Source organism: Curtobacterium luteum (assembly GCF_001475545.1).
GTDB classification, from domain to species: domain Bacteria; phylum Actinomycetota; class Actinomycetes; order Actinomycetales; family Microbacteriaceae; genus Curtobacterium; species Curtobacterium luteum_A.
Genome location: NZ_LDQC01000044.1, coordinates 1 through 44,951, shown reverse-complemented (window position 1 = coordinate 44,951; position 44,951 = coordinate 1). Strand labels below are relative to the sequence as shown.

General features: G+C 71.5%; 40 protein-coding genes and 2 pseudogenes. 16 read left to right on the top strand and 26 right to left on the bottom strand.

The genetic code is table 11. The features are described from left to right. Positions 1-297: 297 nt before the first annotated feature. Positions 298-1,353 (bottom strand): Lrp/AsnC family transcriptional regulator, encoded by a 1,056-nt coding sequence (locus NS184_RS17830; protein WP_193750431.1) that lies wholly within the window; start codon positions 1,351-1,353, stop codon positions 298-300. A gap of 168 nt (positions 1,354-1,521) precedes the next feature. Between NS184_RS17830 and NS184_RS08610 the strand changes: the two genes are divergently transcribed. The 5 genes from NS184_RS08610 to NS184_RS18580 all read left to right on the top strand — a co-directional run bounded on the left by NS184_RS08610 (position 1,522) and on the right by NS184_RS18580 (position 6,827). Next, a complete protein-coding gene (locus NS184_RS08610) occupies positions 1,522-2,421 on the top strand; it encodes a polysaccharide deacetylase family protein (protein ID WP_058725710.1) in 900 nt (299 codons plus the stop codon). A 122-nt stretch (positions 2,422-2,543) separates the two neighbouring features. Beyond that, entirely contained in the window at positions 2,544-3,860 is a 1,317-nt protein-coding gene (locus NS184_RS08605) for an MFS transporter (RefSeq protein ID WP_058725709.1), read from the top strand. Then, positions 3,860-4,645, top strand: coding sequence for an SDR family NAD(P)-dependent oxidoreductase (locus tag NS184_RS08600; RefSeq protein WP_058725708.1), 786 nt, complete (start codon positions 3,860-3,862; stop codon positions 4,643-4,645). Before NS184_RS08605 ends, NS184_RS08600 begins: the two co-directional genes overlap by 1 nt. Further along, positions 4,642-5,685 (top strand): ketopantoate reductase family protein, encoded by a 1,044-nt coding sequence (locus NS184_RS18585; RefSeq protein WP_058725707.1) that lies wholly within the window; start codon positions 4,642-4,644, stop codon positions 5,683-5,685. The genes NS184_RS08600 and NS184_RS18585 overlap by 4 nt, the downstream gene beginning before the upstream one ends. Continuing rightward, entirely contained in the window at positions 5,682-6,827 is a 1,146-nt protein-coding gene (locus NS184_RS18580; protein WP_058725706.1) for a M20 family metallopeptidase, read from the top strand. Before NS184_RS18585 ends, NS184_RS18580 begins: the two co-directional genes overlap by 4 nt. 175 nt (positions 6,828-7,002) lie before the next feature. Here the strand turns inward: NS184_RS18580 and NS184_RS08585 are convergent, their stop codons facing one another. The 5 genes from NS184_RS08585 to NS184_RS08565 form a co-directional block, all read right to left on the bottom strand. Next, positions 7,003-8,097, bottom strand: coding sequence for an alkene reductase (locus tag NS184_RS08585; RefSeq protein WP_058725705.1), 1,095 nt, complete (start codon positions 8,095-8,097; stop codon positions 7,003-7,005). A 52-nt stretch (positions 8,098-8,149) separates the two neighbouring features. Further along, on the bottom strand, positions 8,150-8,362 hold the full coding sequence (locus NS184_RS08580) for a hypothetical protein (RefSeq protein ID WP_058725704.1): 213 nt from the start codon (positions 8,360-8,362) through the stop codon (positions 8,150-8,152). 63 nt (positions 8,363-8,425) lie between these two features. After that, on the bottom strand, positions 8,426-8,866 hold the full coding sequence (locus NS184_RS08575; RefSeq protein WP_058725703.1) for a MarR family winged helix-turn-helix transcriptional regulator: 441 nt from the start codon (positions 8,864-8,866) through the stop codon (positions 8,426-8,428). A 335-nt stretch (positions 8,867-9,201) separates the two neighbouring features. Further along, a complete protein-coding gene (locus NS184_RS08570; RefSeq protein ID WP_058725702.1) occupies positions 9,202-11,928 on the bottom strand; it encodes an MMPL family transporter in 2,727 nt (908 codons plus the stop codon). An 83-nt stretch (positions 11,929-12,011) separates the two neighbouring features. Further along, positions 12,012-12,650 (bottom strand): TetR/AcrR family transcriptional regulator, encoded by a 639-nt coding sequence (locus NS184_RS08565; RefSeq protein ID WP_193750430.1) that lies wholly within the window; start codon positions 12,648-12,650, stop codon positions 12,012-12,014. A gap of 215 nt (positions 12,651-12,865) precedes the next feature. Here NS184_RS08565 and NS184_RS08560 point away from each other — a divergent pair, with 215 nt between their 5' ends. Continuing rightward, positions 12,866-13,342, top strand: a complete 477-nt coding sequence (locus NS184_RS08560) for an AAA family ATPase (RefSeq protein ID WP_193750429.1) — start codon at positions 12,866-12,868, stop codon at positions 13,340-13,342. 18 nt (positions 13,343-13,360) lie between these two features. Here NS184_RS08560 and NS184_RS08555 read toward each other — a convergent pair whose 3' ends face one another. Next, positions 13,361-13,909 (bottom strand): GNAT family N-acetyltransferase, encoded by a 549-nt coding sequence (locus tag NS184_RS08555; protein WP_058725699.1) that lies wholly within the window; start codon positions 13,907-13,909, stop codon positions 13,361-13,363. Between the two features lie 129 nt (positions 13,910-14,038). On the opposite strand from NS184_RS08555, the gene NS184_RS08550 reads away from it, so the two are divergent. Together NS184_RS08550 and bla are read left to right on the top strand one after the other, a co-directional pair. Then, positions 14,039-15,031, top strand: a complete 993-nt coding sequence (locus tag NS184_RS08550) for a glycoside hydrolase family 16 protein (protein ID WP_058725698.1) — start codon at positions 14,039-14,041, stop codon at positions 15,029-15,031. A gap of 26 nt (positions 15,032-15,057) precedes the next feature. Further along, positions 15,058-16,005 carry a class A beta-lactamase gene (gene bla, locus NS184_RS08545; RefSeq protein WP_058725714.1) on the top strand — a complete coding sequence of 316 codons (948 nt, stop codon included), beginning with the start codon at positions 15,058-15,060 and terminating at the stop codon, positions 16,003-16,005. A gap of 69 nt (positions 16,006-16,074) precedes the next feature. Here the strand turns inward: bla and NS184_RS08540 are convergent, their stop codons facing one another. Beyond that, positions 16,075-17,067 (bottom strand): alpha/beta hydrolase, encoded by a 993-nt coding sequence (locus tag NS184_RS08540; RefSeq protein WP_058725697.1) that lies wholly within the window; start codon positions 17,065-17,067, stop codon positions 16,075-16,077. Positions 17,068-17,345: 278 nt separating this feature from the next. On the opposite strand from NS184_RS08540, the gene NS184_RS08535 reads away from it, so the two are divergent. Then, entirely contained in the window at positions 17,346-19,397 is a 2,052-nt protein-coding gene (locus NS184_RS08535) for a transglycosylase domain-containing protein (protein ID WP_083513566.1), read from the top strand. A 177-nt stretch (positions 19,398-19,574) separates the two neighbouring features. Here NS184_RS08535 and NS184_RS08530 read toward each other — a convergent pair whose 3' ends face one another. From NS184_RS08530 to NS184_RS08515, 4 genes are all read right to left on the bottom strand, one after another. After that, positions 19,575-20,627, bottom strand: coding sequence for an ABC transporter substrate-binding protein (locus tag NS184_RS08530; protein ID WP_152998138.1), 1,053 nt, complete (start codon positions 20,625-20,627; stop codon positions 19,575-19,577). Positions 20,628-20,933: 306 nt separating this feature from the next. After that, positions 20,934-21,848: a carbohydrate ABC transporter permease gene (locus NS184_RS08525; protein WP_058725694.1), complete on the bottom strand. Its 915-nt coding sequence runs from the start codon at positions 21,846-21,848 to the stop codon at positions 20,934-20,936. A 1-nt stretch (position 21,849) separates the two neighbouring features. Then, positions 21,850-22,815, bottom strand: coding sequence for a carbohydrate ABC transporter permease (locus NS184_RS08520; protein ID WP_083513561.1), 966 nt, complete (start codon positions 22,813-22,815; stop codon positions 21,850-21,852). Between the two features lie 24 nt (positions 22,816-22,839). After that, positions 22,840-24,204, bottom strand: a complete 1,365-nt coding sequence (locus tag NS184_RS08515) for an extracellular solute-binding protein (protein WP_058725693.1) — start codon at positions 24,202-24,204, stop codon at positions 22,840-22,842. A gap of 264 nt (positions 24,205-24,468) precedes the next feature. Here NS184_RS08515 and NS184_RS08510 point away from each other — a divergent pair, with 264 nt between their 5' ends. Continuing rightward, entirely contained in the window at positions 24,469-25,971 is a 1,503-nt protein-coding gene (locus NS184_RS08510; RefSeq protein WP_058725692.1) for an alpha-N-arabinofuranosidase, read from the top strand. A gap of 255 nt (positions 25,972-26,226) precedes the next feature. Further along, complete coding sequence (locus tag NS184_RS08505) at positions 26,227-27,537, top strand: PP2C family protein-serine/threonine phosphatase (RefSeq protein WP_152998137.1); 1,311 nt, start codon at positions 26,227-26,229, stop codon at positions 27,535-27,537. 69 nt (positions 27,538-27,606) lie between these two features. Here NS184_RS08505 and NS184_RS08500 read toward each other — a convergent pair whose 3' ends face one another. Then, a complete protein-coding gene (locus NS184_RS08500) occupies positions 27,607-28,452 on the bottom strand; it encodes a helix-turn-helix transcriptional regulator (protein WP_058725690.1) in 846 nt (281 codons plus the stop codon). A 106-nt stretch (positions 28,453-28,558) separates the two neighbouring features. On the opposite strand from NS184_RS08500, the gene NS184_RS08495 reads away from it, so the two are divergent. Further along, positions 28,559-29,506, top strand: coding sequence for an SDR family oxidoreductase (locus NS184_RS08495; protein ID WP_058725689.1), 948 nt, complete (start codon positions 28,559-28,561; stop codon positions 29,504-29,506). A gap of 174 nt (positions 29,507-29,680) precedes the next feature. Here NS184_RS08495 and NS184_RS08490 read toward each other — a convergent pair whose 3' ends face one another. From NS184_RS08490 to NS184_RS08450, 9 genes are all read right to left on the bottom strand, one after another. Further along, positions 29,681-30,211 (bottom strand): GNAT family N-acetyltransferase, encoded by a 531-nt coding sequence (locus NS184_RS08490; RefSeq protein ID WP_058725688.1) that lies wholly within the window; start codon positions 30,209-30,211, stop codon positions 29,681-29,683. Further along, positions 30,208-30,504 (bottom strand): hypothetical protein, encoded by a 297-nt coding sequence (locus NS184_RS18705; protein ID WP_058725687.1) that lies wholly within the window; start codon positions 30,502-30,504, stop codon positions 30,208-30,210. Before NS184_RS18705 ends, NS184_RS08490 begins: the two co-directional genes overlap by 4 nt. A gap of 48 nt (positions 30,505-30,552) precedes the next feature. Next, a complete protein-coding gene (locus NS184_RS08480) occupies positions 30,553-32,652 on the bottom strand; it encodes a hypothetical protein (RefSeq protein WP_058725686.1) in 2,100 nt (699 codons plus the stop codon). Positions 32,653-32,684: 32 nt separating this feature from the next. Continuing rightward, a complete protein-coding gene (locus NS184_RS08475; RefSeq protein ID WP_058725685.1) occupies positions 32,685-33,758 on the bottom strand; it encodes a glycoside hydrolase family 130 protein in 1,074 nt (357 codons plus the stop codon). After that, entirely contained in the window at positions 33,755-34,852 is a 1,098-nt protein-coding gene (locus NS184_RS08470; protein ID WP_058725684.1) for a hypothetical protein, read from the bottom strand. The genes NS184_RS08475 and NS184_RS08470 overlap by 4 nt, the downstream gene beginning before the upstream one ends. Continuing rightward, a complete protein-coding gene (locus NS184_RS08465) occupies positions 34,852-35,796 on the bottom strand; it encodes an ABC transporter permease subunit (protein WP_206556271.1) in 945 nt (314 codons plus the stop codon). Before NS184_RS08465 ends, NS184_RS08470 begins: the two co-directional genes overlap by 1 nt. Then, entirely contained in the window at positions 35,793-36,749 is a 957-nt protein-coding gene (locus NS184_RS08460) for a carbohydrate ABC transporter permease (RefSeq protein WP_058725683.1), read from the bottom strand. Before NS184_RS08460 ends, NS184_RS08465 begins: the two co-directional genes overlap by 4 nt. A 15-nt stretch (positions 36,750-36,764) precedes the next feature. Beyond that, on the bottom strand, positions 36,765-38,063 hold the full coding sequence (locus NS184_RS08455) for an ABC transporter substrate-binding protein (protein WP_058725682.1): 1,299 nt from the start codon (positions 38,061-38,063) through the stop codon (positions 36,765-36,767). 114 nt (positions 38,064-38,177) lie between these two features. Next, complete coding sequence (locus NS184_RS08450) at positions 38,178-39,206, bottom strand: LacI family DNA-binding transcriptional regulator (protein WP_058725681.1); 1,029 nt, start codon at positions 39,204-39,206, stop codon at positions 38,178-38,180. A 215-nt stretch (positions 39,207-39,421) separates the two neighbouring features. Here NS184_RS08450 and NS184_RS08445 point away from each other — a divergent pair, with 215 nt between their 5' ends. After that, positions 39,422-39,958 (top strand): DUF6611 family protein, encoded by a 537-nt coding sequence (locus NS184_RS08445; protein WP_058725680.1) that lies wholly within the window; start codon positions 39,422-39,424, stop codon positions 39,956-39,958. A gap of 161 nt (positions 39,959-40,119) precedes the next feature. Here the strand turns inward: NS184_RS08445 and NS184_RS08440 are convergent, their stop codons facing one another. Further along, positions 40,120-40,908 carry an SDR family NAD(P)-dependent oxidoreductase gene (locus NS184_RS08440; protein WP_058725679.1) on the bottom strand — a complete coding sequence of 263 codons (789 nt, stop codon included), beginning with the start codon at positions 40,906-40,908 and terminating at the stop codon, positions 40,120-40,122. 283 nt (positions 40,909-41,191) lie between these two features. Here NS184_RS08440 and NS184_RS08435 point away from each other — a divergent pair, with 283 nt between their 5' ends. Beyond that, positions 41,192-42,160: a glycoside hydrolase family 16 protein gene (locus tag NS184_RS08435; protein WP_058725678.1), complete on the top strand. Its 969-nt coding sequence runs from the start codon at positions 41,192-41,194 to the stop codon at positions 42,158-42,160. A 145-nt stretch (positions 42,161-42,305) separates the two neighbouring features. Here the strand turns inward: NS184_RS08435 and NS184_RS18575 are convergent. Both NS184_RS18575 and NS184_RS18570 read right to left on the bottom strand, forming a co-directional pair. Beyond that, positions 42,306-42,416: pseudogene (locus NS184_RS18575) on the bottom strand (DivIVA domain-containing protein); the annotation flags it as partial. A 45-nt stretch (positions 42,417-42,461) separates the two neighbouring features. Continuing rightward, positions 42,462-42,557: pseudogene (locus NS184_RS18570) on the bottom strand (DivIVA domain-containing protein); the annotation flags it as partial. A gap of 41 nt (positions 42,558-42,598) precedes the next feature. On the opposite strand from NS184_RS18570, the gene NS184_RS08425 reads away from it, so the two are divergent. Continuing rightward, on the top strand, positions 42,599-43,135 hold the full coding sequence (locus NS184_RS08425; protein WP_058725676.1) for an AAA family ATPase: 537 nt from the start codon (positions 42,599-42,601) through the stop codon (positions 43,133-43,135). 110 nt (positions 43,136-43,245) lie between these two features. Here NS184_RS08425 and NS184_RS08420 read toward each other — a convergent pair whose 3' ends face one another. Then, positions 43,246-43,545 (bottom strand): hypothetical protein, encoded by a 300-nt coding sequence (locus NS184_RS08420; RefSeq protein WP_152998136.1) that lies wholly within the window; start codon positions 43,543-43,545, stop codon positions 43,246-43,248. A gap of 217 nt (positions 43,546-43,762) precedes the next feature. Between NS184_RS08420 and NS184_RS08415 the strand changes: the two genes are divergently transcribed. Continuing rightward, positions 43,763-44,866 carry a fatty acid desaturase family protein gene (locus tag NS184_RS08415; protein WP_058725674.1) on the top strand — a complete coding sequence of 368 codons (1,104 nt, stop codon included), beginning with the start codon at positions 43,763-43,765 and terminating at the stop codon, positions 44,864-44,866. Positions 44,867-44,951 lie beyond the last annotated feature (85 nt).

Below are 44,951 nucleotides of genomic sequence, written 5' to 3'. Positions count from 1 at the left end.
TCGAGTCCCTTCGAGCGCACACTGTTTGAGACAGCAGGGATGACGCCCCCGGTTCCATCGGAGCCGGGGGCGTCTTCTGTTCCCGGGGCGTCTTCTGTCGCTCCGGATGCCGCTGTCGCTGCGCGGATCCATGGACCGCTGTCGAGCGACTCCGTCGTCGTCGTACGACGGCCACGCAGTCGCTCGTTGCAAGGGCGCCCAGCCCGCGCGTGCAAGCGACGACATCGCCGCTGTCGCCCGACAGCGGCGATGTCGTTCTGCAACGGCGGCCAGCGCGCGGGTCGCGGCCGCTGGGCGTCAGCGGGTCGAGTCCGGCAGCCGGAGGACGTCCTGCACCTGGTCGCCGAGCCGCGGTCCATCGCGGTCGATCCAGTAGCGGCGTTCGAGTCGCAGGCCCGCCACCGACTGCACGGACCGGACGCCGGGCAGGGCACCGAGGTCGTCGCGCACGAACGTCGCGAGCGCTCCCGGTCCTTCGAACACCCCGGCGAGGCTCACGGGGGCCGAGCCGGTCACCGTCGACAGCAGGCGGACGTTCGGGTGGGCGGCGAGGGCGTCGAGCGCGCCCCGGACGTCCCGCGGCCGGACGTCGATCGTGACGATGGCGTTCAGCGGGAAGCCGAGCAGCTCGGGCTGGACCTCGACGCGTGGTGACACGGCTCCGGAGCTGACCAGGAGCCGGATCGCACGGGCAGCGGTCGACGCGGACACCCCGAGCGTGCGACCGACCTCGGCCGCGGTGATGCGTCCGTTCCTGCCGAGCAGCCGCATCGTGCGGAACTCCAGGTCCGAGAGGTCGCGGAGGTCTCGGACGGGCGGTCCGCTCGTGCCCGACGCATGACCCTCGAGTGCGGCGGTCCGCTCGGCGTCGAGTCGTCGGAACCGCCAGGACTGGCCGACCTTCGCCGGCTCGAGGATCATCCGGCTGTCCGTCGCACGGATGCCGGGGATGCCGGGGATCGTCTCGGTCAGGAGCTGTTCGTGGTCCGACCCCAGCAGTGGGAAGAGGTTCACGTAGAGGTCGGCAGGACCGGACGTGTGCAGGACGAACTGGACGTCGGGGATCCGGAGCAGTTCGGTGAGCACCGCGCGTGACCGTCCGGGTGCCGAGGTGATCCAGAGCTCGAACGGGTTGCTCGACGTGATGAGCTCCCAGGCGAACCGCCCGACGACCTGGAGCAGTCGCTCGTCCTGCATGCGGGCGAGCCGGCGTGCGGCGGTGCTCGTGGGGATCTCGAGGACCTCGGCCAGCGCCGCGATCGGCACGCGGGGGGCGACGTGGAGCGCGGCGACGATGTCGAGGTCCACCTCGTCGAGGACCGGCCGAGCGGCGCGAGAACTGTGGCGGGGCACCCGATCAATGTACCGGCGGCGCTCGTCAACACGGTTCGGGTCTGGATAACCCGTTACGGGACGGAAACACGACGGATATCCCCATTTGACTTGCGCATGATTGTCTCTTTTCCTACAGTCGCCTGCACCGGCGACACAGTGGTCACCGGTTCGTCCGAGAGGGAACGCATGGGTACGCAGCAGCCGTGGCAGTGGAGCGAGGACGAGTGGCGCGGTCACGTGGAGCACGTCCGCGCCGGGCAGCGCCTCGTGCACGACGAGCCGACCGAGCGTTGGCCGGGCGGGGCGCAGGTCGCCGTGCTCCTGTCGTTCGACTCGGACCACGAGACGCCGGCGCTCCGGGACGGCGAGACCTCGCCGGGCCGCATGGCGCAGGGGGAGTTCGGCGCGCGCTTCGCGGTCCCGCGCATCCTCGACCTCCTCGCCCGGCACGAGGCACCGTCGTCGTTCTTCATGCCCGCCGTCTGCGCACTGCTCCGCCCGGAGGAGGCCCCCGGTTACGTCGCCGCCGGGCACGAGGTCGCGGTCCACGGGTGGATCCACGAGCGCAACACCGCACTCGGGCACGACGACGAGCTCGAGCTGGTCGACCGCAGCCTCGGGGTCCTCGAGCGGCAGACGGGCCTGCGCCCGACCGGCATCCGGACGCCGTCGTGGGACTTCTCCGCGTCGACGCTCGCGGTGATCCGGGAGCTCGGCTTCGTGTACGACTCGTCACTCATGGCCGACGCGGAACCCTACGAGCTCCTCGAGGACGGGGGGCGGACCGGCGTCGTGGAGATCCCCGTCGAGTGGATCCGCGACGATGCGCCGTACCTGATGATGGACCGCTTCGGCGGGCTGCGGCCGCACATGCCGCCGCGGAGCCTGCTGCAGATCTGGATCGACGAGTTCGACGCCGCGCGTGACGAGGGTGGCGTGTTCCAGCTCACCATGCACCCGCACATCATCGGGCACCGGTCGCGGCTGCGGATCCTCGACGACCTGCTCGCACACATCCGCTCGTACGACGACGTCTGGATCGGCACCCACGCCGACCTCGCCGCGCACGTCCGCACCCAGCTCTGACAGCCGATCCGGCACCACACCAGCAGCACCACTCCAGCACCGCCGCTCCAGCACCGCCGCTCCAGCACCGCCGCTCCACCCCGCCGTCCACAGCTCCGCCCGACCCGCGAGGAAGCCCGCAGATGACCACCACCGCCCGTGACACCGTCCACGCGACGAAACTCAGCAGGAAGGGGAAGAAGGCGATCGTCGCCGGTTCGATCGGCAACGCCGTCGAGTGGGTCGACTGGGCCGTCTACACGACCTTCTCGTCGATCTTCGCCCACCACTTCTTCCCTGCCGGCAACGAAGCTGCTGCACTCCTGTCGACGCTCGCGATCTTCGCGGTCGGCTTCGTGATGCGGCCGGTCGGTGCAGCCGTCATGGGGGCCTTCGCCGATCGCCACGGCCGCAAGAAGGGCCTCGTCCTCACGATCGCACTCATGGCCGGAGCGACGCTCGTCATCGGTCTGTCGCCGACCTACGCGCAGATCGGCATCGTCGCACCGGTACTCCTCGTCCTCGCCCGCATGGTGCAGGGCTTCGCTGCGGGTGGCGAGTTCGGCTCGTCGTCGGCGTTCCTCGTCGAGTCGGCGGCACCGAGTCGGCGAGCCTTCGCCGGGTCGTGGCAGCAGGTCTCCGTGGGTGGCGGTGTGCTCATCGCCTCGGGCATCGGGGCGCTCATCACGAGCACGCTCTCGGAGGACGCGGTCGACAGCTGGGGTTGGCGCCTGGCGTTCGTCCTTGCGGCGTCGCTCGGGTTCGTCGGACTGTGGCTCCGCCGTTCCGTCGAGGACACCGAGTCGTTCCGGGTCGCGAAGGACCGCAACGCCGCGAACCAGGCCGCCGGCGACCACAAGAGCTCGTTCTTCCGCATGTTCAAGGAGCACCCGGCCGCCGTCGCGCGCGTCTTCGGGATCACCATCGCGGGCACGCTGCTCTACTACATGTGGGTCAGCTACATGCCGACCTACGCCGCGGTGACGACGGGCATCCCGCTGTCCGAGGCACTCCTCGCGAACGTCATCGCGATGATCGTGTTCCTCGTGCTCCTGCCCTTCGCCGGCATCCTGTCGGACCGCATCGGTCGGAAGCCCACCATGGCCGCGTTCGCCGGCGGCTTCCTGGTCTTCGCCTGGCCGGCGTTCCAGATCATCGGCGGCGGGTTCTGGTCGCTGCTGCTCGTCGAGGTCGTCGGGATCGTGCTCTTGCTCGGCTACTCGGCGAACTGCGCGGTGATCATGGCCGAGCAGTTCCCGCCGGAGGTGCGGGCGAGCGGCATCGGCGTGCCCTACGCGATCGCCGTCGCCCTCTTCGGTGGCACCGCGCCGTACGTCACCACCTGGATGAACACCGTCGGGCTCAGCGGCTGGGTGTGGGTGTACGCCTCAGCCGCTGCCGCGATCGGCCTCGTCGTCTACCTCACGATGCCGGAGACGAAGGGCAAGGTGCTCGACTGATGCGGCACGTCCTCGTCACGGGTGCCGGCTCCGGCATCGGCCGTGGGATCGCCCTCGCCTTCGCCCGCACCGGCGCGGACATCACGCTCTGCGACCGCACCGCCGCGCCGCTCGGGGAGACCGAGGCACTCGCCCGGGATGCCGGAGCCGGTCGGGTGACCGCGATCACCGCCGACCTGCGGGACGGCGACGCCCCCGGAGCGGTGGTGGACGAAGCGTGGGACCGCGCTCCGGTCGACGTCCTCGTGTCGAGCGCCGGGGTCTACCCGGCGACGCCGTTCCTCGACCTCGACGCGGCGACCTGGGACCGAGTACTCGACGTCAACACACGAGCACCCGTCCTCCTCACCGTCGCGCTCGCCCGTCGAGCCGTCCCTGTGGGCCGGGGCGCGAGCGTGGTGAACATCTCCTCGGGTGCGGCACTGCGCGCCCGCCCGGGAGCCGCGCCGTACTCGACGTCGAAGGCGGCGCTCGAAGCCGCCACGCGGGCGTCCGCGCTCGAGCTCGGCCACCACGGCATCCGCGTGAACGCCGTCGCCCCGGGTTTCGTGACCGTCGACTCCGCGGTCAACCCGGTCACCGCCGAGTACGCGGATGCCGTCGGAGACAACCCCCTCGGACGGCGCGGCCTGCCGGACGACATCGCGCGCGCGGTCGTCTGGCTCGCGGGCGACGAGGCGAACTGGATCACCGGGGAGGTGCTGCGCGTCGACGGCGGATCGTCGACGGGCGCGTGGAACCTCCCGCAGCACTGGACGGCCGACGGCCGGGAGGAACACGCATGACCCCGCAGTACACGATCGTCGGCGCCGGAGCGATCGGGGGCACGCTGGCTGTGCACCTCCAGCTCGGCGGAGCCGACGTCCACCTGGTCGACGCCGACGAGGAACACGTCGCGGCCGTCCGGGAGCGCGGCTTCCGCATCGAGACACCGGACGGCCCCGTCAGCGCGCGGCCCGCGATCTCCACACCGGACGACGCACCGGAACGACTCGGGGCCGTGCTCCTCGCGGTGAAGGCCCAGGCCACCGACACGGCTGCGGCCTGGATCGCACCGCGTCTTGCCGTGGACGGCTGGGTGGTCTCGATGCAGAACGGCCTGAACGAGTCGACCATCGCCGAGCACGTCGGTGCCGACCGGACCGTCGCGGCGTTCGTCGACCTGTTCGCCGACGTCGTCGGCCCCGGGGTCGTGCGCGACGGCGGCATCGGGGACATCGCGCTCGGCGAGTTCGCCGGTGGGTCGAGCCCACGGGTCGAGGCCCTGGCGCGTGACCTGCACCACTGGGGCACCCCCATCGTCTCGGACAACGTGCCCGGGTTCCTCTGGTCCAAGCTCGGCTTCGGGGCGATGCTCGTTGCCACCGCGCTCGCCGACGAGGACATGGGCGACCTCATCGACCGGCACCGGACGGGCATGCACGCCCTCGTGCGCGAGGTGCTCACGGTCGCCACCGCCGAGGGCATCACACTCGAACGCTTCGACGCCTTCACCCCCGAGGCGTACTTGACTCCAGGGACCGCGGCCCCGGACACCGCGACCACGCGTGACTCCAGCGCCCCGGACACGGCCACCGACGGTCTCGTCACCTGGCTCGGTGCCCAGACGAAGAAGCGGTCGGGCATCTGGCGGGACATCGCCGTGCGCGGCCGGCGGACCGAGGTCCCGACGCAGTACCAGCCGGTGCTCGACGCGGCGGAGCGTCACGGCATCCCGACCCCGCTCCTGTCGTGGCTCGTCGACCGCATCACCGCGCTGGAGACGCACGCGATCGCCATGGACGAAGCACACCTCGCGGAACTCGACCGACTGGCCGCAGCATGAGTGCGGTCGTGCGGGCCGCCGCCGCGCTGCGGGACACCCTCGTCGCCGACGTCACCGAGTACATCGAGCAGGAGACCCCGTCCGACGACCGCGGCGCGCTCGCCGCCGGCCTCGGCTGGGTACGGACCTTCGTGGAGCGCCACCTCGGCACGCCCGCGACCGAGCGGACCGTCGCGGGTGGCGTCCACGGCGACACCGCGGTGCTCGACTGGCCGGCCACGGGCGGCAGCACCCGGACAGTCGTGCTCCTCTGCCACTACGACACCGTCTGGCCGCTCGGTACGCTCGCCGACTGGCCCGTCAGCGTCGACGGTGACCGCCTGACCGGCCCGGGTGCGTTCGACATGAAGGCGGGGCTCGTCCAGGCGGTGCACGGCCTCGTGCTCGCGAGGGACACCGGCCTGCCCCTCCCGGCGATCCGTCTCGTGCTCAACGGCGACGAGGAGATCGGATCACCCGCCTCCCGGCCGGTGATCGAGGACGCGGTCGTCGGAGCGGACGCCGTGCTCGTGTTCGAGGCGAGCGCCCGCGGCGCACTGAAGACAGCGCGGAAGGGCGTCGGCATCTTCGAGGTGACCACGCACGGCATCGAGGGGCACGCCGGACTCGACCCGGAGAACGGCGTGAGCGCGATCGACGAGATGGCGCGAGCTGTCCTGTCGCTGCACGCGACGGCGGACCTCGCCGCGGGCACGAGCGTCAACGTCGGCACGATCGTCGGCGGCTCCCGGTCGAACGTCACCGCCGGGCGAGCTTCGGCCAAGGTGGACGTGCGCGTCGCCGAACGCTCCGAGATGGACCGCGTGGACGCCGCGCTCGACGCGCTCCGGCCGCACCGTGACCGCGCGCGTCTGGAGGTGACCGGGGGCTGGAACCGGCCGGTGATGCAGCGGAGTGCCGCCATCGCCTCGCTGTTCGAGACCGCCAGGGCCGTCGCGTCCGACCACGGGTGGGAAGCCGAGGAGATCGCCGTCGGCGGTGCCAGTGACGGCAACTTCGCGGCCGCGCTGGGCCTACCCGTCCTCGACGGGCTCGGAGCCGTCGGCGACGGCGCGCACGCGCGTCACGAGTGGGTGTCGATCGACGGCATGGTGCAGCGCACGGCGCTCGCGGCGGACCTGATCACCCGCCTCGCGTCCTGACCCGACCCGAACCGTTGCCGAACGACGCTGCCGCTGTCGCACGACAGCGGCAGCGTCGTTCCGCATCGACCAGCGCCGACCGGACCGCCACGCGTGTGTGTGCGCACCCCGAGACGGACGGGAGGCGCGGTGCCAGCCGGCACCGCGCCTCCCGTCCGTCAGGCGGTCGCGTCGACTACGCGACCTGCACGCGCGACTCGGCCAGCGTCGGGTAGTCCGTGTAGCCCTCGGCCGTGGCGCCGTAGAAGAGCTCCGGCCGCGGCTCGTTCAGCTCCTCGTCCTGCTCCCAACGGAGCGCGAGGTCCGGGTTCGCGATCGCCGGACGACCCACCGCCACGGCGTCCACGTGCTCGGAGTCGAGCAGCGCGATCGCTTCGTCACGGGTGGTCACCGACGAGAAGCCCGAGTTCGCGATGAACGGTGCACCGGCGGTCCGACGGATGGTCTGCACGAGGTCCGAGGTCAGTTCGGCCTGCAGCACGTCGACGAACGCGAGCCCGAGCGGCGCCAGGCCCTCCGCGACCGCGGTGTAGGTGGCGAGCACGTCGGCGTCGTCCTCCTCGAGCACTCCTTGGATGTTGTGCTGCGGCGAGAGACGGATGCCGACCCGGTCGGCGCCGATCGCCTCGGCGATGGCGGTGGTGACCTCGACGGCGAAGCGCGCGCGGTTCTCGGGGGAGCCGCCGTACTCGTCGGTGCGGGTGTTCGAGACGGGGGAGAGGAACTCGTGCACGAGGTAGCCGTTCGCGCCGTGGACCTCGACGCCGTCGAGCCCGGCGGCGATCGCGTTGCGGGCGGCCTGCACGAAGCCCTGGACGGCTTCGCGGACCTCGGCGGTGGTCAGCTCGTGCGGGACGGGCATGTCCGCCTTGCTGCCGTCGGCGAGGTGCGTCTGGCCGGGGGCGGCGATCGCGCTCGGGCCGACGATCCGCGGCGTCTCGGAGATCGACGTGTGCGAGACACGGCCGCCGTGCATGAGCTGCATGACGATGGTGCCGCCCTCGGCGTGCACGGCGTCCGTCACGCGACGCCAACCGGCGATCTGCTCGTCGGTCTCGATGCCGGGCTGCCCGGGGTAGGAGCGGCCCTCCTGCACGGGCCAGGTGCCCTCGGTGATGATCATGCCGAGGCCGGCCCGCTGGCGGTAGTGCTCGACGAGCAGGTCGTTCGGGATGCCCTGGGCGCCGGCGCGGGTGCGCGTGAGCGGTGCCATGACGATCCGGTTGCGGAGGTGCAGTGCGCCGAAGTCGGCGGGTTCGAAGAGCTTCACGTGTCCGTTGAACCACGTGTTGCCGGCTGCAATTCCTCTTCGGAGCGGATCGTCAGCGACCGGGGCACACGAGCGTCGATGAACGCACCTGACCCTCGGGACGGATCACCTGGTGCTGCGACAGCGGCTGGCCGCAGATGGGGCACGGGCGGTCGACCGTGCGGTCGTCGACGCCCTCGGGGTGCCCGGCGCCGATCTGCGACGGGCCCATCTTCTCGATGAGCGTGGTGTTCCACTTCTCGTACCAGCGGCCGAAGCGACCCATCGCCCTTCCTTTCGTTAGTGCACGAATGATTCTGCCACGAAGCGTTGCGGCGCGCCAGGGCCATCAGTGGTCGACCCGCTCCAGCAGCTCGGTGAGGTCGTCCTTCAGCGCTTCGAGTCGGGCGAGCGGCCAGCCCAGCCGGTCGGCCACGGCGAGCGGGACGGCCTCGGCACGGTCCCGGAGCGCGCGGCCCGCCGTGGTCAGCGAGACCTCGAGCTGCCGCTCGTCGGCCGTGCTCCGGGCGCGCTTGACGTAGCCGGAGGCCTCGAGCCGCTTGAGCAGAGGACTCAGGGTCGCCGAGTCGAGTCGGAGTTCACGCGCGATCTCGCGCACCGACCGCGGATCGCGCTCCCACAGTGCGAGCATCACGAGGTACTGCGGGTGGGTGAGCCCCATCGGCTCGAGCAGGTCGCGGTACAGGCCGATGACGCTCCGACTCGTGGCGGCGAGGGCGAAGCAGAGCTGCCGGTCGAGGGCGAGCGGGTCGACGTCCGTCTCGGTCATGCCGCCACCCTACGCTTCGTGCACGAACGGACCGACTCTCGCGATGCGCTTTTCCGCGTCGGCTGTGCACGTTCTTTCCCACAGCGCGCGTGATGGCTGGTGAGATCGGGCGTCCTCACCAGGAACGAATGCCCAGGCATGCCCGTTTCCGCCAGGCATGCCCGTTTCCGCCAGGCATGCCCGCTTCCGCCAGGCACGCCCGTTCCTGCCAGGCACGCTCCACCGCGCCGGGCACCACCAGCGGCGACGGGCAACGCACTGGAGGCGCGGTACCGGTCTCGGGGACCGGCACCGCGCCTCCAGGCGGTTGCGTCGGGCGCGGAGCGCCCCGCGGGCTACGCGCGGTGCGTCGGCGTGTGGCCCTCGTGCGGGTTCGCGTCGGGCTCGGCCGCCGCGGCGTGCGCGCCGTGGTGCGCCGCATCGCGACCGCGCTCGGCGGCGGAGAGGTCGCGGCCGTCGTTCCGCTGCTCGCCGTGCCCGCCGCTCGGGTGCGAGCGCTCGAGCTTGGCGCCCTCGACGTCCACGTCCGGCAGGATGCGGTCGAGCCACTTCGGGATCCACCAGGCGCTGCGGCCGAGCAGGTGCATCACCGCGGGGATGAGCAGCATCCGGACCACGAATGCGTCGAGCAGCACACCGAACGCGAGCCCGAAGCCGATCGGCTTGATGGTCGACGAATCCGAGAAGATGAAGCCCGCGAACACGGAGATCATGATGATCGCCGCCGCCGTGACCACCGCTCGCCCGGCGTGCAGGCCCCGCTGGACCGCGACCTTCGCCGAGGCCCCGTGCGCGTACGCCTCGCGCATGCCCGACACGAGGAACAGCTGGTAGTCCATCGCGAGCCCGAACAGGATCCCGATCTCGATGATCGGCAGGAAGCTCAGGATCGGCGCCGGGTCGTGCACGCCGAACACCGCGCCGAGCCAGCCGAACTGGTAGATCGCGGTCAGGCCACCGAACGACGCGAGCACGGACAGGATGAACCCGGCCGTCGCGGTGATCGGCACGAGGAACGACCGGAACACGATGATCAGGATGATGAGCGACAGCCCGACGACGACCGCGAGGTAGAGCGGCAGCACGTTCGAGAGCTTCTCCGACACGTCGATGTTCGCGGAGGCGTTGCCCGCGACGCCGAGCGTGGCCTTCCCGTCGTCGACGCGCACCTGCTGCGAGCGGAGGTCCTGCACGAGCGTCTCGGTCGAGACGCTGTCCGGGCCGCCGGCGGGCTTCACCTGGAACGCGATGATGTCGCGGTCCTTCGACGCCCCGATCGGCAGGACTGCCTTGACGTCGTCGTTCTTCGCCAGGGCCTGGCCGATGGTGACCTCGGTCGCGGTCACGTCGTCCTCGCTGACCGCCTTCGGCAGGTCCGCCACGACGAGCAGCGGACCGTTCTGCCCGGCGCCGAACTCGTCCGACAGGGTCTTGTACGCCTGGTACTGCGACGACTCGACGTCCTCGGACGCGCCCGTGGGCAGGCCGAGCCGCATCTGCGTCGCGGGCAGGGCGACGGTGCCGAGCACGGCGACACCGGCGACGAGGGTGATCACCGCACGCCAGGTCGACATCGGCTTGTTCGGCACCCGGACGGAGTCCGTGTTGCCGATGCGCTCGCGCTCCTTGCGGCGCAGGATGCGCATGCCGAGCAGCGACAGCAGCGCCGGGGTGAACGACGTGGCGATGAGGATCGCGAACAGCACCGCGACGGCGCCGACCGTCCCCATCAGGCCGAGGAACGGGATGCCCGTGATGTTCAGCGCGAGCAGGGCCACGATGACCGTGGTGCCGGCGAACACGACCGCGTTGCCGGAGGTGCCGTTCGCCAGGCCGATCGACTCGTGCACGTCCATGCCGGCCTTCAGCTGCGTGCGGTGCCGGTTGAGGATGAACAGGGAGTAGTCGATGCCGACCGCCAGGCCCAGCATCACCCCCAGCACCGGCGTGACCGAGATGAACTCGACGAGGCTCGAGAACGACAGTGCCGCGAGGGACGCGACGCCGACGCCGAGCACCGCCGAGACGAGCGGGATCGCGGCGCCGATGATCGTGCGGAGCATGAGGAACAGCACGATCGCGGCGATGATCACGCCGATGACCTCGCCCGGACCGAGGATCGACGGCACACCCTGTGCGATGTCGTTCGACACGTACACGTCGACGCCGCTGATCTTCGCCGCCTCGGCCTTGTCCGAGATCGCCTGCTTCGTGCTCTGCGGCACCTCGTAGGTCGACTTCGTGAACTGCACGGTGCCGATCGCGGCCGAGTCGTTCGAGGACACGAAGCGGATGTCCTTCGACAGGTCGAGGAGCTTCGACCCCTGCTCCAGCTCCTGCTCGCTGTCGTCCAGCTTCTGCTCGTTCTCGTCGAGCTTCTTCGTGTTCTCGTCGATCTGCTGCTGGGCAGCGGTGATCTGCTGCTGACCCGCGGTGATCTGCTGCTGCTGCGCGTCGATCTGCGCCTGGGCCTGCTGGAGCTGTGCCTGCGCGGCTGCGGAGGCGGCAGCTCCGGCAGCCTCGGCCTGGGCCTTCTGCGCGTCGAGCTGCTGCTGCGCCTGCTCGATCTTCGTCTTCCCGGACTCCAGCTGCGACTTCTGCGCGTCGAGCTGGTCCTGACCGTCCTCGATCTGCTTCCGGCCGTCCGAGATCTTCTCCCGGCCGTCGCTGATCTCCTTGCGGCCGTCGACGATCTTCTGCCGCTGATCGTCGAGCTGCTGCTGCGTGGTGAAGCCGTCGGTGACGTCTTTCACGCCGTCCTCGCTCTTCAGCCCGTCGAGGAAGTCCTTGACCTCGGTCTTCTGGTCATCCGTGAACGCCTTGCCGTCCGTGGTCCGGAAGACGAGCGTGCCGGTGCCGCCGTTCGCCGACGGGAACTTGTCGGCGAGCTCGTCCTGCACCTGGCTGGTCTTGGTGTTCGGGATCGAGATCGAGGACGAGATCGACCCGGCGAACAGGCTGTAGGTGAGCCCGGCGATGCCCATGATCACGATCCAGGCGATGATCACGAGCCAGTGCCTGCGGGCGGAGAACCGCCCGAGTCGGTAGAGGAGGCCGGCCATGTGGGGTGCCCCGTTCCTTTCGTAGTGCGTGCTGCGTGCTGTGTGGTGACGGGGTGCGCCGGTGGACCCCTTGGGGGTGCGGATCAGTCGGTGGGCATGTAGCCGCTGCGGACGCTGTGGACGAGCCTGCTCAGCAGTGCGTCCCACGCGTCCAGGGATGCGCGGTCGAGCGACGGGCCAGTGTGCGCGAGCCAGTGGTCCGCGATCACGACGATGCCGCTCATGAGCGACTCCACGAGCAGCGCGGCGTCGAGCTCGTCAGCGGCCGGGTGACGGCGCGTGACCTCGTCGCGGAGCCGTTCGGTGACCCGCGAGAACGCGGTCTGCGTGAGCACCGCTGCCTTCGGGTCGGACTTGCCGGGTTCGCCGAGGATCCGGTACATGCTCGCGATCGCCGGCGCGAGGTCGGCTCCGCGGGCGGCGGACTCGAGCTCGTCGAACATCGACGACCGCGACCCGTCGCCGACCGGGGTCTTCGCCATGTCGGCCAGGAAGCGGTCGATGATGACCGACAGCTCCTCTTCGCAGACGGTGAGGAGGACCTCGTCCAAGGACGCGAAGTGGTTGAAGACCGTCCGTCGCGCGACGTCGGCCCGCGCCGCGAGGTCGTCGACCCCGAACTCGCGTCCGCCCCGCTCCGCGATGAGGTCGCGCGCGGCCTGCAGGATCGCTGCACGGTGCTTCGCCTTGAGGGCGGCACGGCGGTCGGGTGCGAGGGTCACGTCTGTAGACACTAGGTGCATCGATGCACTCAGTGCATCGACTCCGAGTGCATGCCCAGATTCGTCCCCCGAGCCGGGTCGGACGCTGAGGCGACCGCAAGGCGGACGGGAGGCCCGTGGCGGCGCCGTCACGCGCCTCCCGTCCGTACGCTGGTCACCATGCACCCGCTGTCGGCCGCCCTCGACCGCTGGAACGCGCTGTGACGGTCCTGCTCGTGAGTGGCGCGCCCGCTAGCGGCAAGACGACGCTCGCGACGGCGCTCGCCGCGCGGCTCGGTTGGCCGCAGGTGCACCGCGACGAGCTCTACGCCGGGATCACGGCGGCCGGCGACGTCGACCGCGACGAGGTCGTGCCGCTCGGTGTCGCCGCGTTCTGGAGCGTGACGGCGGCCTACGCCCGGGCGGGGTCCAGCGTCATCGCGGAGGCGACGCTGTACCGCGGCCAGTCCGAGGCGGAGGTCCGTGACGTCCTCGGCGGACCGTGGCCGATCCGGAACCTGCACTGCGTGACCCCGACCTGGCACGGCCGGTTCGTCGCCCGGGGCCACGAGGCGCGGTTGAACGACCGGGCACTCGCGAACGCTCCGGCGACCGTGCCTCCGCTCGACCTCGGGTGCCCCCTGCTCGAGGTGGACACGACCGACGGCTACGACCCGGGGGTCGACGACCTGGTGCGCTGGGCGACCGTCTGACCGCGTCGGCCTGGTCGATCAGGCCGGCTCGTCGTCCCACGGGACCGGGGTCGTCGTACCGGACTCCCAGTCGCGCCGCAGCACGCCGTAGGCCACCGACGCCAGCGGCTCCCCGCCGGGCACCGGCCACCCCTCTCGGTAGTGCGCCTCCTTCACCCACCCGGCGCGGCGGAACACCCGACGCATGGCGGTGTTGTCCTCGCGCGTCTGCCCCTCGAACCGGGTGACCTCGGGCAGCGTGCGGAACACGTGGTCGGTCGCCGCTCGCAGCGCCTCGACGCCGAGTCCCTTCCCGCGGTGCTCGCCGGCGATCCGCAGGTCGAACAGCGGGACGGGGTCCTCGAGGTCCTCCAGACGCAGCACCCCGACGCGGTCGTGCTCGTCGGAGTCGATCCAGAACGAGTCGTGCTCGTCGTCGCGCCACGCGCCCTCGTCGATGCCGCGCTCGGCGTCGGCCCGCTCGATGCGGCGTCGCACGTGGAACGGGAACTCCTCCGTCGTCAGGAAGACGACCAGGGCCTCCCGGTCGGCACCGGTGGGGTCGAGACGGGTGAGGTGGACGGCCATGCGGGCCACGCTACCGGTGCTCGGTTTCCCGCACGGCCGTGCGGCTTGCCGCCGTCGACCCCGTGGACGGAGGCGCCGATTCGTTCCGTGGGTGAACCTGTCGGTGACAGGGCAGTACAGGAGCAGATCGTGACACGGCAACGCACCTCGCGACGGCGCGAGCGGACGACCTCGACGCGCGGGGGCCTCCTCCGGGGAGCCGTCGTGCTGGTCGTCGCCGGGGTCACCGTCGCCGTGATGCTGGCGTTCCTCACGCCGGCGCAGGGCAGCGAGCTCGTCCCGAGCCTGTCGCCGTCACCGAGCAGCGCGACGTCCACGGACCACTCGGGCGCTGCCGCCACCAGCGGGACGACCGACGCAGGTGCGCCCACCGGCGCTGCGGCGTCCGGCGACGCGTCCGCGTCCGGCTCGACCCGGGAGGGCACCCTGCAACCACGCACCCCGACCGCGTCCTCGACCCCGAGCGCCTCCGCCAGCCCGACCGTGCCGGACCCCGTGCTCGGCCCGCAGGCGGCGTTCTTCGAGGACTTCACGACCCCGGCGGCCAGCGGCGGGCAGTTCGGGGCGAAGTACGCGAACGCCTGGCAGGCGTACGACGAGGGAACGAGCGACAAGTACTACTCCGGCGCCCTCATCAGCGCGCACGACGGTGTCATGGACGTCGCGATGAACGGCACCCAGGGCGCTGCCGGGGTCTTCGGACCGCCGGCGACGGCGTGGGCGCAGACCGGTGGCACGTTCAGCATCCGCATGAAGGTCGAGGGCGGTCGCGGCAACGGGACGGCGGTCATGCTCTGGCCGACGTCGAACGACGCGTCCGAGGGGGAACTCGACTACCCCGAGGGCGGGTTCTCCGGCAAGCCGGACGTCTTCCACCACTCGATGGTGCCGGGGCACGCCGACAAGGCCTACCGGATCCTGACCGATGCGTCGTGGAAGGACTGGCACACCTACACGACGGTCTGGGTGCCGGGGAAGTCGGTCAGCTACTTCCTGGACGGAGTCCTGCTCGAGACGGTGACCGAGTCGGTGCCGACCACCCCGCACCGGTACACCTTCCAGATCGGGAACACCGGCAAACCCGGGCACGTGCTCATCGACTGGGTGTCCATCCAGCCCTGAGCCACCCGGTCGTGCAGGCTGGGGTCGTGCGTGGAACCCGGTGGACGGCCCTCGTCGTCGGCATCGCCCTCGGCGCCGTCCTCGTCGGCTGCTCCGGCCCGGACGCACCGAGCGGAGGGACGTCGCGGCCGGTCGACTCGGCACCGGCACCGCGGCCGAGTGCGCTGACCGCAGCCCCGACGGTCTCGGCGAACGCGGACTCCGCGTTCGCCGCGCTCGAACGTGGGTCCGACGCTCGGCTCGGCGTCGTCGCGGTCGACACGGAGTCCGGGACGACGCTCGCGTACCGCGGCGGCGACCGCTTCCCGTTCGCGTCGACGAACAAGGTGTTCATCGCCGCGGCGGTGCTCGACCGCTCGTCGGCGGCCGACCTCGACACGGTGGTGCACTACGACCGCGGCGACCTGCTCGCGTACGCTCCGGTGACCGCACGGCACGTCGACACCGGGATGACCGTCCTGGAGCTCGTCGACGCGGCCGTCAGCATGAGTGACAACACCGCCGCGAACCTCCTCGTGGAGCGGCTCGGCGGACCGGACGCCGTCGAGGCCTGGCTGCGGGGGATCGGCGACCGGACGACCCGGGTTGACCGACTCGAGCCCGAGCTCAACGCAGCGACCCCCGGTGACGTCCGCGACACGAGCACCCCTGAGCAGTTCGCCGCCGACCTGCGCGACGTGCTCCTCGGGGACGTCCTCGACGCGGACGACCGCCGGGTGCTCCAGCGCGCGATGCTGGCGACGACGACGGGCGACGGGACGATCCGTGCCGGTGTGCCGTCCGGGTGGCGGGTCGCCGACAAGACCGGCACGGGGGAGTACGGCGTGCGGAACGACATCGGCCTCGTGACGCCTCCGGGACGGCGACCGATCGTGCTCGTCGTGATGACCCGCACCGACCGCCCGGACGCCGGACCGTCGGACGCCCTCGTCGCCGAGGCCACCCGGACCGCCGTCGGCGCACTCCGTCGTTGACGCCGGGCACGACCGCGGAGGACCGCGCGACGTCGCGCCCCGGCCACCCGCGACGACGATGCCTGCTGCTCACCGGGGCAACGCGTGCGCCCAACGTGCCACGGCGTCGTACGCCCGCTCGCGCACCGCGGGCTCGGACAGCACGACGTCGTGCAACGCTCCCCGCAGCCGCCGCACGGTGACCTCGTCACCGAGCGACAGCGCCCGGTGCGCCACGACGTCGACGTTGAGCGCCACGTCGGCGTGCGCCATGCCCTCGTCCCACCGCGGCTGCAACATGCTCTTGTCGCTGAGCATGACGAGCACCGGCACCGTGATCCCGAGCCCCGCCTCGACCCGCGCCTGCCCCTCGAACACCGCCGACAGCCACCCGGGGTGCAGCGGGAACCCCCGCTCCGGTCGCCACCGCTGGTCGTACGTCCACGACCCCTCGCCGCTGGCGGACACGGTGCGGGTGTAGAAGCCGGGGTCGACGGCCGGCATCGGGGCGAGCGGGTTCCGCCGCGCACCGAGCTTGAGCACCGGCGCCACGAGCGCCCGTCCGATCGCCGCGCCCTGGAACTCCAGCCACGGGCTGTTGAGCACGAGGCCGTCGACGAGTTCGGGGTGTCGGGCCGCCCACAGCGAGAGGGTCAACCCACCGGTCGAGTGGCCCATCGGTACCAGGCGTCGGCGCGGGCCACCGCGGTGTTCGGTCGAGATCGCGTCGAGTGCGGCCGCGATGTCCTCGTCGTAGGTCGCCAGGTCCCCGACGTCGCCCGGCGTCTGGTGCGGGCGGAGACTCCGCCCGTACTTGCGGAGGTCGAGGGCGTGGAAGCGCGCGCCGAGCCGCTCGATCCGCTCCGCGAGCTCCACCTGGAAGAAGTAGTCGGACCACCCGTGGACGTAGAGCACGTCCACACCGTGCAGTGGTCCCCGCGGCTGCAGGAGCGTGTCCGTCGGGCTGTGTCGCCGTCGGACGAGGGTGGCGACGACCGGTCCCTCGCGGTCTTCGCCGAGCGGCAGTTCGAGCCGCTCGAACGGTGCCCCCAGGACGTCCTCGCGCCACCCGTTCCCCGCCATCAGTCGAGGCTACTCGCGGCGCCCCGGCCGCTCCGCGCCGGGGCCGTCGGCGGTGCGGTCCGAACCGGTCGTTGCCGGAACGTGACCAGACGACGGCCGGGAGGCCCGTGGCGGCGCCGCCACGGGCCTCCCGGCCGTCACGGGGTAACGATCCGTACCGACTCGGCGCTCTCCCAGTCGACGTGCCGGGTATCCCCCGTGAGATCCCGGGGACCGTCCGGTTCCGCCCGGCACGGTCCGACACGAAGGCACCGATCCGCGGTGCACGAGGGGGACACATGGGGTTCGGACGAGTGATCGCAGCGGCGAGCGGCTTCGTCGGCGGCAGCGTGCTGGCGGGCCTGGTGGTCGGCGTCGGCGTGACGCCGGCGGTCGCGCTGGTGGGGTTCGGGACGTCGTCGGCGATCGACGCGTTCTCGTCGCTGCCGGAGTACATCGAGGTCGGCGAGCTGCCGAGCCGCAACGAGGTGTGGGCGTACCGCGGCGGCAAGCCCGTGCACCTCGCGGACGTGTTCGACCGGAACCGCGAGCAGCTGCCCTACGACCGGATCAGCGAGACACTGAAGCACGCCGCGGTCGACGGTGAGGACAAGCGCTTCTGGGAGCACGGCGGCGTCGATGCGACCTCGCTCGTCCGCAGTCTCGTGAGCGTCGCGGCGAAGCAGGGGAAGGGCGGGTCCGGCGGATCGACGCTCACGATGCAGCTCGTCCGGAACATCAAGATCGAGCAGGCGTCGCAGCTGCCCGCGGCTGAGGCCGAGGCGGCGGTCGCGGAGGCCACGGCCCGGACCCCGCAGCGGAAGCTCGAGGAGATCAAGCTCGCGATCGGCCTGGCGAAGCGGTACTCGAAGCAGGAGATCCTCACCGCGTACCTCAACATCGCGTACTTCGGCGACCAGACCTACGGTGTGCAGGCCGCAGCGCAGCGCTACTACGGCAAGGACGCCACCGATCTCAGCCCGGCCGAGGCGGCGTCGCTCGTGGCGATCGTGCAGTGGCCGGAACGCCGAGACCTCTCGACGCCGGCCCACCACCGGGACAACCAGGCACGGCGTGACGTCATCCTGCGGGCAATGCACGAGCAGGGTCACCTCTCCGCGGCCGACCTGCGGACCGCCCTCGCGTCGAAGCCGGCCGAGTACGTGCACCTCACCGCGCCGCAGCAGGGGTGCGCCTCGGTCGTCGCGGGCGCCGAGTACTTCTGCGAGCACGCCGTGCAGGTCGCCCGGACCCTGCCCCAGCTCGGAGCCACGCAGGCCGAGCGTGACGCCGCCTGGCGCACGGGCGGGTACCGGGTGCAGACGACGCTCGACCTGGATCGGAACGGCCAGCAGAAGGAGCTGCTCGACCGGTACGACCCGGCGACCGAACCGGCACTCGCGCTCGGGGCGACGTTCGACTCGGTCGAGGCGTCGACCGGCCGGGTCCTGACGATGGCGCAGAACACCGCGTACGACCGTTCGGCCGCCGCGGCCCGGGGATCGAGTTCGCTGAACTACGCCGTCGACGAAGCCTCGGGGAACTCCACGGGCTTCCAACCCGGTTCGACCTACAAGGTGTTCACCCTGCTCGCCTGGCTCGAGGCCGGACGGAGCCCGGACACGGTGGTCGACGGCACCCGGCACGAGCAGCGGACGTGGACGCAGTGCGGACAGACGATCGACGCACCGTGGAACCCGCGGAACGACTCACCGGGACAGACCGGCCCGTACTCGGTCCATGCGGCCACCGCACAGTCGGTCAACGGCGCGTACGTGTCGATGGCCGCGCAGCTCGACCTGTGCGACATCCGGGACGTCGCGGAGCGGCTCGGCGTCCACCTCGCTACGGGCGGCCGGGTCGGCGCGAACCCGGCCGCGATCCTCGGCACCGAGAACATCGCACCCCTCACCATGGCGTCGGCGTACACGGCCATCGCGAACGGCGGCGTCCGCTGTGACCCGGTCGTGGTGGACCAGGTCGTGGACCGGACGGGGACGGACCTCGGCGGACAGCCGGAGACCTGCCGACAGGTGCTCTCGCCCGCCGTCGCCGCAACCGCCTTCGAGGTCATGCAGGGCGCGTTCCGCGGTGGCACGGCGACCGGCGGGCAGACCGCTGACGGGATGACCCTGTTCGGCAAGACGGGCACGACGGACGTCGCGGACCAGGTGTGGCTCGTCGGCGGCACCGCACGCGTGGTGACGGCGTACTGGCAGGGGAACACGGACGGCGGGAAGACGAACCTGCGGTACGTCGGGAACGGCCAGGGCGGGACGTACGCGGGGGCGCGGGCCTCGGTGTGGAGGCAGGCACAGGAGGCGGTGAACGCGGCCTACCCGGCGGGATGAGCGGCGCCGCGGTCGCGGGGTGAGCGCGGCCGGCCGGCGCCGCCGGGCTCCCGAGACTCGGCTGGGCGGACAGTTTCGCGGCCCTCGGACCGCGAAACTGTCCGCGGGCCCGAGTCTCGCCCCGCCCTGCCTCGCCTCGCCGGGGCCGGGGCCGCGGCTGCGGCCGGGGCCCCGGCGCTACCGGTCGAGTGGTTCGCTCTCGGTGATCCACGTGGCGAGCTGCCGCATCGCCGCGGCCTGGGACGCGTAGTCGAGCACGGGCGACGTCCACGGGTGCACCTGTCCCGCGACGAGCGCCGGCTGGTCGGCGAAGGTCGGCTGCTCCACGAGGTCGTCCGCCTGGTAGCCCTGGTCCGAGAGCAGCAGCACGTCGCCCCGGACCTTCCCGGCGTTCGGCCATGAGTACACGCCCCACGCGTAGCCCTTCGGCCCGGGCACGGTCAGGTCGGCTCCGTGCGACGCCAAGAGCTGCAGCGCGGGGACGTCCTCGGGCCGGGCGACGTAGACGCCGTCGTGGTCGGCGTACAGCGCGGTCAGCCGGACGTCGTGGTCCCGGGTCGCTGACTCCAACGCCGACGCCGCGTCGTCGAACTCGGTCTCCGCGGCGTCCACGACGGACTGCTCGGCGCCGAGCGACCGCGCGAGGTCGGTCACGTCCCGGACGACTTCGGCGCCGTCACCGCCCCACCGGACCTCGGCGACGGGGGCGATCTCCGCCAGTTCCCGCTGCTGCTCGGTGTCGGCGATGCCGGTCCCGACGTGGCCGGACGGGAGCGTGCCGGCGGCGTCCACCGGCGCGATCGTGGTGATGATGAGGTCGGGGTGCAGTGCAGCGACCCGGTCGACGTCGACGCCGTCCGAACCGTCACCGTCGCCGTCGGTGGTGCTCGCCGATCCGATGTCCGCGATGCCGTCGGTGTCGAGCCCGTCCCACCGGCTGTCCGCCGCGAGCGGCAACCGGCCGAACGTGCCGACCGGGTGCAGGCCGTAGCGGACCATCGAGATCGCGACGTCGTCGAGGGCGACCACCCGCTCGGGACGTCGGTCGAGCCGGATCGTCGTCCCCGTGGCGTCCTGGTAGGACCAGCCGGTGGCCTTCGCGCCGCCGCCACCACCGCCGTCCGGCGCGGTGTCCGTACCGGACGGCCCACTGCAGCCGGCGAGGGCCAGCGCGCACGCCACCGCCGCGGCGAGCACGAGGGCGCGCAGGGGCCGGCGGGGGAGCGTCACGACGAGCAAGGCTAGCCGGACGAGCGGAGACTGCGCGGTGCGGGTGCTGGGTCGATGTGTGCGTCGAGGGGTCACGGCGCTCGCTGGCGCCGCCCGGTCCTTCCCACAACGCCTGCCATGGGGAGCAGGATCGGGCGTACCTGGTCGGATGGTTCGACCAGGCACGCCCGGGTCGACCAGGTACGCCCGGGTCGACCAGGTACGCCCGGGTCGACCAGGCACCGCCGGGCGCGCGGCGCGACCAGCAGACGGACGGGAGGCACGGTGCCAGCCGGCACCGTGCCTCCCGTCCGTGTGGTGGTGGCGTCAGCCCTTCAGACCGGACCCGGTCACACCCTCCACGATCTGCCGCTGGAAGATCAGGTAGAGGATGATCAGCGGCAGCGCCGCGAGGATCGCGCCCGCCTGGATGTCGGCGTAGCGCTGCCCGAAGCTGCCCTGGACCGTGGCGAGCCCGACGGGGATCGTCATGAGATCCGGGTTGGACAGCACGAACAGCGGCAGCAGCAGGTTGTTCCAGACCCCGACGAACGTCAGGATCGCGACCGCTGCGATGACCGGACGCGACAGCGGCAGGATCACCGACCAGTAGATCTTCCACATGCCCGCACCGTCGATCCGTGCCGCCTCCTCGAGCTCCCGCGGGATGCCGTCGAAGAACTGCTTGAAGATGAACACCGCGATCACAGCGGGCACCTGCGGGAAGATGACCGACCAGTAGGTGTTGAGCAGGCCGACCGCGTTGAGCTCCTGGAAGATCGGGATGATCAGGACCTGCGTCGGGATCATGATGCCCAGGATGATGAGCAGGAACGCGACGTTGCGGCCGCGGAACACCAGACGGGACAGCGCGAACGCCGCCATCGAGGCGAACAGCACCGTGAGGGCGGTCGTCACGAGGCTCGTGATGCCCGACGCCAGGTACCAGTTCCAGATGTCGCCGGCCTGGAACAGCGCGGCGTAGGAGTGCAGCGTCGGGTTCCAGTTCGACAGGATCGCGTTCGCTCCGAGCGCCGCGACGCCGTTGTCGGACAGCGACGTCTTGAGGGCGAACAGACTCGGGATGAGCCAGATGACCGCGAACACCCCGAGGATGATGCCCGCGACGATGTTGAAGCCCTTGCCGGAGACGCCGATCTTCGCGGCGTTCGCCGGGGCTGCGGCCGACACCCCGGAACGGAGCTTCGGCCGGGCGGTGGTGAGGCTCTCGGTGGTGGTCACGTCAGGCACCGATCTCTCGCTTGGCGGCAGCGCGCTCGACGAGCTGCCGGATGACCGCGATCGCGACGATCACGATGAACAGGAGCACCGACGCTGCCGAAGCGGCGCCGAGGCGGTTGTCGGTGAAGCCGACGCCCGTGATGAGTTGGAGCGAGACCTGGGTCGAGATGCCCGGTCCGCCGTTCGTCATCAGGTACACCTGGTCGAAGATCTTCAGGCTCGCGATGATCTGCAGCAGGATCACGAGCGTGGTCGTGCGGCCGAGGAGCGGCAGCGTGATCGACTTGATCTGCTGCCAGCTCGATGCACCGTCGACCGCGGCCGCTTCGTACAGCTCGCGCGGGATCTCCTGGAGGCCCGCGAGGTAGAGCACGAAGTTGAACCCGAGGGTCCACCAGACCGTGGCGATCGCGACGCCGATCATCGCGGTGTTCGGGCTGGCCAGCACCCCGGCGCCCGGCGTGATGCCCAGTGCCTGCTGGACCGACGCGAACAGACCGGTCGCGGGGGTGAAGATGAACACCCAGATCAGCGAGATCGTCGCCGACGGCAGGATGAACGGCAGGAAGAACGCCAGGCGGAAGAACCACTGGCCGCGGTTCATCCGGTTCGTGAGCACCGCGAACACGAACGCCAGGATCACCAGCGGCGGCGTCGTGTAGAGCGTGAACTGCAGCGTGTGCCAGAGCGACGACCAGAAGTCGGCGCGTCCGAGCATCTCCGCGTAGTTCGCGAACCCGGCGAAACTGCCGAGCCCGGTGCGGACGGTCGAGGTGTTGAAGAAGCTCGAGACGATCATCCAGACCGTCGGGCCGAGCAGGAAGGCCAGGTAGAACAGGCCGAAGGGGGCGAGGAACAGCCATCCGCTGCGGCCTTGGCCACGGGTGGTGCTGTTCGCACGCGTGCGGAGCCGCCCGGGGACCGTTGCGGCCTCCGTCGGGCGGGTCAGGACTGGTGCTGCGGTCACGTCGTCGTGCCTTTCGCGCGGGGCTTACAGCGGGCTGGGGGTGTTGAGGTACGTGCTGAGCTGGCTCTTGATCGCCGAGAGGGCGGCCGCCGGGCTCGAGGAGCCCTGCTGCACGAGCGCGAGTTGCGCGCCGACGGTGTTCTCGAACGTCGAACCGGAGCCGCCGTACCAGGCGGGGTCGTCGAACACGGCGCTCTCGGCAGCGGACGCGTAGTCGGACTGCGGCTCGAGCTTCTTGTAGGCCGTGCTGTCGAACGTCGGCATGTAGGCCGGCACGTGCCCGCCCTCGGCCCACGTCATGCTCTGCTCCAGCATCTGCTTGATGAAGAGCATGTGCGCCTTCCGCTGCTCCGGCGTGCGGTCCTTCCTCGGCAGGATGAAGGTGTGCGAGTCGGCCTGGGTGGCCGGCTTGTCGAACAGCTGCGGGATGGTCGTCATGCCGAACTTCAGGCCCTTGATCGACTGCGCCGTGCTGATCTCCCACTCGCCCTGCATGAAGAACCCGGCCTTGCCCGTGAACATCAGCGTCTCCGCGGTGGCGTAGTCGAGGCCCTTGTTGAGCCAGCCGTTCTTGACCCACTTCTGCGTCATCGAGGTCACCGTGTCGTAGGCGTCCTCGTCGACCGTGAGCTTCGAGCCGCCGTCGCTGATGAACGGTGTGACGCCCTTGATCTGGTTGTACATCGTCCAGAAGAAGCGCCAGGGGGTCGCGACCTCGCTGACGTTCGCGACGTTGAGCGCGACCCCACCGGTGACCTTCGACACGGCGGCGAGTGCGGCCTCGAACGTGTCCAGCCCGGACAGGTCCTTGAGCTTGCCGTCGCTGTCGATCAGACCGGCCTTCCGGCACACGTCAACGTTGTAAAAGAGCACGAACGGGTGCGTGTCGAGCGGGATGCAGATGTTCTTCCCGTCGGTCTTCTGTGCCGTCCAGGCCTTCTGGTTGAAGTCGCTGGCGCTCAGGCCGACGCTCGCGAGGTCGTCCGAGGTGATCGGGTCGAGCAGGTCGCCGTCCCACAGCGGCTTCGCGCGGGTGAGGTGGGCGATCGCGACGTCCGGCGGCTTGTTCCCGACGGTGGCCAGTGTCACCTTCGAGTAGTAGGGGTTGCCCCACGCGAACGTCGTCGCCTGGATCGAGGACGGCCCGCCGTGCTGCTTGGCGTAGCCGGCCTCCATCTGCTGCATGCGAGCGCCGTCACCGCCACCGAAGAGGTTCCAGAAGACGAGGGTCTCGGGGTTGAGCGGGGCACCGGCGATGCCCGCTGCGAGCGGACTCGAGCAGGCGGCGAGCGGCAGCACGGTGGCGGCCGCGGCTCCTGCGGCGAGCAGGCTCCGCCGGGTGAAGGATCCGCCGCGCGGCTGCACGGGCGGGGTGGGTCGGATCGGCATGGCATCACTCCATCGGGACGGGCCGAGCGGAACAGGGTCGGTGTTCCGTACTGGAGCGGCGTCGTGGCCCCGGGGGTGAGGCTCCTTCGCTGCTCCGGTCGGGACGACGTGCCGTGGGGGCATCATCGCTCCGTGAGCGCTCACATTAGCGCCGGACACGCCGGAGCACCACCCCTTTCGTCCTTGCCCGGGACCGGCTAGCGTTGACGGCGGGTGAGCGCTCACTTTCGTGTCACCCCGATGCACGACGATCGAAGGAGATCCATGCCCCGCACACACCTCGTCCTCGACGCCGCGTTCACCGTGGGGCCGGTGCGCCGTCGCCTGTTCGGCGGGTTCGTCGAGCACCTCGGACGGCACGTCTACGACGGCATCCACGAGCCGGCGCACGAGACCGCCGACGAGCACGGCTTCCGCAAGGACGTGATCGAGCTCGTCAAGGAACTGAACGTGTCCGCGATCCGCTACCCGGGCGGAAACTTCGTCTCCGGCTACAAGTGGGAGGACGGCGTCGGCCCGGTCGAGCAGCGTCCCCGTCGTCTCGACCTCGCGTGGCACTCCACCGAGACGAACGAGGTCGGCCTGCACGAGTTCCAGCACTGGCTCGACCAGGTCGACTCGGAGCTCATGCTCGCCGTGAACCTCGGCACGCGCGGTACGCAGGAGGCCATCGAGCTGCTCGAGTACGCGAACATCGACGCCGGCACCGCGCTCAGCGAGTACCGCCGCTCGAACGGCCGCCAGGAGCCCTTCGCGATCAAGATGTGGTGCCTCGGCAACGAGATGGACGGCCCCTGGCAGCTCGGCCACAAGAACGCGGACGACTACGGCAAGCTCGCCGCGATGACCGCGAAGGCCATGCGACAGATCCAGCCCGACCTCGAGCTGGTCGCCTGCGGGTCGTCCGGCGCCTCGATGCCGACGTTCGGCGAGTGGGAGCGCACGGTCCTCGAGCACACCTACGACGACGTCGACTACATCTCGGCGCACGCCTACTACGAGGAGGACGGCGACATGTCCTCGTTCCTCGCCTCGGGCGTCAACATGGACCACTTCATCGACACCGTCACCACCGCGGCGGACCACGTCAAGGCGCACAAGAAGTCGGACAAGCGCATCGACATCTCGTTCGACGAGTGGAACGTCTGGTCGATCAGCAAGTGGAACGAGCAGCAGAAGACCTTCGAGCTGCAGGACTGGCCCGTCGCGCCACGCCTGCTCGAGGACGTCTACACCGTCGCGGACGCCGTCGTCGTCGGTGGGCTCCTCATCTCGCTGCTCCGCCACGCCGACCGCGTGGCGTCGGCGAGCCTCGCGCAGCTCGTCAACGTGATCGGCCCGATCATGACCGAGCCCGGCGGCCCGGCCTGGCGCCAGACGACGTTCTTCCCGTTCTCGCTCACGTCGAGGCTCGCGAACGGCACCTCGCTCCAGGTCAAGGCCTCGGGCGACACGGTCGACGGGGGCAAGTACGGCGAGGTCCCGGTCGTGGACTCCGCCGCGACCATCGAGGACGGCAGGGCGGCGGTGTTCCTCGTGAACCGCCACCAGACCGAGTCGACCACCGTCACGATCGACCTCGCCGGGGTCGGCGCGGACGGCGAGGTCCGCGCCGAGGGCATCTGGGAGGACGACGTGCACCTCGTCAACGACCTCGCGGACACCGAGCGCGTCGGCCTCCGCACCAACGAGACCGTCCGCCGCGAGGGCGACACGATCACGATCGAACTGCCGCCCGTCTCCTGGACGGCCGTCTCGATCGGTTGAGGACGCCTCGGCGCGCGCCGCGGCGAGCGTCGAGTGAGCACAGCGGGTGCCGGGTCGCGAGAGCGGGTCGGCACCCGCTGCCGTGTGCGGTGCGATGCGCGGACGGCCTGGAGGCGCGGCTCGTCTCCGTCGGACCGGTCACGTGCACCAGGGGCCGGCGATGCGGTCAGCGTGCTCGACACGTGTCGGCGGGCTAGTGTGGTGTGCGGGAACGTCGTCCGTCACCGGGACGACAGCGCCGTCGACAGGAGCGGGATGACGCAGGCACCACCCCGTCGGACCGTCCGGGCGACCGACACGGGTCCCATCGTGCTGTCCGGGCTGCGGGCCGCGTGGGAACCGCTCGCGAAGCAGGCCCTCGTGACCGCACTCATCGTCGGGGCCGCCGCCGCGAGCACCCTGCTGCCGATGTGGCTGACGGTGACGGACGCCACGGCGATGTGGACCGGCGCGGGTCTCGCGGTCGTGCTCCTCGGCCTCACGGCGCTCATGGCCCGGTCGACGCGCCTGGCCCGCGTCGAGATCCTGGTGCCCCTGCTCGACTTCGTGGCGATCGGCCTGCTGCGTTTCGGCACCGGGGAATCGCGCTCGGTGTTCCTGGCGATCATCATCCTGCCGGTGATCTGGATCGCCGCCGGCCACGGGCGCTGGCGCGTGGCCGTTCCCCTGATCGGCACGGTCGTCACCCTCCTCCTGCCCCTGCTCCTCGCCCCCGGACGGGTGTTCCCGGCGAGCGAGGGCGTGCGACTCGTGATCGTGGTCGTCACCTTCGGAGCGGCCGCGGCCGTCGTGAACGAACTCTCACGGCGATCCCTCCTCCAGCTCACCGCCGCCCAGCGTTCGCGCCGGGTCGCCGAGGCCGAGGTCTCCCAGGCGGCCATCGTGCAGCGCTCCCTGCAGCCCGTCGACGGCAACGGACTCCCGTCGGCGATCCGTGTGGCGGGCACCTGCGTCCCGGCCCGCTCCGTCGGCGGGGACTTCTACGACTGGTACCCGACACCCGACGGCGGCATGGGCTTCACGCTCGGCGACGTGATGGGCAAGGGTGTCGGTGCCGGCATGATCGCCGCAGCGGTCCGGGCCGTCATCCGGAGCAGCCTCGGGGAGCCGGACCCCGCGCTCGCGTTCCGGTCGACCTCCGCCGGCCTGAGCACCGGTTCCGTGGACATGGTCAGCGCGCAGTTCACGACGTGCTTCCACGGGCGGATCAGCCTCGACGGTTCCCTCCGTTGGGTGGACGCCGGCCACGGGCTGACCCTGGTCCGGCGGGCTGCGGGTGGCAGCGAGTTCCTCCGCTCCGCACACCTGCCGCTCGGGGTCGGCTCGGGGTGGACCAGCGTCGAGACGGACCTCCAGCCCGGCGACAGTGTCATCAGCGTCAGCGACGGGGTGCTCGACCTGTTCGGCGGCGACCTCGCGTCGCTCGACCGGTGGCAGGCGTTCGTCGATGCCCGCGAGGACGTCGATCGTCTCGTGTCCGACGTCACGGCGCTGGCCGAGCGCGGCGACCGCGCCGACGACGTGACGGTCGTCGCCGTGACGTGGGGTGGCGCCTCGAAGGCGTGACCGTCCCGGAGCCGTGCGATCCGCGCCTGGCCGGGTCGTGCCTCCGGACCGCTCCGGACAGTCGCCGGATCAGGGGACGGTCGGACCGGTCGACCCGATGACCGACAGGAGCCGGAGGCGGTCAGCGCTCTCGCTGCCGGGCTCGGCCGTGTACACGAGCAGGTGCTGGGCGCGGTCGGCGTCCTGCAGGACCTGGCACTGCAGGGTGAGCGGACCGACTTCCGGGTGGACGTAGTGCTTCTCCTCGGACGGCCGGATGCCGACCTCGTGCCGCGCCCACAGCTCGCGGAACTCGTCGCTCCGCGCGAGCAGGTCCTCGGCGAGGGCGGCCGCCCGTGAGCCCGGCCCGCGTCGCGCGAGCACGTACCGCAGACCGGAGGCGTACATGCGCGAGAGGAAGTCGTGTTCCTCCTCCGGGTGCAGCGCCCGAGCCGACGGGTCGGTGAACCAGCGGTACCCGATGCTCCGCGCGTGGCCCGTGCGGAGCGAGGCATCCCCGACCAGCGCGGCGGCGAGCGGCGTCTGCCGGAGCGTCTCCCCGAGCTCCGTGACGATCTCGGCGGGCGTGTCCACGAGCCGGTCGAGGATGCGCATGATGCCCGGTGCCACGTGGTCCGACCCGGCACCCCGTGGGGGCGGCTCGTGCCCGGCCAAGCGGAAGAGGTGGTCGCGCTCGTCGAGGGAGAGCCGGAGCCCCTGGGCGATCGACGCGAGCATCTGGTCCGAGGGCTGCGGGCCGCGTTCCCGTTCCAACCGCGCGTAGTAGTCCGCGGACATGTTGCTGAGGAGCGCCGCCTCCTCGCGCCGGAGTCCGCTCGTGCGACGTCGCACCCCTCGTGGCAGGCCGACGTCCTCGGGCTGGAGTGCGGCGCGACGACTCCGCAGGAAGTCGGCGAGTCCGGTTCGGTCGATCATGGGGCGATCCTCTCGCACCCGGGGTCCGCTCAGCCACGGATCGTCAGGCCGTGGTTGCGGGACGGGCGTCCGGCCAGGATCGGGGCAACGACCAGGAGGACACACCATGCCACGGACCATCGACGCACCGACCATCCCCGACCTCACCGGCCGTCGCGCCCTCGTCACCGGCGCCAGTGACGGCATCGGCGTGCGGATCGCCGCCCACCTCGCCGCGGCGGGCGCCGAGGTCGTCATGCCCGCGCGGAACGCCGACAAGGTCGCTGCCGTGCAGGACCGCATCCGCGCCGAGCACCCGGGGGCCCGGCTCGAGGCCGAGTCCCTCGACCTCTCGTCCCTGGCGTCGGTGTCGGCGCTCGGGGAACGGCTCGTGCGGGACGGTCGGCCGATCGACATCCTGGTGGCCAACGCCGGCGTGATGACCCCGCCCTCGCGGCAGACCACTGCGGACGGCTTCGAGCTGCAGTTCGGCACGAACCACCTCGGGCACGTCGCCCTCGTCGCCGCGTTGTTCCCGCTGCTGCGCGGAGCGGAGGGCCGTGACGGCGCCCGGGTGGTGGTCCAGACGAGCATCGCCGCGCGCCGAGCCCGCATGCGGTGGGACGACCTGCAGTCCGAACGCTCCTACGACGCCATGCGGGCCTACGGCCAGTCGAAGATCGCGCCGGCGCTGTTCGCCCTGGAACTCGGACGGTTGAGCGAGACCTCGGGCTGGGGCATCACCACAGCGGTCAGCCATCCCGGCGTCGCACCGACGAGCCTGCTCGCCGCACGACCGGAGATGGGCCGGAGCGCGGACACGCCGCAGGTCCGGCTCATCCGCTGGCTCTCCGCGCGGGGGTGGATCGCCGGCACCCCCGAGACGGCCGCGTACCCGGCCCTCCTCGCCGCGACCGACCCGGCGGGGGCAGGGCGGTTCGCGGGACCGACATGGCGGCTCGGCGTCGGCGGACCGGCGGGCTGGATCGACCCGTGGCCGTCACTCGCCGACGGGGCCGAGGCCCGCCGGGTGTGGGACGAGTCGCTCCGGTTGACGGGCGCGCGGTTCGCCTGAGCGGTGCGGCGAGGTCCAGTCAGCGGCAGGGCGTCGAACCACGGGGACGACGTCGAACCACGGGCTCGGGTCGGTTCGACGTCGGGTTCGTGGTTCGACGCGGTCACGTGGCCTCGCGGGCGCGGGCACCGCGCACGCGGCGCTCGCCGCCCGCGCGCGCCCGCGAGCCGGGGTTCACGCCGGGGCGTCGACCGGCAGCAGCTCGACCTCGGGCGCCGGATCGGTCGCCAACCGCGCGTGCGTCTCGACGTCGAACCGCTCGGACCCGTACCGGAGCTTCGCCCGCTCGATGCCCTCGGCGCGGAACCCGGCAGCGGTCGCGACCCGGCACGACGCCGGGTTGTTCACGCGGTGCCCGAGTTCCAGCCGGAACAGCCCGTCGCGGAAGGCCCGATCTGCGACGGTCGCCACCGCTTGGGTCGCGGTACCGAGCCCACGAGCGGAGCGCGCGAGCCAGTAGGACACCCACGCGGTGTCGTGCCGTCGCTCGATCGCGGTGAGCCCGACGTTGCCGACCGCGACACCGTCCACCACGATCGCCCAGTGCTGCCGGCCGGCCTCCGACACGAGCACGGTCTCGATGAAGCGCGCAGCGGCGCCGGCGTCGGGCAGCGGAGCGAACTGCGTGTCGAGGTCGTCGGTCGAGGCGCGCGCGGCGACCAGTGCGTCAGCGTCGTCGGGCACCCACGGTCGGATGACGATCACGGACGAGCCGCCCCTCGGTGACCGGGACGGCCGCGGACGACCGCGGCCAGCAGAGCGGCGATGAGCAGCGGGACGACGAGCGCGGCGGCTGCCCACGCGATCGCCCGTGCGGCGAGCGCCGTCCGGAAAGCGTCGGACCCCGCGACGTACGAGTAGCTGCCGCTGTGCAGGGCGGGGAAGGCCGGAGCGACGGGCCATGCCAGCGTCTCCGCCAGCACCGCGACCACGACGGCGACCCCGGCGAGCAACAGCAGCACGAGGGCGGGTGCGTGGTGACGGAGCCGTGCGCGCATGCCCCCACGGTAGCGGGGCACGCGCGCACGGCACGAGGCGCGCTGGCGTCAGCGCGGAGCGACCACCGTGAAGCCGGCCGGAGCGAGCGGCACCCGCTGGGCGCCGGGGCCGACCCGCAGTGTCCGGACGAGCCGACCGGAGTGGTCGTACACCGACACTGACGAGCGCCGCTCGAAGGTCGCGGTGGTCGATCGTGCCGAGGTCGTCCCGTTCACGAACAGGTCCGACGGCGGTGCACCGGCCGCGGCGCGAGCCGCCGACCCAGCGCCGGATCCGAGCCCGAGGTGTGACACCGCCGGCCGGACGAGCACCGCGTCGATGTCCGCCGACCCGCCGCGGACGGTCGCCGTGATCGTCGTCGTGCCCGCCGGAGCGGTGCGCGCGAGGGTCAGCGGGTGCAGCAACGACGACGTCGGCGCCGTGCCCTGCGCCCCTGCGCCACCGTTCGGGGTGGATCCGAGTGACCGGGTCCGACCGTCTGCTCCGCGCACCGTCCAGTCCGTGCGTCCCGCCGGACCGGAAGCCTGCGACACGACCGGGTACAGCAGGGTGTCCTGCCTGAGCGCGGGCACGGTGATCGTGACCGTCGACCCGGCGGGCGCGTGCACGTACGCCTGGCCGGACCAGTTCGCCGACCCGGTCCACGCCGCATCCGGGCGGACGACGGACGGCGCGCGCCCGCCCTCGCCACCGGACAGCGCTCCGCCCTCGGCCTCGACGGTCGTGATGCCGTCGACGTCGGTCCGGGACGTCACCGTCTCGGCCGCGGCACGCACGGCGGGGTGGGCGTCGAGCGCGAGCATCGACAGTGCCGTGTGGATCGCGGACTCGGCGCCGCAGCCCCGGTTCACGGTGCCGTCCGCGGCGATGCCGTCGACGCAGGTGCCGGACTGTCGGTCGTACACCGGGACCCCGGCCGGGTTCGCGCCGAAGTACCACCCCGCAGCGATCGCGGCGAGGCGGTCCTGTCCCGCTCCGCCCACGGCGAGGAACGACTGCACGAGCGAGTCGGCGCCGTACGCGATCTGCGTGCGGTCGAACGGTGTCGGCGTCCACCCGTTGTCCGGGCCACCGGAGGCCAGCACCTCGGCGGCGAACTGCGCGGTCTCTCGCCGGGCGTCCCGCTGCCAGTCCGAGCGGTGCAGGACGGCAGCCGCCGTCGCGAGCGCCGCAGGTGCCGTCCCGCCCCACGCGTTCCAGGTCGACTGCGAGGTCGCCGAGGGCAGGACCGCGCCGAACGGCCAGGTGCGCGTGTCGCCGCGCTGCATGGCCGCGATGCCGGTCGTCTCCTGCTGGAGGACGGTCCGCGCCTGCCGGTCACCCGGGACGGCACGGACGTACGCGCTGAGCCCGAGGACGGCCTCGGCGGTGGCGCTCGTGGAGTCGGCGATCAGCCAGGAGGGCACGCGCGACCCGTTCACGGTGTCGTACTCGCCGTACGACGCGAGCGACTGCCGTTCGAGCGCGCCGAGCGACAGCCGGAGGCGGTCCTGCAGGAACCGAGCGAAACCGGGGTCGGTGCGCCGGAACGCCGGGTACGCCTCGCCGAGGGCCCAGACGGTGCGGCCGACCCAGAACGAGTCCGCGGAGTCGGAGGGGTTCGGCGAGTCCGGCGGCGTCGGCGAGGTGTTCAGCGTGCCGTCGGTCTGCTGCCACAGCACGACGTTGCCGGCGTCCGGCCCGCTGTCGGTCTGCAGGTACGTGAGTGAGCGCAGGAGTCCCCGGGCGTGCTCCTCGCTCGACGGCGTGCCGTTCTGCTGCCAGTCGCGGACGTACACGACGGCGGCCCGGCTGATGTCGTCGGCGTCGAACGCGCCCTGTCCCCAGTGTCCGGTCGCGGGGTCGAGGGTGCCGCCGCCGACGCGGCGGTAGGTGCCGTCCGCGTTCCGGTCCGCGTAGACCCACGGCGCGGTCGCGGTCGGGTCCTGCGCCTGCTGGTACGTGCTGTGCTCGGGGACGTCCGGCAGCGGGACGTCGTCGAGCAGGAAGTCGAGGTGGTCGAGGTTCGTGACCGGCCGGGAGGCGCTGCTCGCGCCCGCCGTGCCGGTCGCGGCGTCCGGGGTGGTCGCCTGGGCCGGGGCGGCGACGAGGGTCGCCGTGGCGGTGGTGGCCGCGACGAGCGCGGCCAGGAGGGTGCGATGCACCATTGCATCTCCTCGTTCGAGGTGGGCAGGGACGATCAGCGCCGCACGAGTCGCGCGACGCCGATCTTGGAGTCCGCCATGCCGTAGAAGACGTGGTGGACGCCGTCGATCTCCTCGACGGCGGTGGGGAACACGACGTTCGGCACGATGCCGGACCGTTCGTCGTCGGTGTCCGCGGTCATGAGCGGCTCGGCCGTCCGGACGAGCACCTCCCACGGGCGTTCGGCGTCGAGGATCATGCCCCCGGCGGCGTAGTTCACGTGCTGCTGCTGCGCGAGCGAGCCGACCAGCTCGCCCGTCACGCCGTGGTGGAGCAGGAGCCACCCTTCGGGCACGCGGACCGGGGCGGGTCCGGCGCCGATCTTGAGCTCCTCCCACGCCTCCGTCGGCCCGGCGAGCACCCGGTGTCCGCGCCACTCGGCGAGGGCCCCGACGTCGGCGCGGACCCGGTCGAGCGGCACGAACGAGATCCAGATCGACGGCCGGGTGTCCTCGACCCAGCCCGGCGGGTGCAGCCCCTCGGACGGCCGGATCTCGGACAGGTCCCAGCCCGGCCGGTGCAGCACCGCGAGGCTCTCGGTGCCGTCCGGGGCCGTGACGGGCTCCGGCAGGAACACGCAGTCCTTGTTGAAGTACATCGCGAGGTCGACGTCGAGCGCGTCGTCGTACCCGAAGCGCACCGGTCCGAGGCGCTGCCAGGACCGGAGGTCGCTCGACACGGCGACGGCGGTGTGCGGCCCGAGCGGTCCGTACGCCACGTAGGTCATCACGTGCAGGTCGAGCGCCGGCACCCAGGTGGTCCGCGGGTCCTCGACGCCGGCGTTCACCGCGCCGACCTCCCACGACCGCTCGGGCTCGAGCACGACACCCTGTCGTTCGACACCGGTCGGGACGCCGCCCTCGACGACGACCCGGGCGATGCCGATGCGCGAGACGTTGCCGTCCGCCACGAGCCGGGGGAGCAGGTAGAGCGCACCGTCCGGCCCGTACCCGCTGCCCGGGTTGAGGACGCCCTCGGCCTCGAGCGGGTCGTCAGCCAGTGGCTCCATCACGAGACCGACTCGCTCGAGGGTGTACGGGAACTCGTCGGCGGTCACGGTACGGGTCATGCCGGCACCTCCTCGTAGAGGTACAGCTCACGGCTGCCGCGCGGTGCGTCCCAGCCCTGGGCGAACACCCGCGGGCCGTCCGGCGTCGGCCAGCGCAGCAGTCCGCCCCAGGCGAGGGAACCGCCGGCGTGCACGTCGAGCTGCGTGAACGGGGCGTCGACGTCGTACAGCGCCTGCCCGGCCGCGAACGCGCCGTCGTGGTCGGCGAGGAAGAAGTCGAGGACGAGGCGGTCACCGTCGACCACGGCGCAGGCGACCTCGTGGACGTGCTGGCCGAGCGCGCTGACGTCGAGGTAGTCCTCGTGCGTGAAGGTCCAGTGGAGCATGTCGTCCGAGTGGCCCACCGTGAGCCGCCCGCCGCACCCCTCGGACACGTACATGAGGTACTCGCCGCCGATCCGGACGGCGTTGCCGCGGTCGTCGCGCGGGATGACCGCGCCCTTCGCCCAGAGGTGCGAGACCTCGTGGGGCACGACGACGCCGGTCTTCTCCCAGTGCACGAGGTCGTCGGAGACCGCGAGGGCGATGTCGCAGCCGACGTCCCCGGCGTCCTGGTGTGCCTCCCGCAGCTCGGAGCCACGGGTGTCCCAGATCGCGTTGTAGTAGCACCACCAGCGCCCCTCGGCGCGGTAGAGCTTGGGGTCCTCGACGCCGAGTCCCTCGTTCGCCTCCGTGGGCCAGAGGATCGGAGCGCCGTCGTCGACCCAGCCGTCCGCGGTCAGGACCGCGTGCCCGATCCGGGACGACGTCGACTCCTTCACCGGGGACGCCCGGTAGACGAGGTGGAGGGCGTGTGGGGCCTCCAGGCCGGTCCCGGGGTCCACCGCGACCACGGTGCCGCGCGCGTCGGGCGCGACCGCGAGGGTGGGGTTGAAGACCGACGACGCCGTCCAGCCGATGCCGGTCGGATCGGTCCACTCCGGCGCCGTGAAGGTGAGCGACGGCTCGCGTCGGAACGGCCCGATCATCCAGGCCGGTGGGTCGGCGTAGTGCGCCGAGAAGTCGTCCGTCGAGATGCGGTCGGTCAGCGCGTTCGTGTGTCGGAGCGCCCGCTGGTACTCCTCGGCGAGCAGGTCGGTGGTGAGTGCCGGCATCAGCCCTTCACCCCCGACCCGATGTCGGTCGCGATGAACCACCGCTGGAACACGATGAACAGCACGACGACCGGGGCCGCGAGCACCACCGCGCCGGCGAGGATCGCGCCGTACGGGTTCGCGGTCGAGGACGCGACGTTCGAGATGTAGTTCGCCAGCGAGACGGCGAGGGGTTGCATGGAGGCTTCCTTCGTGATGAGGAACGGCCAGAGGAACTCGTTCCACGGCCCGATGAACGTGACCAGCACGACGGTGACGAGCGCCGGTCGGATGAGGGGCAGCGCGACGCTCCAGAGCACCCGGAGCTCGCCGGCGCCGTCGATGCGGGCGGCGTCGAAGATCTCCTGCGGCACCTGCAGGAAGTACTGCCGGAAGATCACCACCGCAGCGGAGTTGATCGCGAACGGCAGGATCATGCCGAGGTAGTTGTCGCTCAGGCCGTAGTCGCGGGCGATGAGGACGTACAGCGGGATCATCAGCAGCTGGAACGGCACGACCTGCACGAGCAGCGCGAGCGCGAAGGTCACGCCGCGGCCCTTCCACTGCAGCACCGACAGCGCGTACCCGGCGAGGACGCCGAACACGACCGTGCAGAGCACGACCCCGGCGGTGAAGATGCCCGAGTTCACGAGGCCCTGCAGCAGGTCCACGCGGGAGTCGATCTGCGCGTAGTTGTGCAGGTCGATGTTCGCGGGGTTCGGGAACGCACCGGCCACGGAGGTGTCCGGCTCGCGCTGGAGCGAGCCGATCACCATGTACCAGAACGGGAACAGGAAGAGCAGCGCACCGGCGAGCAGCACGACGAAGCGCAGAGCGGCCTGGCCACGGGTCAGCTGCACCCCGTCCACGCGGCGTGGTCGCCGCCGCCTCGGTGTGTCCTGCCGGGAGGCACGGGTCGTCTCCGTCGACTCGGCTGCGGCCTGGGGGATGGTCGCCTCGGTCATGATTCCCTCCCTCCTGCGAACCTGTTCTGCAGGAACGCGATGATCAGGACGCCGATCATCAGGACGATGCCGATGGCCGCCGCGTACCCGGGGTGGCCCTGCTGGATGCCCTGCTGGTAGATGAGCAGCACGGGGCTCGTGGACGCGCCGTTCGGGCCGCCGCCGCCGGTCAGCAGGTACGGCTCGGTGAAGAGGTTCGCGCCGGTCACGGTACTGAGCAGGAGCACGAGCACCGTGGCGGGACGGACGCCCGGGACGGTCACCGAGAAGAACTGCCGGATCTTGCCCGCGCCGTCGGTGGACGCCGACTCGTAGAGCTCCTTCGGCACGTTCTGCAGCGCCGCGAGGTACAGCAGGATGTAGAACCCGAGCTGCTTCCACGTCACGAAGACCGCGATCATCGGCATCGCGAGCGCCGAGTTGCTGAGCCACGACGGGCTCGGGGCGAGCGGCCCGAGGACGCTGTTCACGACGCCGCCCTGGCTGAACAGGAACAACCAGACACCGACGACCGCGACGCTCGCGGTGACGTACGGCACGTAGTAGCTCACCCGGAAGAACGTCGACCAGCGGACCGCACCGTTGAGCGCCGACGCGAGCACGAGGGCGAGCACGACGGTCAGCGGCACGTTGATGACGAGGAAGACGCCGACGTTCCGGAACGACTGCAGCACCTGCGGGTCCTGGAAGACCTGCACGTAGTTCTGCAGTCCGACCCAGGGGCGGTCGACGTTCACACCGGGAGCGGCGAAGAAGTAGTCCTTGAAGGACATGTACACCGCGAAGCACACCGGGTAGGCGAAGATCGCGATGACGAACACCAGGTAGGGGGCACTGAAGAGCCACCCCAGGGGGTTCTTGCCGAGCAGTCGGACGTGCAGCGGCTTCCGGCCGCCGCCCGTCGGGCTGCCCGGCGTGACCCCGCGCGCACGTGACGCGGTCTGCGTGGTCAAGCCGGGCCTCCCGTCCTACTGCTGCTGCATCTGCTGGGTGAACTTCGACGCGGCGGCCTTCAGCTGCGAGTCGAGGTTCCCCTGCCCGGAGATGACGGCCTTCGTGTAGAAGTCACGGAAGCCCTGGAGCGCGGCGATCGTGTTCGCGCCGGCCGGGTCGTCGACCGTGCGTGCCGCCTGCGAGCCGAACTCCTTGTAGGCGGGGTTCTGCGAGAAGTAGTCCGCGTACGTGGTCGCGAGGTCCTTCCGGATCGGCATCTGGCCGGTCGTCTCGAGGAGCTTCTGGTCCTGGTCCTTGCTCGTGGCGTACTTCAGGAAGTCCCACGCGGTGCCCTGGTTCTTGCAGGACGAGTACATGCCGACGTTCTTGGCGTCCGGGAAGGTCCAGGTCTGGTCGGCGGCGACGCCGTCCTTCGTCGGGACGGGCACGCTGCCCCAGTCGACCTTGCCCTTGTAGGACGCGATCGCCCACGGGCCGACGATCGCCATCGCGGCCTTGCCGGTGGCGAAGGCGTCGCCCTGCAGCTGCTCGGTGCCCGCGTAGCCCTTCGCGTAGACGGTCTTCCAGAACTCGGCGACGTCGCGGCCGGCCTGCGTGTCGAAGGTCGCCTTGCCGTCCTTCGTCGCCATGCCCTTGCCGCCGGTCGCAGCGGCGTAGAGCGGCAGGTAGTCGAAGTTCGGCTGGAAGAACTCGCTCGTCGGGGTCGGGTAGATCGCGTACGGCGCGGCGCCCGACGCCTTGATCTTCGCCGCGGCGGCGAGGAAGTCGTCGTAGGTGCTGAGCTTCGGGTCCTCGGTGTCGAGCCCGGCCTTCCCGAAGATCTCCTTGTTGTAGAAGATCATCACCGGGTTCGACTTCCACGGCATCTGGTAGAAGTCGCCGTCCGACGACCTGTACTGGTCCGCGGTGTCGCCGGAGCGGGCCTCGATGTAGGCGTCCGCGCCGCTGAACTTCGACAGGTCGACCAGGCCGCCCTGCTTCTGGAACTGACCCGTCGCCGCCGGCAGGTTGTTGAACACCAGGCAGGGCGTCGTGCCCGCGGTGATGGCGGCGCCGATGACCTCCTCGGTGCTCTTGCCGGCCGGGACCTCCTGGCCTTTGACCTGCTGGTCCGGGTGGTCCGCGTTCCAGGAGGCAACTGCGGCCTTGCCCCACTGGACCTCTTGTTCGTTGTTCGAGTACCAGATCGTGATCGGGCCCTTGGCCTTCATCGCGTCGCTGTTCGACGCGCTGCCCCCGCCGGAGCATCCGGTCAGGGCGAGTGCGGTGGCCGCGGCGATCGCGGTCCCGATGGCGAGCATGCGCCGTTGCATGGTGACTCCTTCGTCGGTGGTCGGGTGTGCTGTGTGGTGCCGTGTCCGGCGGTGGTGTCCGACCCGGCGCTGCCGGGTGCGGACGCGTCCGGTCCGGCGGTGTCGGGTCCGGCGTCAGGGCCGGGGTGCGGGCGCGCCCGTCGAGTCGCGCACGATGAGCCGTGCGGGGGTGAGGGTGCGGTCGACGGGGTCGTTGCCGTCGACGAGGTCGAGCAGGGTGGACGCGACGACGCGTCCCCACTCGACCGGGTCGTTGTCCAGCGTGGTGAGCGCCGGGTAGACGTACTGCCCGATCTGGGAGCCGTCGAGTCCGGTGACGGACAGGTCGTCCGGGATCCGCAGACCGGCGCCCTGGGCGACCGCCATGCCGGCGACGGCCATCGGGTCGTTCCCGTAGACGATCGCGGTGGGGCGGACGTCGTCGCCGAGCGCCAGGAGGGTCCTCGTCGCCTCCGCGCCCTGCTCGGGGGAGAAGTCCGTCGGGACCACCCGACCGTCGACCGCGAGCTCGGCGGCGACGCGCTCGAACTGCTCGCGTCGTGCGCGGCCGTGCAGCATGTCTTCGTTGCCGGCGACGTGTGCGATCCGCTCGTGCCCGAGGCCCGCGAGGTACCGGACGAGTTCGTCGATGCCGTGCTCGTACTCGCGGCGGACGGCCGGCAGGGTCGTCGGGACGTCCGGCTCACCGAGTGTCACGCCCCGCACCCCGAGCTCGGCGAGCAGCGCGATCCGGCGGTCGCGGCGCAGGAGGTCGGTCAGGATGAACCCGTCGACGCGGCCGTCGGCGGCGAGGGACCGGTAGGCGCGCTCCTCGGCAGCAGGGTCGGGCACCACGCTGAGGACGAGGACCTGCCCACGGTCCGCGAGGACGGCCTCGAGGCCGGCGATGAACGCGGCGAAGAACGGGTCGGTCTCGATGATCCGCGGATCCCGTTTCACGACGAGCCCGAGGGCGTACGCGCGGCGGCTCGTCAGGCTGCGGGCGGCGGGGTTCGGGCGCCAGCCGACCTCGGCAGCGGCGGCCTGGATGCGCTCCTTCGTCGCCTGGTTCACGCCCGGTCGGTCGTTGAGCGCCAGGGAGACGAGGCCCTTCGAGACGCCGGCCTGTCGCGCGACGTCGACGATGGTGGGTCGTCGTTCCATCGTGGGCCTCCTCGCCGCGCTGCGTCGGACCGGATCGTTTGAACCGGTTTCATTGAACCGGTTTAGGTATACCCGGAGTCCGCACCGATCGCAACCCCGACGCTCTGCCTCGCCGTCGCGCGACCGATGAGCGGCGCGTGAGGATCCGGTCTCGCGACGTGAGGAGGCCGTCAGGAGCGCTGCGCCGCCGAGGCCCGCGGGTGCACGGTACGGGGGTGCACCCGTCCACGAAGCCACTGCTCCCGCTCGCCACGCTGCGCCACCGCCACCCCCACCTGCACGTGTGGGGCCGCGAGACCGTCCAGCCCGCCGGGCGCACCCTGTGGAGCTCCCGCACGCTCGTGGTCTTCCCGCCGGGCACGAGTCCCCGCGAGCGCTTCCTGCTCCGTGCCCTGCACGTCTGGGGTGTGGTCGGCGCGCTGCCGGCACTGTGCGTGATGGCTGCGCTGAACGGTTCCGCGCTGTGCGGGATCCTCGCGGCGGTCGCGCTGTACGGCACCGGATTCCTCGCCCTCCGGCGAGCGACGCGGCGGACGCGGCCCTCGGTCCGGACACTCACGGTGACCACCTTCCACGGCGGCGGTCGTCCCAGGGGACACGGGGACGCTCGGCTGCTCGCGGGTCTGCTCGATGCGCTGCTCGTCTCCGAACGGGCGGCGCTGACGGGACGGATCAGCGCGGTCGAGTTCGAGCTGCTCTGGGCGGACGTGTGGAACACCCTGCCAGAGGTGCCCCGACGGGGTCGGGCATGACCGCCGGCCCCGACCCGACGGACGGTGCGCCCGTCCAGGCCGACGACGAGTCGGTGATCCTCGGCTACGACTGACACTCGTCGACCGTCGACCGTTGCCCATCGCCCGACGCGCGACCGACGGGCGACGGAGGCTCCACCCGCGCCCGACGACTGCCGCGCTCAGCCGGCCGTCACCAGAGCCGACAGCCGGGCCATCAGGCCGCGCGGTACGAACCGGTGCGCGTTCGCCGTGACCCGGTTGGCCGTACCGGACACCACGGTGGGGCCACCGGCGCGGGCGAAAGCGCGGAGCCCGACAGCGGCGACCTCGTCGGGTGTCTGCCGTCCGCGCTCCATCACCCCGTCGCCGGCGCCCGCCGCGTCGAAGAAGCCTGTCGAGGTCGGGCCAGGGCAGAGTGCGAGCACCCGGACCCCGCGTCCGCGGGTCTCCTGCCACAGGGCCTCGGTGAACGACAGGACGAAGGCCTTCGTCGCGCCGTAGACCGCCATCCCCGGCGTCGGTTGGAACGATGCCGTCGACGCGACCGTCATCACCCCGCCGACCCCGCGGGCGAGCATGCCGGGCAGGAACGCGTGCGTGAGGGCGGTGACGGCGGCGCAGTTCAGGGCGATCTGCGTGGCCGTGCGCCCGGGCGACTCGTCGACGAACGGACCGTGGGCGCCGACCCCGGCGTTCGCCACGAGGACGTCGATCCGGGACCCGTCGAGCGTCCGCACCACCTGCGCCACGCCGTCGGTCGTGGCGAGGTCGGCGACGACCACCGTGGCGGTCGTGCCGCGCGTCCGGACCTCGTCGGCGACGGCGTCGAGTGCGTCCCGCGACCGGGCCACGAGCACGAGGTCCGCACCCGCGTCCGCGAGCTGCAGGGCGAGCGAACGGCCGATGCCGCCGCTCGCTCCGGTGACGACGGCACGGCGGCCGCGGAAGGGGTCCCGGGGAGGTGTCATGGAGTCAGTGGTACTCGCCGGATCACGCACCGGGTGGTGAGGGGTCATCAATACCCCCCGAACGGGGCACACATGAGGCACAATGTTCGAGGACGCATCACCGAGCGCAGCACCACAGCACCCCACAGCGCCCCACAGCACTGCCCGGCACCACCGCTCGCCGCGTCCGTCTCGCGTCCTGCGCCCCTGATCCCGAACCCTCCGAGGAGCTCGACATCTCTGTCTCGACCACGCGCTTCCGCGCGCGAAGAACACCCCTGTCCGCCGACGGACGGAGTGCCCGGTGAAGCGCCGGAACGTCGTCATCGCGACGACCGCCGCCGCCGCGCTCATCATCGGCATCCCGACGGCTGCCACCGCGAGTCCCTGGTGGGGCTGGCACCACCACTGGCACCCGACCCCCACCCCGACCGCGTCGCCGTCGGACGACACGGCTCCCAGCGACGACGCGACGCCCGCACCGTCGGACGGCACGCCGTCCGACGACACCACGCCGTCCGACGACGTGACCCCGACCCCCGACGCGACGCCCACCGGCGAACCGATCGAGGAGTCGACCCCGACCGCGACACCGAGCGACGAGCCGACCGAACAGGCATTCGCGGGTGCACAGGCGGATGACCCGAGCGGCGCGACGCCCCCGCAGGCCTCGTTCGTCGAGGACTTCGACGTGTCGGCAGCGCTCGGCAACGTCGCGAACCTGTACCAGCAGGCGTGGCAGCCGTACCCGGACGGCACGTCCGGCATCTACGCTCCGAGCCAGACCGTGACCGTGCACGACGGCGTCCTCGACGCCCGCCTCGGCGGCGCGGGCACGGCCGGCACCTTCGGCACGAAGACCGGCGCGTACGACCACGTCGGCGGCTCGTTCTCGGTCCGTGCGAAGGCGACCGGCGGCGACGGCAACGGCGCGGCCTTCATGTTGTGGCCGACCTCGAACCGCTGGGCCGACGGCGAGATCGACTTCCCCGAGGGCAACTTCGAGGCCGAGCCGATGGCGTTCCACCACTCGATGACCCCGGGGCAGGAAGCCGAGCGCGTCCAGATCCCCACGGGCGTCTCGTGGCGCGACTGGCACACCTACACGGTGGACTGGGACCCGGGCAAGTCGGTCACCTACAAGGTCGACGGCAAGGTCATCGGAACGGTCACGCACGACGTCCCGACCACCCCGCACCGGTTCATGTTCCAGACCGGCAACTGGGGTGCCAGCGGCAACCTGCTCATCGACTGGGTGTCGACGAGCGATTGAACCCCGCAGCCCTGAGCGACAGACCACACGACGGTCTGACAACCTGACGGGCTGACCCGACGAGCGGCACGGTGCGGCGACGCACCGTGCCGCTCTCGTGTGCCCCGACGCGTCAGCTGTGGCCGCCCCACCGTGCCTCGTGCCCGCGGAGCTCCAGGGCGACCTCGTCGAGGAAGTCGTCGACCTCGTCCTGCGCGTAGCCGGCACGGAACCGCGTCGGCTGGAACCGCGACGCCACGACGTCATCCGCGGTCAGTGGATCCGCGGGCCGCCCACGCTCGTACTCCGCCAGTGTCGCCTGCACCCGCGCGAGGAAGTCGTCGACCTGCTGCTGGTCGTACCCCTCACGCCACTTCGTCGGCGCGAACCGCTTGGCCGCGACGTCCCCTGCGAGCATCGTCCCCCCGATCGTCGATGCCCACACGCTACAGTCCGCGCATGATCGTCTGGGTGAACGGGACGCACGGTGTGGGGAAGACGACGACGAGTCGCCTGGTGCAGGAACGGCTCCCGGACGCGCGGGTGCTCGACGCCGAGAAGGTGGGGGAGACGCTGATGGACGTCTCGCCGAGCCTGCCGTGGACCGGCAACTTCCAGGACTGGGACCCGTGGCGGCCCCTCGTCGTGGAGACCGCGCGCCGGGTGCTCGACTTCGCCGGCGGCACGCTCGTGATGCCGATGACGGTGCTCGTCGAGGGCTACTGGCGGGAGATCAGCGACGGACTCGCGGAGCACGGCATCCCGGTCCGGCACTTCGTGCTGCACACGGACCCGGACACGCTCCGGCACCGCATCCTGCACGACGAGGTCGTCGGGCCGTCGACGTTCCGCCTCGAGTACGTGGACCGCTACGCGGAGGCAGCGCGCACCTGGCTGCACGCCGAGGGTGAGGTCGTCGACACGACCACGATCGGCCCCGCCGCGGCGGCGGATCGCATCGCGTCAGCCGTGCTGGCCGGGGAGCCGGCGCGCTGACGCGCTGACCACCGGCCTGGAGGCACGGTGCGGGGCCGACCCGTGCCTCCAGGCCGGTGGGTGGTCGGCGATCACCCGCGCGCCCCGCGAGGGTGCGACGCGCAGGTCCGTCAGGCCGGCGGCAGGTGCGGCGGTGCGGAGCGCACCGCCTGCGTCCGCCACGTGATCTCGGACACGAACGCAATCGTGTCCGGGCCCAGCGGATCGTCCGGTGCGTCCTCGACCAGGATCCCCAGGGCCGGGGCGAGCAGGAACGACGTCGTGGTCTCCGTGCCGAACGGGTCCACCGTCGGGACCGCGATCACGTCCGTGAGTCCGGCGTGTGCGAGCGCTGCGGCGTAGTCGAGGACCGCGTCGGCCGCTTCGTCCGTGGTCAGGACGGCCGTGAGGCCGTAGACGATGTTCTTCATGATCCGTGCTGCGGTGGCGGGGTGAGCACGCGCGGACGAGTGTTCCGGACAGAAGGAGGCGACCCCCATCCGGAGCCGGTACAGCTGGACCGACTCTTTCCGGACAGTACGCGCAACTCTCTGCGGACGTACGGGTAGAAGCCCTACGGTTGCCGGAACCGCGCACGCGGGAACCCACTGTTCGGCCGAAGGGCTGTTCCTGACGGAAGCAGCCCACATGGCCACTTCGTCCACCCTGTACCGCCCGACCTCGCCGCGACCGGCGGGGGCACGCTCCGGGACCTCCACCTACAAGGACCTCCTGCAGCAGGTGAAGGACGCCGGTCTGCTCCAACGCCGGACCGGCTTCTACTGGACGGTGTTCTCCGTCCTCGTCGCCGTCGGTGCGGTCGCCTTCGTCGTGACCGCGTTCGTCGGCCACAGCTGGTTCGCACTCATCCCGGCCGGGGTCCTCGGTGTGGTCTTCACGCAGTTCGCGTTCCTGTCGCACGAGGCGGCGCACCGGCAGATCTTCGCTTCGAACCGCTGGAACGACCACGCCGGACGGTTCGTCGGGGTCTTCCTCGTCGGCATGTCCTACTCGTGGTGGATGAACAAGCACACGCGGCACCACGGCAACCCGAACACCATCGGGAAGGACCCGGACATCGCGCAGGACACGGTGTCGTTCATCGAGGAGGACGCCGCGAAGCGCACCGGGCTCCTGCGACTGCTGACCCGGGTGCAGGGTTGGGCGTTCTTCCCGCTGCTGACGATGGAGGGGCTCAACCTGCACTGGTTGTCCATCCGTGCCGTCGTCACCGGCGAGCACGTCAAGGGCACCTCGCGCGGCCGAGCGGTGGAGGGTGTGCTCCTCCTCGCCCGCTTCGGGCTGTACTTCTGGGCCGTGTTCGCGTTCCTGCCGATCGGCATCGGCTTCGCGTTCATCGGCGTGCAGGTCGCGGTGTTCGGCGTGATGATGGGCGCCTCGTTCGCGCCGAACCACAAGGGCATGCCGGTCATCGCCGAGAACGCGCGCATCGACTTCTTCTCACGCCAGGTGCGGACCTCTCGGAACATCGTCGGCGGACGGTGGGTGGACCACCTGCTCGGCGGGCTCAACCACCAGGCCGAGCACCACCTCTTCCCGAGCATGGCGCGGCCGAACCTCCGACGGGCGAAGCCGCTCGTGCAGGCACACTGCCGCACGCTCGGGATCCCTTACACGGAGACGACGCTGCTGCGGTCGTACGGGATCGTGGTGGCGTACCTCAACCGGGTCGGACTCGCCGCACGCGACCCCTTCGCCTGCCCGATGGTGACGTCGCTGCGCCTCCACTGAGGCGAGGCGAGGCGCGGCGCGGCGGGGTGGGCACGGCGGGTCGGGCACGGCGGGCCGGCTCCCACCCGGGCGAGCTGGGCGCACG

What these genes read in the sequence shown, in the direction of transcription:
- NS184_RS08610 (WP_058725710.1), top strand. Translation starts at nt 1,522, where the DNA reads ATGGGTACGCAGCAGCCGTGGCAGTGGAGCGAGGACGAGTGGCGCGGT.
- NS184_RS08605 (WP_058725709.1), top strand. Translation starts at nt 2,544, where the DNA reads ATGACCACCACCGCCCGTGACACCGTCCACGCGACGAAACTCAGCAGG.
- NS184_RS08600 (WP_058725708.1), top strand. Translation starts at nt 3,860, where the DNA reads ATGCGGCACGTCCTCGTCACGGGTGCCGGCTCCGGCATCGGCCGTGGG.
- NS184_RS18585 (WP_058725707.1), top strand. Translation starts at nt 4,642, where the DNA reads ATGACCCCGCAGTACACGATCGTCGGCGCCGGAGCGATCGGGGGCACG.
- NS184_RS18580 (WP_058725706.1), top strand. Translation starts at nt 5,682, where the DNA reads ATGAGTGCGGTCGTGCGGGCCGCCGCCGCGCTGCGGGACACCCTCGTC.
- NS184_RS08580 (WP_058725704.1), bottom strand. Translation starts at nt 8,362, where the DNA reads ATGGGTCGCTTCGGCCGCTGGTACGAGAAGTGGAACACCACGCTCATC.
- NS184_RS08575 (WP_058725703.1), bottom strand. Translation starts at nt 8,866, where the DNA reads ATGACCGAGACGGACGTCGACCCGCTCGCCCTCGACCGGCAGCTCTGC.
- NS184_RS08570 (WP_058725702.1), bottom strand. Translation starts at nt 11,928, where the DNA reads ATGGCCGGCCTCCTCTACCGACTCGGGCGGTTCTCCGCCCGCAGGCAC.
- NS184_RS08555 (WP_058725699.1), bottom strand. Translation starts at nt 13,909, where the DNA reads ATGGCCGTCCACCTCACCCGTCTCGACCCCACCGGTGCCGACCGGGAG.
- NS184_RS08540 (WP_058725697.1), bottom strand. Translation starts at nt 17,067, where the DNA reads ATGGCGGGGAACGGGTGGCGCGAGGACGTCCTGGGGGCACCGTTCGAG.
- NS184_RS08535 (WP_083513566.1), top strand. Translation starts at nt 17,346, where the DNA reads ATGGGGTTCGGACGAGTGATCGCAGCGGCGAGCGGCTTCGTCGGCGGC.
- NS184_RS08515 (WP_058725693.1), bottom strand. Translation starts at nt 24,204, where the DNA reads ATGCCGATCCGACCCACCCCGCCCGTGCAGCCGCGCGGCGGATCCTTC.
- NS184_RS08510 (WP_058725692.1), top strand. Translation starts at nt 24,469, where the DNA reads ATGCCCCGCACACACCTCGTCCTCGACGCCGCGTTCACCGTGGGGCCG.
- NS184_RS08505 (WP_152998137.1), top strand. Translation starts at nt 26,227, where the DNA reads ATGACGCAGGCACCACCCCGTCGGACCGTCCGGGCGACCGACACGGGT.
- NS184_RS08500 (WP_058725690.1), bottom strand. Translation starts at nt 28,452, where the DNA reads ATGATCGACCGAACCGGACTCGCCGACTTCCTGCGGAGTCGTCGCGCC.
- NS184_RS08495 (WP_058725689.1), top strand. Translation starts at nt 28,559, where the DNA reads ATGCCACGGACCATCGACGCACCGACCATCCCCGACCTCACCGGCCGT.
- NS184_RS18705 (WP_058725687.1), bottom strand. Translation starts at nt 30,504, where the DNA reads ATGCGCGCACGGCTCCGTCACCACGCACCCGCCCTCGTGCTGCTGTTG.
- NS184_RS08480 (WP_058725686.1), bottom strand. Translation starts at nt 32,652, where the DNA reads ATGGTGCATCGCACCCTCCTGGCCGCGCTCGTCGCGGCCACCACCGCC.
- NS184_RS08475 (WP_058725685.1), bottom strand. Translation starts at nt 33,758, where the DNA reads ATGACCCGTACCGTGACCGCCGACGAGTTCCCGTACACCCTCGAGCGA.
- NS184_RS08470 (WP_058725684.1), bottom strand. Translation starts at nt 34,852, where the DNA reads ATGCCGGCACTCACCACCGACCTGCTCGCCGAGGAGTACCAGCGGGCG.
- NS184_RS08465 (WP_206556271.1), bottom strand. Translation starts at nt 35,796, where the DNA reads ATGACCGAGGCGACCATCCCCCAGGCCGCAGCCGAGTCGACGGAGACG.
- NS184_RS08455 (WP_058725682.1), bottom strand. Translation starts at nt 38,063, where the DNA reads ATGCAACGGCGCATGCTCGCCATCGGGACCGCGATCGCCGCGGCCACC.
- NS184_RS08450 (WP_058725681.1), bottom strand. Translation starts at nt 39,206, where the DNA reads ATGGAACGACGACCCACCATCGTCGACGTCGCGCGACAGGCCGGCGTC.
- NS184_RS08440 (WP_058725679.1), bottom strand. Translation starts at nt 40,908, where the DNA reads ATGACACCTCCCCGGGACCCCTTCCGCGGCCGCCGTGCCGTCGTCACC.
- NS184_RS08425 (WP_058725676.1), top strand. Translation starts at nt 42,599, where the DNA reads ATGATCGTCTGGGTGAACGGGACGCACGGTGTGGGGAAGACGACGACG.
- NS184_RS08420 (WP_152998136.1), bottom strand. Translation starts at nt 43,545, where the DNA reads ATGAAGAACATCGTCTACGGCCTCACGGCCGTCCTGACCACGGACGAA.
- NS184_RS08415 (WP_058725674.1), top strand. Translation starts at nt 43,763, where the DNA reads ATGGCCACTTCGTCCACCCTGTACCGCCCGACCTCGCCGCGACCGGCG.